This window comes from Enterococcus sp. DIV0294, assembly GCF_050558155.1.
Taxonomy (GTDB): Bacteria; Bacillota; Bacilli; order Lactobacillales; family Enterococcaceae; genus Enterococcus; species Enterococcus faecalis.
Window position 1 is genome coordinate 1,110,514 of record NZ_CP187889.1, and the last position, 57,671, is coordinate 1,168,184.

Annotated in this window: 53 protein-coding genes and 2 pseudogenes (2 of these 55 only partly in view); 40 read left to right on the forward strand and 15 right to left on the reverse strand. The window is 37.6% G+C overall.

What is annotated here, in order from left to right:
• The 9 genes in view from IGJ20_RS05555 to IGJ20_RS05595 are tightly spaced (at most 56 nt apart) and all read left to right on the forward strand, a layout consistent with a single transcriptional unit that may run on beyond the window.
• Positions 1-834 carry the 3' portion of an ABC transporter permease gene (locus IGJ20_RS05555; RefSeq protein ID WP_002382199.1) on the forward strand. Its footprint begins 78 nt before the window's first position, so 834 of the gene's 912 nt are visible here — the last part of the coding sequence; the start codon falls outside the window, past its left edge; the stop codon is at positions 832-834.
• A gap of 14 nt (positions 835-848) precedes the next feature.
• Positions 849-1,730: a carbohydrate ABC transporter permease gene (locus IGJ20_RS05560; protein WP_002357901.1), complete on the forward strand. Its 882-nt coding sequence runs from the start codon at positions 849-851 to the stop codon at positions 1,728-1,730.
• A 17-nt stretch (positions 1,731-1,747) separates the two neighbouring features.
• Complete coding sequence (locus tag IGJ20_RS05565; protein ID WP_002357899.1) at positions 1,748-3,346, forward strand: ABC transporter substrate-binding protein; 1,599 nt, start codon at positions 1,748-1,750, stop codon at positions 3,344-3,346.
• 56 nt (positions 3,347-3,402) lie between these two features.
• Positions 3,403-3,996 (forward strand): DUF624 domain-containing protein, encoded by a 594-nt coding sequence (locus IGJ20_RS05570; protein WP_202522474.1) that lies wholly within the window; start codon positions 3,403-3,405, stop codon positions 3,994-3,996.
• Positions 3,989-4,906: an acetylxylan esterase gene (locus IGJ20_RS05575; RefSeq protein ID WP_202522475.1), complete on the forward strand. Its 918-nt coding sequence runs from the start codon at positions 3,989-3,991 to the stop codon at positions 4,904-4,906. Before IGJ20_RS05570 ends, IGJ20_RS05575 begins: the two co-directional genes overlap by 8 nt.
• Positions 4,887-5,651, forward strand: a complete 765-nt coding sequence (locus tag IGJ20_RS05580) for an endonuclease/exonuclease/phosphatase family protein (RefSeq protein WP_002377753.1) — start codon at positions 4,887-4,889, stop codon at positions 5,649-5,651. The genes IGJ20_RS05575 and IGJ20_RS05580 overlap by 20 nt, the downstream gene beginning before the upstream one ends.
• Before the next feature lie 4 nt (positions 5,652-5,655).
• On the forward strand, positions 5,656-7,806 hold the full coding sequence (locus tag IGJ20_RS05585) for a glycoside hydrolase family 3 N-terminal domain-containing protein (RefSeq protein WP_202522476.1): 2,151 nt from the start codon (positions 5,656-5,658) through the stop codon (positions 7,804-7,806).
• A 17-nt stretch (positions 7,807-7,823) separates the two neighbouring features.
• A complete protein-coding gene (locus IGJ20_RS05590; RefSeq protein ID WP_202522477.1) occupies positions 7,824-11,099 on the forward strand; it encodes a GH36-type glycosyl hydrolase domain-containing protein in 3,276 nt (1,091 codons plus the stop codon).
• Positions 11,100-11,114: 15 nt separating this feature from the next.
• Positions 11,115-12,080 carry a LacI family DNA-binding transcriptional regulator gene (locus IGJ20_RS05595; RefSeq protein ID WP_002363772.1) on the forward strand — a complete coding sequence of 322 codons (966 nt, stop codon included), beginning with the start codon at positions 11,115-11,117 and terminating at the stop codon, positions 12,078-12,080.
• A gap of 32 nt (positions 12,081-12,112) precedes the next feature.
• Here IGJ20_RS05595 and IGJ20_RS05600 read toward each other — a convergent pair whose 3' ends face one another.
• Together IGJ20_RS05600 and IGJ20_RS05605 are read right to left on the reverse strand one after the other, a co-directional pair.
• Complete coding sequence (locus IGJ20_RS05600) at positions 12,113-12,643, reverse strand: DUF5067 domain-containing protein (protein WP_002384665.1); 531 nt, start codon at positions 12,641-12,643, stop codon at positions 12,113-12,115.
• A 270-nt stretch (positions 12,644-12,913) separates the two neighbouring features.
• A complete protein-coding gene (locus IGJ20_RS05605) occupies positions 12,914-13,627 on the reverse strand; it encodes a GntR family transcriptional regulator (protein WP_002366529.1) in 714 nt (237 codons plus the stop codon).
• Between the two features lie 242 nt (positions 13,628-13,869).
• Between IGJ20_RS05605 and IGJ20_RS05610 the strand changes: the two genes are divergently transcribed.
• The 3 genes from IGJ20_RS05610 to IGJ20_RS05620 all read left to right on the forward strand — a co-directional run bounded on the left by IGJ20_RS05610 (position 13,870) and on the right by IGJ20_RS05620 (position 17,309).
• Positions 13,870-15,303 carry a glycoside hydrolase family 1 protein gene (locus IGJ20_RS05610; protein ID WP_002375063.1) on the forward strand — a complete coding sequence of 478 codons (1,434 nt, stop codon included), beginning with the start codon at positions 13,870-13,872 and terminating at the stop codon, positions 15,301-15,303.
• A 24-nt stretch (positions 15,304-15,327) separates the two neighbouring features.
• Positions 15,328-16,377: an oxidoreductase gene (locus tag IGJ20_RS05615; protein WP_202522478.1), complete on the forward strand. Its 1,050-nt coding sequence runs from the start codon at positions 15,328-15,330 to the stop codon at positions 16,375-16,377.
• A gap of 473 nt (positions 16,378-16,850) precedes the next feature.
• Positions 16,851-17,309: a DUF441 domain-containing protein gene (locus tag IGJ20_RS05620; protein ID WP_002357887.1), complete on the forward strand. Its 459-nt coding sequence runs from the start codon at positions 16,851-16,853 to the stop codon at positions 17,307-17,309.
• Positions 17,310-17,347: 38 nt separating this feature from the next.
• Here IGJ20_RS05620 and IGJ20_RS05625 read toward each other — a convergent pair whose 3' ends face one another.
• From IGJ20_RS05625 to efbA, 3 genes are all read right to left on the reverse strand, one after another.
• Entirely contained in the window at positions 17,348-17,689 is a 342-nt protein-coding gene (locus IGJ20_RS05625; protein WP_002391631.1) for an iron-sulfur cluster biosynthesis family protein, read from the reverse strand.
• A 73-nt stretch (positions 17,690-17,762) separates the two neighbouring features.
• Positions 17,763-18,026 carry a hypothetical protein gene (locus IGJ20_RS05630; protein WP_002381957.1) on the reverse strand — a complete coding sequence of 88 codons (264 nt, stop codon included), beginning with the start codon at positions 18,024-18,026 and terminating at the stop codon, positions 17,763-17,765.
• 155 nt (positions 18,027-18,181) lie between these two features.
• Positions 18,182-19,894 (reverse strand): fibronectin-binding protein EfbA, encoded by a 1,713-nt coding sequence (efbA, locus tag IGJ20_RS05635; protein WP_430605266.1) that lies wholly within the window; start codon positions 19,892-19,894, stop codon positions 18,182-18,184.
• A 219-nt stretch (positions 19,895-20,113) separates the two neighbouring features.
• Between efbA and IGJ20_RS05640 the strand changes: the two genes are divergently transcribed.
• The 4 genes from IGJ20_RS05640 to IGJ20_RS05655 all read left to right on the forward strand — a co-directional run bounded on the left by IGJ20_RS05640 (position 20,114) and on the right by IGJ20_RS05655 (position 24,657).
• Positions 20,114-20,773, forward strand: coding sequence for a hypothetical protein (locus tag IGJ20_RS05640; RefSeq protein ID WP_002386659.1), 660 nt, complete (start codon positions 20,114-20,116; stop codon positions 20,771-20,773).
• A 1,218-nt stretch (positions 20,774-21,991) separates the two neighbouring features.
• Complete coding sequence (gene trpX, locus IGJ20_RS05645; protein WP_002391629.1) at positions 21,992-22,981, forward strand: tryptophan ABC transporter substrate-binding protein; 990 nt, start codon at positions 21,992-21,994, stop codon at positions 22,979-22,981.
• Positions 22,982-23,005: 24 nt separating this feature from the next.
• On the forward strand, positions 23,006-23,893 hold the full coding sequence (locus IGJ20_RS05650) for an ABC transporter permease (protein WP_002361674.1): 888 nt from the start codon (positions 23,006-23,008) through the stop codon (positions 23,891-23,893).
• The gene (locus tag IGJ20_RS05655) at positions 23,890-24,657 is read left to right on the forward strand and encodes an ABC transporter ATP-binding protein (RefSeq protein WP_010819343.1); all 768 of its coding nucleotides are present in this window, start codon (positions 23,890-23,892) and stop codon (positions 24,655-24,657) included. Before IGJ20_RS05650 ends, IGJ20_RS05655 begins: the two co-directional genes overlap by 4 nt.
• A gap of 71 nt (positions 24,658-24,728) precedes the next feature.
• Here IGJ20_RS05655 and IGJ20_RS05660 read toward each other — a convergent pair.
• The 3 genes and pseudogenes from IGJ20_RS05660 to IGJ20_RS05670 all read right to left on the reverse strand — a co-directional run bounded on the left by IGJ20_RS05660 (position 24,729) and on the right by IGJ20_RS05670 (position 27,454).
• A pseudogene (locus tag IGJ20_RS05660) lies at positions 24,729-26,131 on the reverse strand (IS3 family transposase).
• A gap of 73 nt (positions 26,132-26,204) precedes the next feature.
• Complete coding sequence (locus IGJ20_RS05665) at positions 26,205-26,666, reverse strand: threonine/serine exporter family protein (protein WP_002357877.1); 462 nt, start codon at positions 26,664-26,666, stop codon at positions 26,205-26,207.
• Positions 26,667-26,677: 11 nt separating this feature from the next.
• A complete protein-coding gene (locus IGJ20_RS05670; protein WP_002395070.1) occupies positions 26,678-27,454 on the reverse strand; it encodes a threonine/serine exporter family protein in 777 nt (258 codons plus the stop codon).
• 231 nt (positions 27,455-27,685) lie between these two features.
• Here IGJ20_RS05670 and IGJ20_RS05675 point away from each other — a divergent pair, with 231 nt between their 5' ends.
• Positions 27,686-27,892 carry a hypothetical protein gene (locus IGJ20_RS05675; protein ID WP_113793875.1) on the forward strand — a complete coding sequence of 69 codons (207 nt, stop codon included), beginning with the start codon at positions 27,686-27,688 and terminating at the stop codon, positions 27,890-27,892.
• Positions 27,893-27,909: 17 nt separating this feature from the next.
• On the opposite strand, the gene IGJ20_RS05680 is transcribed toward IGJ20_RS05675, so the two are convergent.
• Positions 27,910-28,686, reverse strand: coding sequence for a Cof-type HAD-IIB family hydrolase (locus IGJ20_RS05680; RefSeq protein WP_202522481.1), 777 nt, complete (start codon positions 28,684-28,686; stop codon positions 27,910-27,912).
• A gap of 214 nt (positions 28,687-28,900) precedes the next feature.
• Here IGJ20_RS05680 and IGJ20_RS05685 point away from each other — a divergent pair, with 214 nt between their 5' ends.
• Positions 28,901-29,620, forward strand: coding sequence for a response regulator transcription factor (locus IGJ20_RS05685; RefSeq protein WP_002381953.1), 720 nt, complete (start codon positions 28,901-28,903; stop codon positions 29,618-29,620).
• Positions 29,620-31,089 (forward strand): sensor histidine kinase, encoded by a 1,470-nt coding sequence (locus tag IGJ20_RS05690; protein ID WP_002357872.1) that lies wholly within the window; start codon positions 29,620-29,622, stop codon positions 31,087-31,089. Before IGJ20_RS05685 ends, IGJ20_RS05690 begins: the two co-directional genes overlap by 1 nt.
• A gap of 37 nt (positions 31,090-31,126) precedes the next feature.
• Here the strand turns inward: IGJ20_RS05690 and IGJ20_RS05695 are convergent, their stop codons facing one another.
• From IGJ20_RS05695 to IGJ20_RS05705, 3 genes are all read right to left on the reverse strand, one after another.
• Positions 31,127-31,678 (reverse strand): hypothetical protein, encoded by a 552-nt coding sequence (locus tag IGJ20_RS05695; RefSeq protein ID WP_202522482.1) that lies wholly within the window; start codon positions 31,676-31,678, stop codon positions 31,127-31,129.
• Between the two features lie 14 nt (positions 31,679-31,692).
• Entirely contained in the window at positions 31,693-32,394 is a 702-nt protein-coding gene (locus tag IGJ20_RS05700) for a hypothetical protein (protein ID WP_002375053.1), read from the reverse strand.
• A 105-nt stretch (positions 32,395-32,499) separates the two neighbouring features.
• Positions 32,500-34,608, reverse strand: a complete 2,109-nt coding sequence (locus IGJ20_RS05705; protein ID WP_002357869.1) for an LTA synthase family protein — start codon at positions 34,606-34,608, stop codon at positions 32,500-32,502.
• A 257-nt stretch (positions 34,609-34,865) separates the two neighbouring features.
• Between IGJ20_RS05705 and IGJ20_RS05710 the strand changes: the two genes are divergently transcribed.
• Complete coding sequence (locus IGJ20_RS05710; RefSeq protein WP_002410029.1) at positions 34,866-36,038, forward strand: class I SAM-dependent rRNA methyltransferase; 1,173 nt, start codon at positions 34,866-34,868, stop codon at positions 36,036-36,038.
• Positions 36,039-36,104: 66 nt separating this feature from the next.
• On the opposite strand, the gene rnhC is transcribed toward IGJ20_RS05710, so the two are convergent.
• A complete protein-coding gene (rnhC, locus tag IGJ20_RS05715) occupies positions 36,105-37,022 on the reverse strand; it encodes a ribonuclease HIII (protein WP_010816463.1) in 918 nt (305 codons plus the stop codon).
• Between the two features lie 218 nt (positions 37,023-37,240).
• Here rnhC and IGJ20_RS05720 point away from each other — a divergent pair, with 218 nt between their 5' ends.
• The 8 genes and pseudogenes from IGJ20_RS05720 to rbfA all read left to right on the forward strand — a co-directional run bounded on the left by IGJ20_RS05720 (position 37,241) and on the right by rbfA (position 47,070).
• Positions 37,241-39,661, forward strand: coding sequence for a cation-translocating P-type ATPase (locus IGJ20_RS05720; RefSeq protein ID WP_202522483.1), 2,421 nt, complete (start codon positions 37,241-37,243; stop codon positions 39,659-39,661).
• Positions 39,662-39,802: 141 nt separating this feature from the next.
• A pseudogene (locus IGJ20_RS05725) lies at positions 39,803-41,649 on the forward strand (Ig-like domain-containing protein).
• A 205-nt stretch (positions 41,650-41,854) separates the two neighbouring features.
• Positions 41,855-42,328, forward strand: a complete 474-nt coding sequence (gene rimP / locus IGJ20_RS05730; protein ID WP_002357863.1) for a ribosome maturation factor RimP — start codon at positions 41,855-41,857, stop codon at positions 42,326-42,328.
• 143 nt (positions 42,329-42,471) lie between these two features.
• Entirely contained in the window at positions 42,472-43,671 is a 1,200-nt protein-coding gene (nusA, locus tag IGJ20_RS05735; RefSeq protein WP_002357862.1) for a transcription termination factor NusA, read from the forward strand.
• A 20-nt stretch (positions 43,672-43,691) separates the two neighbouring features.
• Positions 43,692-43,991, forward strand: coding sequence for an RNase P modulator RnpM (gene rnpM, locus IGJ20_RS05740; protein ID WP_002363794.1), 300 nt, complete (start codon positions 43,692-43,694; stop codon positions 43,989-43,991).
• Positions 43,981-44,286, forward strand: coding sequence for a YlxQ-related RNA-binding protein (locus tag IGJ20_RS05745; RefSeq protein ID WP_202522484.1), 306 nt, complete (start codon positions 43,981-43,983; stop codon positions 44,284-44,286). Before rnpM ends, IGJ20_RS05745 begins: the two co-directional genes overlap by 11 nt.
• A 12-nt stretch (positions 44,287-44,298) precedes the next feature.
• Positions 44,299-46,695: a translation initiation factor IF-2 gene (gene infB / locus IGJ20_RS05750; protein WP_002375041.1), complete on the forward strand. Its 2,397-nt coding sequence runs from the start codon at positions 44,299-44,301 to the stop codon at positions 46,693-46,695.
• Positions 46,696-46,719: 24 nt separating this feature from the next.
• Positions 46,720-47,070, forward strand: coding sequence for a 30S ribosome-binding factor RbfA (gene rbfA / locus IGJ20_RS05755; protein ID WP_002360497.1), 351 nt, complete (start codon positions 46,720-46,722; stop codon positions 47,068-47,070).
• 372 nt (positions 47,071-47,442) lie between these two features.
• Here the strand turns inward: rbfA and IGJ20_RS05760 are convergent, their stop codons facing one another.
• Complete coding sequence (locus tag IGJ20_RS05760; RefSeq protein WP_002382232.1) at positions 47,443-47,928, reverse strand: toxin; 486 nt, start codon at positions 47,926-47,928, stop codon at positions 47,443-47,445.
• Between the two features lie 34 nt (positions 47,929-47,962).
• Positions 47,963-48,445 (reverse strand): helix-turn-helix domain-containing protein, encoded by a 483-nt coding sequence (locus tag IGJ20_RS05765; RefSeq protein WP_002360496.1) that lies wholly within the window; start codon positions 48,443-48,445, stop codon positions 47,963-47,965.
• Positions 48,446-48,614: 169 nt separating this feature from the next.
• On the opposite strand from IGJ20_RS05765, the gene IGJ20_RS05770 reads away from it, so the two are divergent.
• The 12 genes from IGJ20_RS05770 to IGJ20_RS05825 form a co-directional block, all read left to right on the forward strand.
• Complete coding sequence (locus tag IGJ20_RS05770) at positions 48,615-48,797, forward strand: hypothetical protein (protein ID WP_073459191.1); 183 nt, start codon at positions 48,615-48,617, stop codon at positions 48,795-48,797.
• A 45-nt stretch (positions 48,798-48,842) separates the two neighbouring features.
• The gene (locus IGJ20_RS05775; protein ID WP_033599275.1) at positions 48,843-49,598 is read left to right on the forward strand and encodes a DnaD domain protein; all 756 of its coding nucleotides are present in this window, start codon (positions 48,843-48,845) and stop codon (positions 49,596-49,598) included.
• Positions 49,599-49,616: 18 nt separating this feature from the next.
• Entirely contained in the window at positions 49,617-50,459 is an 843-nt protein-coding gene (locus tag IGJ20_RS05780) for an ATP-binding protein (RefSeq protein ID WP_033599272.1), read from the forward strand.
• 66 nt (positions 50,460-50,525) lie between these two features.
• Positions 50,526-50,918 (forward strand): hypothetical protein, encoded by a 393-nt coding sequence (locus tag IGJ20_RS05785; RefSeq protein WP_002360492.1) that lies wholly within the window; start codon positions 50,526-50,528, stop codon positions 50,916-50,918.
• 19 nt (positions 50,919-50,937) lie between these two features.
• Positions 50,938-51,345, forward strand: a complete 408-nt coding sequence (locus IGJ20_RS05790) for a RinA family phage transcriptional activator (RefSeq protein WP_002379371.1) — start codon at positions 50,938-50,940, stop codon at positions 51,343-51,345.
• Between the two features lie 221 nt (positions 51,346-51,566).
• Complete coding sequence (locus tag IGJ20_RS05795; RefSeq protein ID WP_002382237.1) at positions 51,567-51,983, forward strand: hypothetical protein; 417 nt, start codon at positions 51,567-51,569, stop codon at positions 51,981-51,983.
• 12 nt (positions 51,984-51,995) lie between these two features.
• Positions 51,996-52,508 carry a phage major tail protein, TP901-1 family gene (locus IGJ20_RS05800; protein WP_002365550.1) on the forward strand — a complete coding sequence of 171 codons (513 nt, stop codon included), beginning with the start codon at positions 51,996-51,998 and terminating at the stop codon, positions 52,506-52,508.
• Positions 52,509-52,540: 32 nt separating this feature from the next.
• Positions 52,541-52,900, forward strand: a complete 360-nt coding sequence (locus IGJ20_RS05805; protein ID WP_202522485.1) for a tail assembly chaperone — start codon at positions 52,541-52,543, stop codon at positions 52,898-52,900.
• A gap of 17 nt (positions 52,901-52,917) precedes the next feature.
• On the forward strand, positions 52,918-53,286 hold the full coding sequence (locus tag IGJ20_RS05810; RefSeq protein WP_002361692.1) for a hypothetical protein: 369 nt from the start codon (positions 52,918-52,920) through the stop codon (positions 53,284-53,286).
• Positions 53,276-56,209 (forward strand): phage tail protein, encoded by a 2,934-nt coding sequence (locus IGJ20_RS05815; protein ID WP_202522486.1) that lies wholly within the window; start codon positions 53,276-53,278, stop codon positions 56,207-56,209. The genes IGJ20_RS05810 and IGJ20_RS05815 overlap by 11 nt, the downstream gene beginning before the upstream one ends.
• Position 56,210: 1 nt before the next feature.
• On the forward strand, positions 56,211-57,137 hold the full coding sequence (locus IGJ20_RS05820; protein WP_202522487.1) for a distal tail protein Dit: 927 nt from the start codon (positions 56,211-56,213) through the stop codon (positions 57,135-57,137).
• A gap of 12 nt (positions 57,138-57,149) precedes the next feature.
• Positions 57,150-57,671: the start of a phage tail protein gene (locus IGJ20_RS05825; RefSeq protein ID WP_010820782.1), read on the forward strand. The gene runs 936 nt beyond the window's last position; only the first 522 of its 1,458 coding nucleotides appear in the window; it begins with the start codon at positions 57,150-57,152; its stop codon lies off the right edge, out of view.

Sequence of the window (57,671 nt, forward strand, 5' to 3'; positions counted from 1 at the left end):
TTTAACTACATTCCAATTTATGGAATTATCATTGCTTTTAAAAATTATACGATTGTTGATACGGTTTCTTCTGCACCATGGGTTGGACTTGAAAATTTTCGAATCATTATGGAAGATAGTTTTTTTTGGGAAGCAGTTCGTAATACCTTAGCGATTAGTTTAATGAAACTTTTTTTAGGATTCGCTATTCCGATTATCTTAGCGGTAATGATTTTTGAAATGAGAGATGGCCATTTAAAAAAAGTGATTCAGACAATTTCTTATATTCCGCACTTTTTTTCTTGGATCGTTTTAGGCGGGATGTTGATTTCGTGGCTTTCAACAAATGGCTTTATCAACCAAGTCATGATGTCGTTAGGCTTAATGAATCAGGGCGTCAATCATTTGTTAGATCCTGATAAGTATTGGTGGATTGCTGTTCTTTCTGATTTGTGGAAAGAAGTAGGTTGGGGCACGATTCTCTATCTTGCTGGCATGTCTCGTATTGATCCAACGTTTTATGAAGCGGCGAGAATTGATGGTGCTTCAAAATTAACACAAATCCGAACGATTACTTTGCCCTTATTAGCGCCGATTATTTCGTTGAACTTAATTCTAAATGTTAGCGGTTTATTGGGATCGAACTTAGATCAAACGTTGGTTTTAATGAATGCTCAAAACCAAAACAAATCAGAAGTAATTAATTCATTTGTTTATCGTATGGGGCTAACGCAAGGGGACTTTTCTTATGCGACGGCAGTTGGTTTAGGGATTTCTGTTATTTCAATTGTTTTATTAGTCATTACAGATCGCATTACTAGAAAAATGAACAATGGTCGGTCGGTTATTTTATAAAGGAGGCAACAGCTGTGATTAAAAGAAAATCAAAAGAAAACAAATGGTTTTACTTTTTCAATACGTTAATTCTTGTGTTGTTTTCTTTATTAATTATCGTGCCAATTTGGAATATTTTAGTTTCCTCAGTTTCGTCAAGTTCGGGTTTAGCCGGTAAAGGCTTGGTTTTATGGCCGAAAGGATTTACGCTAGAAAATTATCGGAAAGTTTTTTCGGATAGTAGCATTCCGCGAGCGTTTTTGATTTCTGTTTTAAAAACAGTCATCGGTGCGTCGACGCATACGCTGTTCTGTGCAATTGTTGCTTATGGACTTAGTAAATCTAGACTAGTCGGGCGTAATATTTATACAACGATGGGTGTCATTACAATGTACTTTGGTGGGGGCATGATTCCCACGTATCTTTTGATTAAGTCATTAGGACTCTTAGATACCTTCTGGGTATATATCATTCCAGCTTTATTTAGCTATTATGATGTAGTTATCTTAATGAACTTTTTCCGAGAAATTCCACCATCTTTAGAAGAATCCGCCAAAATAGACGGCGCCAGTGAATTTCAAATTTTTTATAAAATCTTTTTACCTTTAACAAAACCGGCATTAGCCACCATTATTTTATTTAACGGGGTAGGTCAATGGAATGACTTTATGACCACGAAATTATATATTACCAAAGAATATCTGTATCCATTGCAGATGAAAATTTATGAAATTATTGTTCAATCAAACTTGAGTACCATGACAGAGAGCGGCAGTACAGATATGGTGGTACAGGCAACGACACGTGGCGTTCAACTGGCAACAATTGTCATTACAACGATACCAATTTTAATCATTTATCCATTACTACAAAAACACTTTATCGGCGGTATGATGGCCGGTGCAGTAAAAGAATAAAGAAAGTAGGGAACAATATGAAAAAAGTTTTAGGCGGTTTATTGGTGGCAACGGCGGTCGTTAGTTTAGCGGCCTGTAGCGGAGGGGAAAAGAAAGCTAGCTCAGATGTCTCAATTAAGGATCGATATGAATTAGATGAAAAGACGCCTGCTTGGAAGTTAGATAAGAAGAAAGAACCGACCAAGATTAAATGGTATATTAACTCAGATTGGACGGCGCTGCCTTTTGGAAAAGACGTGACCACTGCGCAGATTAAAAAAGATTTAAATGTGGATATTGAATTTATTTCCGGCGATGATTCAAAATTAAATGCCATGATTTCAAGTGGAGATATGCCTGATATCGTGACATTAACTGAAAAAACTGGACAAGCAGCATTGAAAGCAGATTCTTGGGCCTATTCTTTAAACGATTTAGCTAAAAAATATGACCCCTATTTAATGAAAGTTGTTAACCAAGATACGTTTAAATGGTATGCCTTAGAGGATGGAAAAACATATGGTTACCCTAATTACTCTAATACAAAAGCGGATTATGAAAGTGGAAATATCCCAGTAAATGATAATTTTGTTATTCGTGAAGATGTCTATAATGCATTAGGCAAGCCAGACGTTTCAACACCAGAAAATTTTGAAAAAGTCATGCAACAGATTAAAGAAAAATATCCTGAGATGACCCCAATGGGCTTCACCACAGTGGGCGATGGTGCAGGACCATTTTTAGACAAATTACAAGACTTCTTAGGTGTTCCTTTAGAGGATAAAAATGGTAAATACTATGATCGAAATTTAGATAAAGAATACTTAGAATGGTTAAAAACATTTAATGATGTTTACCGAGCAGGCAATATTAGTGATGATAGCTTCACAGATGATGGGGCAACGTTTGATGAAAAAGTGAAACAAGGAAATTATGCAACCATGCTCGTTGCTGGAACCAGCGGTCAAGGTGGGAACTTTACAGAATTTATGAAAAAATCTGGCACACGTTATATAGCCATTGATGGACCAAGTAGCACTTCTGGCCGAAAACCAACATTAAATCAAACCGGCATTTCAGGTTGGTTAAGTAATTACATTACGAAAGATGCGAAAGATCCAGCGAAAGTCACTCAACTATTCACATATTTAATTGATGAACCAGGACAAATTTTAACAAAATATGGCGTTGAAGGAGTTACTTATGCGTACAATGATCAAGGAAAAATTGATTATTTACCAGAAGTGAAAAAATTAGAACAAACAGACAATGATGCCTACAACAAAAAATATGGCATTAGTCGTTTCCTATACTTTAACAATGACCGTGTTAATAAACTAAAAGTGCCAATGGAAAGTGCTTTAACGCAAATGCAAGAATGGGGCAAAGGAAAATTAGTCCCACATTTCGTAATTGAAAATATTAATCCAGATGCGGGAACGCCGGAAGCTCGGGCGAATGAAGCGATTGAAACCAAACTAAATACAACCGTTATTTCAATGATTCGTGCGAAAGATGATAAAGCCTTTGACAAATCTTTAGAAGACTACAAAGCATTCTTAAAATCAAATAAATGGGATGCAATTGAAAAAATAAAATCTGAGAAAATGGCAGAAAACAGAGACAAACTTAAGTAAGAGAGGAGGAGAGAAAAGCGGATAAAGCAACGAGAAATCCGCTTTTCTCTTTTAATATGAATAAGCTATTTGCATATGAAAGTTGGTATTATCGGATTTTTTCTTTTATTGCCAACTTGATCATTATTAATTTTCTCTTTTTAATTACCTGTATAACAGGCATCTTTAGCGGTGTCGGCTTAATTGCGTTGTATCGAACGATCTATCGTTTGTATCGTGAAAAAGATATTCCTGTTTTGCGAACGTTTTGGACAGCGTTAAAAAATAATATCATGCGAGGTTTTATTTTAACAGGTGTCTTGTTCGTTGCTTTTTTACTGGGCGGTATTGTCGTAACAAGTTTATTTAAAATAGCCACTAGTTTAGGTTTCTTAGCTATTTTTCTATTAAGTTTTGTTGCATTATTTTTGACGAGTTTTCTTTTTCTCTTTTCCGTTTTTAATTGGTCCGTTAAAAAGACACTAGGTGAGACGGTTTATGTGGTCTTAAGTAATAGTGCAAATGCGATTATTTTGTTTATTTTACCTCTTTTAACGTTTGTTTTTTTCTATAAGCTTAATTTGTTTTTATATATTGCGTTAGGATTCGGGACAACGGCTTTTCTTCAAGTTGCGTTTTTTCAGAAAGTGTTAGGTGTGGAACATGAATGAGTATTTTGAGTTTTGGCAAAAGACCAAGGAAGAACTTCAAAAAATACCGCTAGATATCCATCGGCGGGTCATTGACTATCCATTGGAAAATGTTCAAGTGGAACAGGTCGACTTTTTAAGTTTCCTAGGTGAGCGCATCTTTGGCTATTTGTTACTTCCTAAAATGGCGGGGAAACAGCCAATAGTGATTGATTGTTTAGGCTATATGAATCATATTCAAGAACCTTGGCAATTTGCTCATTGGACACAAATTGGTTGTGCTTGTTTTGTCATTGATAATCGAGGTCAAGGGGGATTAACCAAAGATCGTGTGCCATATCAAACAATTTGGCATGAAGCACCAATGGGACGAGGATTTCTAGACAAAGAAGATTGGTACCAACGCCGCTTGTTTGCCGACCATTTACGTAGCGTAGAAGTGGCGCGGACCTTTACTGAAATTAATCAGGACCAAATCATTCTTCGTGGTGGTTCCCAAGGGGGTGGCGTAGTGTTAATGGTGAACAGTTTAGTTGACTTCCCGATTTTAGCTACTTTTGCAGATGTTCCAAGTCATTCTTGTTTAGAAAATCGAGTAGCAGAAGGAACGGGTTCGTATCAAATTATTCATCAGTACTTACAAGAGCATCCTCAAGCGCATGAAAAAATTGCCGCGGTTCTTCCTTATTTTGATAGTCGTCACTTTGTTTCGCAAATTAAAAATCCAGTCTTTGCTTCTGTTGGGAGTAACGATCCGATATGTCCAATGAAAGATTTTTTCCCTTCTTATCATCAGATAAAGGCAAGAAAAGCAGTCAGAGTGTATTGGAAAAAAGGCCATGGTGGCGGTGAAACAACCCAGATCCGTCGTGAAATGCGTCAAATTCAACAACTATTGCAGGAGGTTAAAAATGAAAATAGCTACGTATAATGTCCGGGTAGATACAGAGTATGACCAAGATTGGCAATGGTCTTTTCGTAAAGAGGCTGTTTGTCAGTTAATCAATTTTCATGATTGGAGCCTTTGTTGTATTCAAGAAGTACGACCGAATCAAGTCAGGGATTTAAAGGCGTATACAACATTCACCTGTCTTTCTGCGGAAAGAGAAGGGGATGGTCAAGGAGAAGGACTAGCGATTCTCTATAACGAACAAAAAGTTCAGGCTATTGATACAGGGTATTTTTGGTTATCTGAAACACCTCAGCAGCCAAGTATCCATCCTGAAGCTGGCTGTCCAAGAATTGCTTTGTGGGGACTATTTAAGGAAACGACTCAAAATACGCCTTTTTTAGTCATCAATGTTCATTTGGATCATATTTCAGCTCATGCTCGTTTAGCAGGAATGACCGTTATCTTAGAGGAGTTACATGACAAAATTGCACAGTATCCAACTTTATTAATGGGCGATTTTAATGCAGAATCGGGGGAAGCGGTTCATCAACTTGTTCAAAAAAAATTTCAAGATAGCAAAAATTTAGCTACTCATTATGGCCCAAGAGGAACATTTCAAAATTTTACTTACACAAAACCTTGGGCGGAATTAGAAGAAATTGATTATATTTATGTAAAAGGTTGGCAAGTACAGCAAACCGCAAGTTTAACAGATAGTATCGATGGACGTTTTCCCTCCGACCATTTTCCTTTAGAAGCAGAAGTATGTATTGAAGAAAGGTGAGAGTATGAAAGAAAATCAACTGATTCAATTAGTCGAAGAAATGACAATTGATGAGAAAATTAATCAATTATTACAATTAGCAGCAGCGTTTTATTCAGATAAAGCAGAAGAAAAGACCGGCCCTATGTCAGAGCTAGGACTAAGTCAAGAAACGATTGATACGGCGGGGACAACATTGGGTGTTTCTGGTGCAAATGAAGCAAAACGTGTTCAAAAAGAATATATGCAAAATCATCGATTAAATATTCCAACACTTTTAATGGCGGATATTATTCATGGTTTCAGAACCATCTTTCCGATTCCTTTGGCTTTAGGAAGCACTTGGGATGAAGCAGCGGTTGAAAAAATGGCGGAGATTTCAGCAAAAGAAGCTGCTGTTTCAGGATTACATGTAACCTTTTCACCAATGGTTGATTTAGTGCGCGATCCACGTTGGGGACGTGTCATGGAGTCAACAGGTGAAGATCCATTACTCAACAGTCGCTTAGCTGCTGCAATGGTTAGAGGTTACCAAGGAGAAAATTTAAAAGAGGACAATTGGCGAGTAGCCGCGTGCGTGAAGCACTTTGCGGCATATGGTGGTGCCTTAGCTGGTCGGGATTATAATACGGTAGATATGTCTGAACGGCAGCTAAGAGAAATGTATTTACCTGGCTATAAAGCTGGATTAGATGCGGGTGCAAAACTTGTCATGACGTCCTTCAATACAGTGGATGGGATTCCTGCTACAGGCAACCAATGGCTGTTTAGAGACGTATTACGAAATGAATTTGGCTTTGAAGGAGTTGTGATTTCAGACTGGGGAGCGATTAAAGAATTAATTCCTCATGGTGTTGCCAAAGATGAAAAACAGGCAGCAGAATTGGCTATCAAAGCTGGTGTAGATATTGAAATGATGACCACGTGTTATCCAGATTATTTAAAAGAATTACTTGAAGAAGGCCGGATTGCTGAAACACTTATTGATGAAGCAGTTATGCGAATTTTAAAACTAAAAAATGAGCTAGGCTTATTTGAAAATCCCTATCGTGGTGCGGATGAACAAGCGGAAGCAGAAGTGATTTTAAGCAAAGAACATCGAGAAATAGCTAAAAAGATTGCTCAAAAATCAATGGTTCTTTTAAAAAATGAAAATATTTTGCCTTTTACACCGCAAGAAAAAATCGCGCTTGTCGGTCCAGGGGCCCAATCACAAGATATTTTAGGGGCTTGGTCATGGCAAGGAAAGAAAGAAGAAGCCATTTCCCTCGTGGCTGGGGCCCAAAAATTAACCACAAATCTTCTAGTTGCCCAAGAACCCTTTGATTACTTTGAACCGACCGTGGCGGCCATTGAAGAGGCTTTAACGTTAGCTAGTCAAGCAGATAAAGTAGTAGTGGCACTAGGCGAAACAGATTGGATGAGTGGGGAAGCTGCCAGTCGCAGTGATATTCGTCTACCCGAAAAACAATTAGCAGTAGTGGCACAAATTATTGAGAAAAATCCCAATGTTGTTGTCACGGTCTACAGTGGTCGGCCCTTAGATTTACAAGGGATAGATGTTGCAAAAGGAATTGTGCAAGCTTGGCAACCTGGAACAGAAGGGGGCAATGCGCTAGCAGAAATTTTGTGGGGACAGTACAATCCAAGTGGTCGCTTAAGTATGTCGTTTCCAGAAACGGTTGGTCAAGTGCCAATTTTTTACAATGTCGACAATACTGGGCGTCCTTATGAGTCAGCACCAGAAGAAAAATATGTTTCTAAATATTTAGATATCTCTAATTACGCTAAATATCCCTTTGGATTTGGCTTAAGTTATAGTCATTTCTCTTATCAACCAATACAACTAAGTGCATTAACATTTACCAAAGAAGAACCAGTCACTGTCTCTGTTTTAGTAAAAAATGACAGTCCAATCGCTGGAGAGGAAACCGTGCAATTTTATGTACGTGATTTGGTGGGACAAGTGGTTCGCCCAATTAAAGAGTTAAAAGATTTCCAAAAAGTTTGGCTGGAACCAAAGGAAGAAAAAGAAGTTCAGTTTCTTCTTTCAGAGGATATGGTGCGCTATGTTCATTCAGACAATCAGGTAACCAGTGATGCAGGTGAATTTATCGTAATGATTGGTGGAAATAGTCGCGATGTACAAACCGCAACAGTCACGTTAAATGAATAAGATGGGAAGGATAAGTTATGCAGATAAAGAAGCTTAAGCAAGCAGACACAGTTGCTACATTTCTAGAGACAGGTGATTTAAAAGAATTGAATAGCTGTGGCATGATGATTAATCAATTAGAAGGTAATCCTTTAGACGGCAGTATGAACCAACTCTATTTGCGGATAATTACAGGGGACACAATTAATTATCGACCAATGATTGGTTCCAACAGTCAAAGTGATTTTTATCTTTCAGATAATCAATTGACATGGCGGGGTGAATTTGAAGCGGTTCGTTACCAAGTTGACTTTCGTTTGGGGCCAAGCAATCAATGGTTCTGGCGGGTTAATGTCACTGGAACTGGCTTAGTAGATATTGTTTATGGTCAAGATATTGGCTTAGCGACAAAAGGAGCCGTTCAGTCAAATGAAGCGTATGTGTCGCAGTATCTTGATCATCACATTTGGCAAGAGGGCGAAGAGCTTGTTGTTTTATCAAGACAAAATCAACCGCAAAATGAGAAGTTTCCAGCTCTTATTCAAGGGAGTTTTCAAAAATTAGCAGGCTACTCAACGGACGGCTATCAATTTTTTGGACGTTCATTTAAACAAACGAACACACCAGAAGCATTGGGAAAAAGATATTTAGCAAATGAAGTCTATCAATATGAATTTGCTTACACCGCTTTACAAACGGAAGCCGTCCAATTAACGAATGAAAGTAAGGAATTTGTTTTTTATGGTGCGGTAACAGAAACACATCCGCAAGCATTAGCTGAACCTTTTTTATCGAAAGAAGACTTACAAGCTATTTATGAAACTGTGACATTCGATTCATTAAAAGAAACACAGGACTTTCCTCCAAAACTTTTAGGAGAACCTATCACAGGAAATCCATTAACAGAAGAAGAGTTGGCCGCACTTTATCCCCTTCAGACACAAATTGAAAAAGTAGCAGGTCAGACGTATTCCTTTTTCACGGAAAATTACCATCATGTTGTTCTTCAAGAAAAAGAAATTGCCATGGAAAGAGCGCATGGCCACATTTTATTAAGTGGTAAAGACTTAACGGTTGACGAACCTTTGCTTAGTACGACAGCGTATATGTATGGCATTTTCAATTCACAAGTGGTTTTAGGAAATACAACCATGAACAAATTAATGAGTAATAGCCGAAACGCTTTAAACGTTATGAAACGCTCTGGTCAACGAATCTACATTTTAGAGAATGGCTTATGGCGCTTACTAACAATGCCTTCTGCTTTTGAAATGGGGTTGAACTCTGCTACGTGGTATTATAAGTTGTCAAAGGATACAATTCGGGTACGCACCTTCACTTCGCCTGATTCAAGAGTGATTCAATTGGAAGTGACCAGTCAAAAGGATGCGTATATGTGGGCTGTTTCTAACCATTTGTTATTAGGACCTGAAGAAGTCCCAACCTATCAATTAGAACAAACTGGCAAAACGCTTCGAGTGACGGGAAATCATTCTGCTACAGAAAATTATTACCCAGAACTAACCTATGCATTGACAGTTGATAAATCATTTCAAGTAACCGATAGCACATTATTTGGTGGAGCTGAAGCGGACTTATTAGTCTTGGCAATCGAAAAGACCCCAAAATTTTCACTACTTATTACGGGCAGCACAGAGGACCAAGCATTAGTCAATACACCATTAGATTTTGAAAAAGCAGAAAGTCAATATTTAGCATTCATTAATGGCTTGTTACATCATTTTGAGTTAACACACACAGACTCAAGTGTGCAGCAAATGAATCAATTAACTCGTTGGTATACTCATAATATGCTCGTTCATTATTTGTCGCCACATGGCTTAGAACAGTATGGTGGAGCAGCTTGGGGCACACGAGATGTGTCGCAAGGACCGACAGAATTTTTCTTTGCGACGCAACAGCCTAAGATCGTGGCCTCCATTATTCAGCATCTATTTGAAAATCAATTTGAGGACGATGGCAACTGGCCGCAATGGTTTATGTTTGACCGATACGAAGAACAAAAAGCCAGTGAAAGCCATGGCGATATTATCGTCTGGCCATTGAAAGTAGTGACTGATTATTTGGAACAAACCGCAGATTATTCAATCTTAGCTACGGAAATCCCTTATACAAGTCGCAAAGATAATCACAAAACAAAAGAAACAGCATCTTTATTTGAACATTTGAAAAAAGAAATAAATTATATTGAACAACATTTTTTACCAGAAACTTTTCTATCCTGTTACGGTGACGGCGATTGGGATGACACGTTACAACCTTATGATAATCGTCTTAAAGAGCAAATGGCTAGTAGTTGGACCGTTGCCTTAACGTATCAAGTATTGAAAAAATTTGCGGCTTTAATTACGGAAATCGATGCTACTTATAGTCAGCACTTAGCAATTTTAGTCGCAGGAATAAAGAACGATTTTCAAAAATATATGTTGGCGGATGAAACGATTCCAGGGTTTATTTATATGGAAACGCCAGAAACTTTTGAACAAATGATTCACCCAAATGACCAAAAAACAGGGATTCAATATCGATTATTGCCAATGACTCGTAGTATGTTAGCTGAATTATTAACACCGGAACAAGTAAGTCATAATTTAGAAATTATTGAAAAAGAATTAACGTTTCCTGATGGCGTGCGCTTAATGAACAAACCAGCGAACTATCGAGGCGGTGTGAGCACTAATTTTAAACGAGCAGAACAGGCGGCTAATTTTGGTCGCGAAATTGGTTTACAGTATGTTCATGCGCACATTCGCTATACAGAAGCGATGGCGAAAATTGGTCAGCGAGACAAAACCTGGCAAGCATTAATGCAAATCAATCCAGTTCAATTAAAAGAAGTGGTTCACAATGCAGAGTTACGCCAAGCCAATGCCTATTTTAGTAGTTCCGATGGCGATTTTAAAACAAGGTATGAATCACAAGAAAATTTTGGTAAACTAAAAGACGGAAGTATTGGGGTAAAAGGTGGTTGGCGAATTTATTCAAGCGGGCCGGGAATTTATTTAAATCAATTAATTACAGCTGTTTTAGGGATTCGGCAAAAGGCCCAAAGTGTGGTTTTCGACCCCATGTTACCAGAAAAATTGTCTGGTTTAACACTAACTTACCAATTGTTTGATAAACCTGTCACATATAAATTTTATCCAAATCAGTCAGCGAAAATAGTTATCGATGGTCAAGAAGTTCCGTTTAAGTTTGAAGAAAACCCTTATCGAGAAGGGGGAATGGAAGTTCAAAAAGACGAGGTACTTTCATTATTAAATGAAGCAAGTGTTATTGAAATTTACCATTAGAAAGGAGAGTAGTCCATGGTAGGAATTAAAGATATTGCAAAAAAAGCAGGCGTATCAATCTCGACCGTTTCTTACGCATTGAATGGTAGTTCAAAGGTAACTGAAGAAACACGAACGCGCATCCAAGCAATTGCTGAAGAGCTAAACTATGTTCCTAACATGGCCGCTCGCACATTAAAACGTCGTCAAACCAATATTATTGGTGTCTATTTGGCCGATTATGGCGGTAGTTTTTATGGTGAATTGTTGGAGGGGATTAAGAAAGGCTTAGCACTGTTTGATTATGAGATGATTGTCTGCAGCGGTAAAAAGTCACATCTTTTCATTCCTGAAAAAATGGTGGATGGGGCAATTATTTTAGATTGGACATTTCCAACAAAAGAAATTGAAAAGTTTGCTGAACGTGGTCATTCGATCGTTGTCCTTGATCGAACCACTGAGCATAGGAATATCCGGCAAGTTCTCTTGGATAATCGTGGCGGTGCCACGCAGGCAATTGAGCAATTTGTCAATGTGGGTTCAAAAAAGGTTCTTCTGCTTTCTGGACCAGAAAAAGGTTATGATAGCCAAGAACGATTGGCTGTTAGTACACGAGAATTAACTCGTTTTGGGATACCTTATGAAATTATCCAAGGCGATTTTACCGAACCTTCTGGCTATGCGGCTGCTAAAAAAATTTTGAGTCAACCACAGACAGAACCAGTCGATGTTTTTGCTTTTAATGATGAAATGGCGATCGGTGTCTATAAATATGTTGCAGAAACAAATTACCAAATGGGGAAAGACATTCGGATTATTGGTTTTGATAATTCTGAACTAGGTGCGTTTGTGCAACCGCGATTAGCAACAATTGCCTATTCTAAACATCGATGGGGCATGGTGGCTGCAGAGAAAATTATTCATTTAATGCGGGGAGAAGCTGCTGAGAGCGAACACATTTACACACGTTTTATAGAAGGAGAATCTTTTCCGTCTGAATAATAAATAAAAAGTTTGGTCCAATGCTAGCTAAGCTAGCGGACCAAACTTTTTTCTGTAATGGTAATTTCTTCTGATGCAATGGGTTCATCCAGACTGAGAAGGCGATCTCTAAATTTAAAATGGACCGGCTTATTCTCATTAATAAATTCATACGGGTAAGCACCTTGGATTGTTTCACCAGGATTGATTTCATCTGCTAAACGATCTAATTTGTCTTGGAAAGGTGAATCTGTTAAGACTGCATATTGTAAATTTTGGGCTTTTCCGTGGACAGTTTGACTAACTTCCATAAAACTTTGAATCATTAGCTGAATATTTTGTGTTTTTTCGGTTGTATTGGTTAATTCAAACAGGACATAAAACATTGGTTTGCCTTGATAATCTTTTCCTTTATGCAAGGCAGTTAAGGCTAAACGACCATCTGGAACCAACAGTGTTCGATTTTCATACGTCCCAATACTTGTCGCCAACACTTCATCAGGTGCGGGCGCACTTTGACTTGCTGGGCTGCCACTTACAGTTGAACAAGCACTTAATAAGGTACTTAGAACGAGTAAGCTCATTAAAATGTAGGGTTTCCTCATATAAAGTCCTCACTTTGGTTGATTGACTATGTAAAAAACAAATTGCTTGTATCTATATAAAAAAGAGTGCTACAAGCAATATTTTAATCGTAGTTCTAGTAAATAGCAATACTTTTATCAAAATTCATGTTTGGAAATATAATATGAAAAATATTTTTAACTAACAGAAAAACATTTCTAACAAAAAGTATTAGCTCAAAGTAAAGAGATCATTTTGTTAGAAATGAGAAATGGCAACATAAAAGTTTTCTATTTTTCTGCAATTAAAACAGTTTCGAAGGTGAATTCACTAGGAATATGATTCGCAATTGAGTATTCAAAAATATGCCCATTGCCTAGGTAAGCAATTTGTTCTGCACGCATCAGAAAATCATTATCGGTTAAGTTTAAATATTTTTTTTCCAAAGCAGAAGGACGGATCCCAGAAATGCTGACCCGCGCACTTTGAATTTTTTGATGCAATTGTTCCGAAATATATTGATAAATGGAGACTTTCAATTCTTTCATTGTCAAGTTCGGAATTAAAGCAACGGGCATCCAAGTGTATTCAATAATTGAGGGCACATCTTCGATAATCCGTAAACGAATAATTTTGTAGACTAACTCTTCTTCTGTAATACTTAATTTTTCAGTCACCCAAGGCTCAGGTACTTCTGTTGCAAAGCCTAAAACCACGGATTCAACTTTTCCATCGTAGGTTGAGTAAGTGCCGGTTAACGGAGAAAATTTAGTAATGGTTCGATTTTGAAAGTCTTGAACAAAGCTGCCCGAGCCACGTCGTCTGACAACATAACCTTCTTGCACAAGCAAATGTAAGGCTTTTGTAATGGTTAGTTCGCTGACCTGATATTTTTCTGCAAGAAGACGACCTTGGGGTAACTTTTGATTAATTGGATAAACACCTGCTTCAATATCCTGTTTTATAGCTGCATAAATTTCTTTATAACGTGTATTTGTCCGCATCAGAGTCCTCCTTTATCACCAGTATTTCTCTCATTATACCATGAATTTAACGTGTTAAAACTATATATTTATTTTTAACGTAACCATTTAATAATCAAGTACTTAAATAAAAGTAGTTGACTTATCCTTTTTAAAACTATATAGTTTTAAAAGTAAACAGAAGAACTTATTGATCTGATTGGTACTTTTTGTGAAAACCTTTTACAATAAAAGGGCAGCACAGAAAAGAGGGAGGAATGACAATGGAACATCACCAACTAAAAGCATTTCCGCAAGATTTTTTATGGGGCTCTGCTTCGGCAGCTTATCAAGTAGAAGGTGCTTGGAATGAAGACGGCAAAGGCGCATCTGTTTGGGATGAATTTGTTCGGCTACCAGGAAAAACGTTCAAAGAGACAACTGGTGATTTAGCCGTCGATCATTATCATCGTTTCAAAGAAGATGTGGCTTTAATGAAACAACAAGGTTTAAAAGCATATCGTTTCTCGATTGCATGGACACGAATTTTACCTGAAGGGCGTGGTCAAGTAAATCAAGCGGGACTGAAATTTTATTCAGATTTAATTGATGAGTTATTAGCGGCAGGAATTGAACCAATGGTAACTTTATATCATTGGGATTTGCCAGCTGTTTTGCAAAAAGAATATGGTGGCTGGGAATCAAGAAAAATTATTGCTGATTTTGTGGCCTATGCGAAAATTTTATTTGACGCTTTCCGTGGCAAAGTTCGCTATTGGATTAGTTTAAATGAACAAAATGTGTTTACTTCGTTAGGTTATCAATTAGCCGTGCATCCTCCCGGCGTAACAGACAATAAACGGATGTATGAGGCCAATCATATTGCTAATTTAGCCAATGCAGCAGTGATTAATGCGTTTCATGAATTAGAAATGCCTGGCAAAATTGGCCCTAGCTTTGCTTATACGCCTGTTTATGCCGTTGATGCGCATCCTGCCAATGTTTTAGCGGCAGAAAATGCAGAAGATTTGTTGTCGCATTTTTGGTTAGATGTCTATCTTTGGGGAGAATACCCAATTGCCGCATTAAATTACTTACAGGAGCAAGGTGTGGCCCCAACGATAAAAGAGGGCGATTTAGCGTTACTACGTTCAGCCAAACCTGATTTTCTAGGTATTAATTATTATCGGACGGATACGGTTGCTGCTAATCCATTAGATGGCGTCGGAATAGGGAAGATGAATACAACGGGTGAAAAGGGTTCTGAAACGGAATCTGGGGTACCGGGTTTATTTAAAAAAGTAAATAATCCATATGTTGAACGGACGAACTGGGATTGGGCCATTGACCCGCAAGGTTTGAGAATTGCCTTACGACGATTAGCTAGTCGCTATCAAGTGCCTATTTTAATTACTGAAAATGGGTTAGGCGAATATGATACCTTAACAGAAGATAAACAAATTCATGATACGTATCGCATTGATTATTTGCGAAGCCATATCCAAGCGATTCAAGAGGCAATTACGGATGGCGTTTCAGTTATTGGTTATTGTACATGGAGTTACACCGATTTACTGTCGTGGCTTAACGGCTATCAAAAGCGTTATGGTTTTGTCTATGTGGATCAAGATGAAACACAAAAAGGTTCCTTAGAAAGAATCCCGAAAGACAGTTATTATTGGTATCAAAAAGTCATTGAAACAAATGGACTAATCTAATTATAAGAAAAGAGTGTGGAAAATATGACAGTAAAAATGGGGTTTATTGGATTTGGTAAAAGTGCCAATCGTTACCATTTACCTTACGTAATGATTCGAAAAACACTAGAAGTGAAAACAATTTTCGATTTACATGTTAATGAAAAAGCAGCAGCGCCCTTTAAAGAAAAAGGCGTAAATTTTACCACTGACCTTAATGAATTATTGACGGATCCAGAAATTGAATTGATCACAATCTGTACGCCTGCGCATACACATTATGATTTAGCCAAACAAGCCATTTTAGCTGGTAAATCAGTGATTGTGGAAAAACCATTTTGTGATACGTTAGAACATGCAGAGGAATTATTTGCTTTAGGGCAAGAAAAAGGGGTAGTAGTGATGCCTTATCAAAATCGACGTTTCGACGGCGATTACCTAGCGATGAAGCAAGTAGTAGAGCAAGGCTTTTTAGGAGAAATCAATGAAGTGGAAACGCATATTGATTATTATCGACTAGGAAGTATCACGGAACAAGGACCTAAAGAAAATGGTTCGTTTTACGGACTAGGCATTCATTTAATGGATCGCATGATTGCTCTTTTCGGGCGTCCAGATCAAGTCACTTATGATATTCGTAATAATGAAGTGAGCGAGGCAGTCGATAATTATTTTGACGTTGATTTACATTATGGTTCAAAATTAAAAGTAAAAGTTAAAACGAATCATTCTGTCGCTAGTCCGTATCCACGTTTTATTGTTCATGGCAGCAATGGCTCGTTCATCAAATATGGCGAAGATCAACAAGAAAATGATTTAAAAGCCGGAATCATGCCGGATGCACCAGGCTTTGGAGAAGATTCACCAATGTATTATGGAGAAGTGACCTACCGTAATGGCAATGGCGACTGGATTAAAAAACAAATTAAAACGCCTGTAGGTGATTACGGTCGTTATTATGATGCCGTTTATGAAACGTTGAAAAATGGTGCACCGCAACTAGTAACTGAAGAGCAAGCATTAACTAACATCGAAATTTTAGAAGCAGGTTTTCTTAACCCAAGTCCAAGTGTTTATCATTTGAAAGAAAACTAAAGCGTATTTAAATGACTTGAAAAGCGCCTGCCCTACAGTCCAGACAACTGTGAGGCAGGCGCTTTTATTTATAAAGAGTTGTGAATTTTAATATAAGAAACGTATATTGTTAGTAAAAATAAAAAAAGGAAAGACATCTTAGTAGCACTACTTCCCCAAGAATTGCTACTAAAATGTCTTTTGTGATGCTCGCTCAATTGAAGAGCCTTAAATAGGATATCGAATATCCAGTATAAATGCAAGTAAACTACTTTATAGTTAATATTAGTATACTTCATAAAATAATTTTTCAAAGAGAAAAAGGCTTGTTATGAGAAAAAATTAATTTTTAACTCGTTTTTTCTAAGCAAGATTCAGGTGAAAAAGACAATAATTACTGAAGCTGAATGGTAATTAAAGAGGTTCTTTGCTAAAATAGGAAAGACAAGAAAGTTTGGTTAACGAAAGAACCAAATCAGAAAGGAGGACAACCAGTGGAAAGTTGGCTTTTTTTACTACTGATTGCCTTGATTGCGTTTGTTGCAAAAAATCAAAGTTTATTAATTGCGTCAGTTGTTGTGCTTGCTTTAAAAGCTTTACCAAATAGTGCGAAAATCATGTCGTGGTTGTCAGATAAAGGCATTAATTTAGGCGTCACAATTATTTCAATTACCATTTTAGTCCCGATTGCTACAGGACAAATTGGTTTAAAGGATTTAATCCAATCATTCAAAACACCGATGGGATGGCTGGGGATACTTTGTGGAATTCTGGTGGCTGTTTTATCCTCAAAAGGAGTAGGTTTAATTAATCAATCGCCTGAGATTACGGTGGCCTTAGTTTTTGGAACGATTCTTGGCGTCGTTTTTTTAAAAGGAATTGCAGCTGGTCCGATTATTGCATCGGGCATGATGTATGTAATCATTACTACCTTTCAAGCCTTTCAACACTAAAAAAGCAAACAAAACGCGTAAACGTTTTGTTTGCTTTTTTAGTGTTGATAAATGTCCACATTACTATCTAATATGCCACTTTCATTTTTTAAAGTAATGGTTCCCGCATTCGGATGAATCACTAGCTGTAAATGCCCTGTTAAAAACATTTGGTCATACGTCGAAGTATAGACATGAAAAGAATCATTAGCAATTGTTTCGGTATAAGGCGCTTCTGCTTGATCAACAGGAACGATAATGAAACGATCGCCAATCATACAACAACCTTCTGCGGAAGAATAAGGATTAGAGCCGTCATTTGCTACCAATAAGAAGGTGTTCGTTTCAGTTAAGAAAGGGGCTAAACGTTGTTTTACTTCTTCAGAAATAGTCAGAGACATTTGCCTCACTCCTTTAAATAGTATGTAAAAGGAAGAGGGTAGCTTGTCGCTATGCCGCTCTTCAAAGGTTTTGTTATTTGCTTGTTTCTTTACTGCTTTTTTTGAAAAGAGCAATAGAAAAGGCGACAACTAAGACAACTGTTGCAGCTAAAACAAATGGATTTTTTGTTGCTGATGTGAACCCTAGGACTGTTGAACCAATCGCACCTACGTAAGATAAAATAATCGCTGCTTTCTTTGGTGTTGAAAGTTCTGTAAAGCTATCGCGGAAGGCGACACCTAAACCTAAAGCGCCAATAAAGGCAAACATCCCAAAAATAATGTGTAAAAAGACCATGAATTTCACCTCCAACAGTCAGTATAGAGAGAAATAGCTAGTTTGTAAACTAATTGAGCTTACTTGTGTTATTTATCACTTGATAAATGTCTTTGCCAATGCAAAAAAACAACGTACAATCAATCGGCAGTACGTTGTTTTTTAGTTTAATATAATTAGGAAGCAGAAGCCTTATTTTGCTGGATTTTTTTGATCGATTCTTCTGTTGGCGTCACATATAACGTTCGTTGGTTTTCATAAATCACATAACCTGGTTTTGCTCCATTGGGTTTATGCACATGTTTTACTTGGACATAGTCAACAGGCACTTGTGAAGAAAGTCGATATTTTGAAAAATAAGCTGCTAGAAGTGCGGCTTCAGTAAGGGTTTCTTCGCTAGGATGTGCGTCACGAATAATTACATGAGATCCAGGAATATCTTTGGCATGGAGCCAATAATCAGTTTTTTTAGCGGTTCGTAAAGTCAATTGATCATTTTGCAAATTGTTTTTTCCAACGAGAATAGGTGTGCTATCTGTGGCATAAAAAAGATCGGGTTGGCTTTTTTTCGGCTGTTTTTGTTTTTTATTTTTTTTACGTTTTAAATAGCCTTGCTCAATCAGTTCTTCACGAATCACTTCAATGTCCATTGGTGTCGCAATTTCAAGTTGTGCCACAACTGACTCTAAATAAGAAATTTCTTGTTGCGTTTGCTGAATTTGTGTCTTAACAACTCGGACAGCATTTTTCAATTTTTGATATTTTTGAAAATATTTTTGTGCATTTTGATTAGGTGAAAGTGCAGGATTTAGCGAGATACGCAACGGTGCATTTTCTTCATAATAATTTGGTAATTCCACCTCGGTGGCTCCTTTTGGGACTTGTGCCATGAAGGTTGTTAATAGTTCTCCGTCGCGACGGTAATTTTCAGCGTTTTCTGTATCGGCTAAGGTTTGTTGTAATTTTTTAAGTTTCTTTTGATTTCTTTTTAGTTCATTTTCAATTTTGCGAATTAGTTCGCCGCCTTGTTGTTTGACACGGTCTTTCTCTGCTTTACCAGAATAAAAGGCATCTAGTAATTCACTGAGTGTCGCATACGTTGTTTGTTCACCAACTAATGATTGATAAGGAATGGGCGTAAAATATTCCTTTTTTTCAGTGATAGTTAATGTCGGTACAACAGCTTCAGTGACTGAGGACCAAAATTCCGTCCAGATGGCCATTTTTTCATTTGGTTGTGCAAGTAAACGGGCACTTAATTCGTCTGCTGTATCTTTGCCTAGACCTTGGAAATGTTGTTGTAAATAGCGTCCGTTTAATTCAGGAGCTGTAGAAAGAAGCGCAAAGACTTCTTCTTTTGTGGCCGTGAGCGGATTAAGTCCCATTGGTTTTGGCGTTTCAATATAAGTTGCTCCAGGAAGCAACGAACGATAACTATTTTGGCTCATTCCAATGTGTTTTATCGCATCTAAGATTTTTCCAGAAGATTGGTTAACTAAAACGATTGTACTGTGACGTCCCATTAATTCAACAATCAAAACAATATTTTGTAAGTCACCTAGTTCATCTCTTTTTGAAAAGGTGAAGTGAATCACGCGATCATTTTCTATTTGTTGAATCGTTTCTAAAATGGCACCGTCCAGAAATTTTCGTAACATCATCACAAAATTAGGAGGTGTTTCCGGATTGCTATAGGTAATTGTAGATAGTTGTATGCGCGCATAACTAGGATGTGCTGATAATAATAATTTATGGTTTTTACCTTTCGCACGAATGACTAAAACGACTTCGTTTTCATAAGGCTGATGGATTTTTGAAATCCGGCCACTTACGAGTGTTTCTGTCAACTCATGAACCATGCTATGAGTAAATACGCCATCAAATGACATAATAAATCCCTCGTTTCTTTCCGACTAATAGCTTTATTATAGCGGAGTTTTTGAATTTAAGAAAGAAGCTTGTTAAAAAGGAGTTGGGTTTTCCTTAGAAAGCTGGGGAAGTTTGCTGGTTTTTTTAGTAATTAAAGCGCAAGGGTAGGCAAGAAAGAAAATGATTAGTATAATAGATAAGAACTAAAAGCGAGGAGCGATTAGAAGTTGAATAATTTTATGGAAGAACTAAAAGAGGCACTTTATGAATTAAGACAAAGAAAACTGTTAATGATTACCGCTATTGTAGCATTAGTATTAATAATTGGCTCAATCATTTTTATTCCAACGATGCAAAAAAATATTCGAGCTGCTCAAGTTGAATCGTTAGTCGCAGGACCCATCAAATCAGAGAAAGTCAGTGTCTTAGATTACAAAACAGCAGACAAGAAAATCCAAGAAACAGGAGCCATGTCAGTCATGTTTGCTAAACCATCTGGCAAGCAATACGATCAAATGGTGAAGCTGTTTAATTCAGATAAAATGAATGAATTTCATCGTTCGCTGTATATCTATCCGTTAATTTATAATGCTGGCAAAGCACAAGAGCAATACAATGTTAGCGGCGATGAGATCACGCTTGTTTTCTTTGAAAACGGCAAAGAAAAGACACGGACGGTTGTCGAAAAATCTATGGATTTAAAAACACAATTAATACCAGAATTAAATCGATTACCGATGGCTGGCGTTTTGAAAGACCAACAAAAGGCAGCCCAAGAAGCTGAAAAAGAAGCAGCAAAGACCGCTGAAACACAGACGACGACCAGCACGACTGGCGTTGCTCAATCTACTGAAACGACGACAGAAAGCACTGATACAGTACCTGAAACTGGTGAATAATAGCTAGCTATGTTAAACTTAGATTGTAGAAAGTTTTAAGGAATTAGAAAGAGGGGATTTTCGATGGCATTAGTAATTTCAATGACGATTTTAGTAAGTTTATGGCTGATTCAATCGCAAAAACAAGCAGTTAAAGTTCCCGTGAAAATTGAAAGAAACCGAAACAATTAAGTGGTAAATATGCTGAAATAAAGAAAAACGAGCCTCTCATAAGAGTGGCTCGTTTTTTAGAAGTAAAAGAAATGCAAGAAAATAAAAACTTTTTCTTGACGAACAAAATCAATATAGTGTAGACTACCTTTAACAACATAACTAGGAGGGAAAATACATGACACAATTATCTAACGTAAAAGAAATGCACCAATCATGGCAAAACTGGCGTAGATAGTTGTATGTATGATTCTTTCATAGATACAACTTTAGAAGACTTATTCTAAAAAGTGTATCTATGCTGGTTATATTCAAGAAGAAAAACGACCACATAGAGGACCCATCTATGTGGTTTTTGTTTTGCATAAAAACAACGACCACTCCTAAACACTTAGGATAAGTCGTTGTTTTTTTGCTACGAATCACTACGATTGGCACGAAGTGACAGAGTAGATGATGAGTAGTACAAGGTGAGCGAAGAGAACGTTGTCCCATTCGTAGAAAAGTGCTCCTGCGATTCTCACCAAAGTTGCGATCCTCGTCGCAGTTAAATCCTGACAAGCACTACGATTGGCACGAAGTGACAGAGTAGATGCAGGCTACGTATACTCGCCGAAGTTTGGCCTTTAAGAGTGATGAGTAGTACAAGGTGAGCGAAGAGAACGTTGTCCCAATCGTAGAAAAAGTGCTCCTGCGATTCTCACCAAAGTTGCGATTCTCGTCGCAGTTAAATCCTGACAATCACTACGATTGGCACGAAGTGACAGAGTAGATGCAGGCTGCGCATCCTCGCCGCAGTTTGCCCTTCAAGAGTGATGAGTAGTACAAGGTGAACGAAGAGAACGTTGTCCCATTCGTAAAAAAAGTGCTCCTGCGATTCTCACCAAAGTTGCAATCCTCGTCGCAGTTAAATCCTGACATTTGTAAAAAAGTGTTCCTTGGATTTTGACTAAGCAGAGGATTACGAATCTCAGTTTCACTTTCAACGGAAGAAATGCCCTATAGATAATGGTTTTATTATTAAAAAGAAAAAGTTGCCAAACAAAAGGGCAGTTAGGAGAATGCAAAATGAAAAATAAACGTTTAACGTTTGTCGTGTCTTTATTAGCTATTTATTTAATTGGTGCTTTTTTTGTGAATCAAAAAGTGACGAATTCAAAGAAAGAAACAGTTACTGTAGGGGTTTTGCAGTTTGTCAGTCACCCCGCATTGGACGAAATTTATAAAGGTGTCGAAGAAGGGTTAAAGGAAAATGGCTATGACAAAGGCAAAAACTTAGAAATTATTTTTCAAAATGGTCAAGCCGACCAGAGTAAGTTAGCAATCATGAGTCAACAATTAGTACAAAAAAAGGCAGACGTTTTAATTGGTATCGCCACGCCAGCTGCGCAAGCGTTAGCCAACACTACCCAAGAAATCCCAATCATTTTAGGCGCCATTACGGACCCTGTTAGTGCTGGATTGGTGAAAGACAATCAAAAGCCAGGCGGTAACATCACGGGTGTTAGTGATCAATCACCTTTGTCAGCCCAGATGGATTTACTAAAAGAATTGATACCAGCTGCCAAAAAAATAGGTATTCTCTATGCTTCCTCAGAAGAAAACTCTCGATACCAAGTAGCTGAAGCGCAGAAAGCAGCTGAAGCCAAAGGGTTGACAGTGAAAACATATGCTGTGCCATCAAGTAATGAAATAGCACAAACGGTTCAAGTGATGACTAAGGAAACAGATGTGATTTATATACCAACTGATAATACGATTGCTAATGCTATGCAAACGGTAGTCGGAGAAGCAAATCGAACCAAGACGCCGATTATTCCTTCGGTGGATACAATGGTAGAACAAGGCGGTTTAGCAACTGTTGGGATTAATCAACATGCGTTGGGGGTACAAGCCGGCAAAATGGCAGCAGAGGTTCTGTCTGGGAAAAGTCAACCAGCAACTACACCCATTTATACCTTTAATACAGGCGACACAATTATCAATGAAAAACAAGCTCAAAAGTTAGGAATTACGATTCCCGCAGAGTTAGCAAAAAAATCGAAATTGATTAACTAATTATCAAAGAAAGTAGGAGAAGCGATGATTGTTTCAGCAATTGGACAAGGAATGTTATGGGCCTTGTTAGGACTAGGTATTTTTATGACTTATCGTATTTTAAATTTTCCAGATATGACCACAGAAGGTTCATTTCCGTTAGGAGGGGCGGTTTGTGTAACTGCCATTACAACAGGGGTTTCACCATTTGTAGCGACTCTTTTAGGGGTTGGAGCAGGAATGCTTGCCGGTTTAGTGACTGGTTTACTATTTACAAAAGGAAAAATTCCGATTATTTTAGCAGGAATTTTAGTGATGTCTGGTTTAAATTCCGTGATTTTATTTGTGATGAAATCGCCAAATAAGTCTTTATTAAACCAACCGAAGATTCAAGATGTTTTTCAAAAAATGGCCTTACCAGATTATTATGATACTATTTTTTTAGGGATTAGTGTTTTGGCTGTGGTAATGATTTTACTGTTATTTTTCTTTAATACTAGTTTAGGACAAGCCTATATTGCGACAGGTGACAATGAAGAAATGGCTCGCTCGATTGGCATTCAAACGGATCGCATGAAAATTTTAGGATTGGTTTTATCAAATGGCTTGATTGGCTTATCTGGCGCTTTGATTGCCCAAAATGATGGATATGCGGATGTAAGTAAAGGAACAGGTGTCATTGTGATTGGCTTGGCTTCACTTATTATTGGTGAAGTACTGTTTGGAGAATTAACATTTGGTGAACGGCTGATGGCGATTGTTGTAGGGAGTATTATTTATCAACTATTGATTTTATTAGTGATTAAATTAGGCTTTGATACGACGTATTTGAAAATCTTCTCAGCAGTGATTTTAGCAATCTGTTTAATGATCCCACAATTGAAAAAAGCATTACACCTACACGGCTTTTCTGATAAGGGGGAAACGAAATGAAACCAGTTGTTGAATTAAAAAATGCGACAAAAATCATTGATAATGGGATGAACGAAAAAAAAGTGATTTTGGATCATGTGAACTTAGCCATTTATCCCGGGGACTTCATTACTGTTTTAGGTGGAAATGGCGCAGGCAAGAGTACGCTATTCAATAGTTTAGCAGGAACTTTGACACTAACAGAAGGACAATTTTTAATTGAAGGAGTCAATCGCACCAATCTTTCTGAAGTCAAACGGGCCAAATCTCTAGCGCGTGTTTTTCAAGATCCTAAAATGGGGACAGCACCAAGAATGACTGTGGCAGAAAATTTATTGCTTGCCATGAAACGCGGACAAAAACGTCCCTTAAAATTACGGAAGATAAATGAGCAACGCGCCTTGTTTACAAAAATCTGTCAAGAAGTTGGCAATGGCTTGGAAAATCATCTGGATACACCGACAGGTAACCTTTCTGGCGGTCAACGCCAAGCCTTAAGTTTATTAATGGCCACTATCACAAAACCAGAATTATTACTTTTAGATGAGCATACTGCTGCCTTAGATCCCAAAACATCCAAGCAGTTGATGCACTTAACGGAACAACGGATTGAAGAAGGGAACTTAACTTGTTTAATGATTACCCATCGAATGGAAGATGCTTTACGATATGGTAATCGTTTAATTGTTTTACAAAAAGGTAAAATTGTTCAAGATTTAAACGCTGCTGAAAAAGCACAATTAACGCTACAAGATTTGTTGCTGTTCTTTGAAGAAGTAGAGTAAAAAAACAAGCTCGTTTTGTAGTGACCCCAAAAAGTTAGACTTTTTATAGAGTGGATTTTTCCACTCTATTTTTATGCAGTTTTTTGATTGAATTGTCGAAATTCTACTGGGCTTTTCCAGTTAAGTTTTTCTTTGATTCGGTGATGATTGTAATAATAAATGTAGTTCTCAATTGCTTCTCTCAATTCATTTTGACTTTGATAGATTTTTCCATAGTACACTTCTTGTTTTAGGATACTGAAGAAATTCTCCATAGGAGAATTATCTAAACAGGTTCCTTTTCGAGACATACTTTGAAAGATATTATTGTCCTTTAATGTTTGTATATAGACATTCATTTGATAAGCCCAGCCTTGATCAGAGTGAAAGGTGCGCCGATAGGGACAATCATTTGTTTGAGAAATTGCTTCCTTCAGACCTTCCATAACTGTTTTACCATTTGGTTGAGTAGAAAGGCTATAGCTTAGAATTTCACTATTATACATATCCATAAATGGATCTAAGTATAGTTTTTTCTGACGAAAGATGCCTGCGTTATCTGCTTCAAAGTACTTAAATTCAGTTGTATCAGTTGTAATTTTTTGATGAGGAACAGAGGTTTTAAATCGGCGACGAATCAAATTTTTAGCGATTTTACCAACGGTTCCTTTATAGGAATTATATTTTCTGGATTTCTTAGTAAAAGCTTTGACTTGTAACTTTAACTTTTGTATTAATCGCTGGACTTTCTTTTTATTCACTTGAAATCCACGTCGTTTCAATTCTTGGGTCATCCTTCTATAGCCATAATGTTGATGTTTTTTACGAATCGCTTGAATTTCTTCTTCGATGATTTGTGTTGAAGCTGTTCTGTCGAGGCGTTTTTGCCAGTACATGTAAGTAGATTTTGGAAACCTTAGGGTTTCCAAAATATCTTTTAATCGAAAGTGTCTTCGGAGACTGTGAATGATTCGTGCGATTCGTTCATTTTTTGTTCGTCCTCTAAACGCAGTCTCCTCAATTCTTTTAAATAGGCATTCTCAATTTTTAACATTCTATTTTCTTTTTCTAGTTTCTCTACTTGAGATCGTTCACTTGGTAGTGGTTGGGGTTCATTTCGTTTCTTTTTAGACATGGTAGGTGGACGTCCTTTCTGTTTAGAGAGTCCCTCTATACCAAACTTCTGATACGTTCTAAGCCAATTCGCAATCAATGATTGATTGTTCATTTTTAGAAGATTAGCTACTTCTTGATAGGACAACTCTGTTGTTAAATATAACTCTATCGCATCTAGCTTAAATTGAACAGAGTAATTCTTATTTTTTCGACTGCGAAGTAGGCCTTCTTCACCAAGTTCTTTATAGGCATTTATCCATTTGCTTATTTGAGAACTATCTTTAAACCCATACTTCTTTGCGAGAAACCTTAGACCTCCTTGACCAGATAAGTAGCCATGAACAAGTTTAAGTTTAAATTCAAAACTGTATTTTGCCATACAAAAAAACCTCCAAAAGTTAGATTTCTAGGTCTAACTTTTGGGGGTCGGCTCATTTTCTGAGCTTGTTTTTTTATTTTTTGACCAATCGGAAGAGTCGCTTGGGGAAAAAACGTTTGACAATTCGTTCCAGTAGCGATGTCACCATAAAGCCCGCTGCGATAGCTGCAGCAGTAAAGACAACTTTTAAAATCAACTGCAAACCGTCATCAATATTTCCTAACAAAATGCTCCGAACCGCTTGATAGGCAGGGCCTCCTGGCACTAAAGGAACCAAACTCGGAATGTAAAAAATAATCATCGGCATTTTTTTGTAACGGGAAAAAAAGATACTAGCGATTCCTAACCCGACCGTTCCTAAAAAGTTTGCAAAGGTTTGACTAGCATCAAAAGTTTGCGTTAAGACATAATAAATCATCCAACCTGTCATGCCAGTAATGCCACAAGCCACCAGTGCTTTACGAGGAATGTTCGTAATAATACCAAACGTCACAGTCGCTAAAAAACTAAAGAGAAGATGAAAAATTAGTTCCATTTGAACACTCCTTACATAAATAATTTAAAAATCAAGGCAATTCCCAGGCCAACAGACCCAGCAATAAAAATAGCTTCTGTCCCTCGCGCCGTCCCACTGATGAGGTGGCCAGCTAAAATATCGCGAAAAGAGTTCGTAATCGCCACACCTGGAACTAACGGCATTACCGCACCAATAATAATATTATCGATGTTGACCGCTAAGTGAAAATGCACAGCCAAATAGGCCAACAAACCAATGACAAAAGCGGCTGCGAATGAATCGAGGTAAGGAACTTGGAATAACTTTTGGGTAAAAAGATAACTAGCATACCCAATCACGCCAACAAAAAAAGTTGCAATAAAATCTTGCCATGTGCCACCAAAAATGTACATTAACGTACAACTAACAATCCCGGCTGCTAACAAGCGTAACGAAATTGAAAAAGTGGGGGTATCCGTTTCTAATAGAGTTAAACGCTGATAAAGCTCTGGTAAAGTAATATCTTTTTGCGCAAATTCTCTTGATAATTGATTGACAAGGCTAACTTTTTCCAAATTAATCGAGCGCTGGGGGATGTTTTCTAATTGCGTATAATTACTGGAACGAAAACCCACGAAAATCCCTGTAGCCGTCGTGTAACAAACGCTCTCTGGCTCGCCAGCATTTGTAGCAATCCGAGTAATTGTATCTTCGGTTCTATATACTTCAGATCCGCTTTCCAGCATAATTTTTCCAGCTAAAATGCAAGTATCAATAATTAATTGTTTTCTTTTTTCGCTATTAACCAAAGGAATGGCTCCTTTCATTTCGAGTTCACTTTTAGTGTATCATTTTTTTTAAGAACTGTACGCAATTTAAAACAGAGATAGAAAAAAAGTGTGATTTTTTACAAAAATGAAACGAATCTTAAGAATAAATGAAAACAAATAAGGAATTAGTAAAAATTATGGGTTAGTTGTAAGAATCTAGGATCTTTCCTTGCATTTTAGTAGGAAACATCCTATCCTAAACATAGAAAAACAAAGGGGTCAATAAAAATGGACAACCAATGGTTACTCTACGGAATTAGCAGTGTCGTATTAATTATTTTAATCAGAAGAACAATCCTATCAGGAAACATCGCATTAAGTTGTTTGTTGGGAGCGATTTTGCTGATTCAAGTAGTGGGAGTAGCTCTCTGTGCACAGCAGAAAAAGAAAAATGAACATACAAAAGAACTACCTTCTTCTAAAGTACATCAATAGAAGAAGGTAGTTTTCTCTTATAGTAAATCAAATTTTTTCAAGCCATTAACAATGCCATTCTCAGTATTTTTAGTTGAAATAAAGGTGGCTTTTTCTTTTAGTTCTTCTCGCGCATTACCCATGGCAATTCCATAATCACAGGCCTCAAACAGCGCCAAATCATTGATGCCATCACCAAAGGCATAAGTGGGAATGCCATTTAATCCCAAGGTGTTAAAAAGATTTTTGACACCAGAGCCTTTAGAGACCCCTTTACGAACAATATCAATTGAAAAAGGACCATTGCGATAAAAGGTCAATTCAGGAAACCGCTCATAGTAATATTCATCATCGCCATGTTGACTTAAGACCAACATCATGTTGACGGCATCATTCTCATAACCTGTGGGATCAATTTCTGGAACAGCTGAATGAATATAATCATAGGCTTGTTTCACTGTGCCAGTATGCCCTGTACAAAAAATACGGCGCTCATTGTAAAAAGCCAATTCATGACCACGCTGTTTGACATGTTCATGCAGTGAAACACATTCCTCTGTTGTAAATTCATCTGAATAAATCGTTTTTCCTTCATAATGAATAAATTGCCCGTTCATTACAATCGCAGAATCAATGCCACTGGCTTTCATGATTGGCTGAATCTCACACAAGGTCCGACCTGTCGCAATTAAAGGTAAAATTTGATTGTCTTTCAAGGCCGCCACTGCTGCGGTAATCTCAGGAGTTATTTGCGATGTTCCATCTAACAAAGTTCCATCTAAATCAAAAAAAGTAATAGCTTTCATTTTATCCATACCCTAACATCCTCTCTACGCTTGTTATTTTAACAAACTTTTCTGAAAAGACAATGGATTCCTTTCGTTTTCTTTAAAAGAGCAGGAAAAAAAGTGATTTTTGATGGTTCTGTAAAGGATTTTTGAAGAAATATAGAATCGGTTGGTACAAATTCAATTTTAGAGTATACTACAATAGAGCAGTTTTATGAAAAGTGAATAAGGAGTGAATGAAATGAATATATTAATGATTGAAGACAATGAATCCGTCTCAGAAATGATGCAAATGTTTTTCTTAAATGAAGGGTGGGAAGCTACCTTTAAAGATGATGGCAAAGAAGGATTGGCAACTTTTCTTGCTTCGCCAGAAAAATGGGACATGATTACGTTAGATTTAAACTTACCTAGTATGGATGGAATGGCTGTTTGTCGTGAAATTCGCAAAGTTTCAGCCAATGTTCCCATTATTATGTTGACCGCTCGTGATTCTGAAAGTGACCAAGTAATTGGCCTTGAAATGGGTGCGGATGATTATGTGACAAAACCATTTAGTCCATTAACTTTGATTGCACGGATGAAAGCTCTACATCGTCGTGCCGAGGTGGCAGAGGCTGCGCATGATACGTCTGAGAATACAGATGAAACGTTTGATGTGATTACGGATCATTTTAAAATGAATACGAAAACACGAGAAACATATTTAGATAATCAATTAATTGAAGGCTTAACACCTAAAGAATTTGATTTGCTATACACTTTAGCAAAAAAACCACGCCAAGTCTTTTCACGCGAACAACTACTAGAATTGGTTTGGGACTATCAATACTTTGGCGATGAACGGACAGTTGATGCCCATATCAAAAAATTACGACAAAAAATTGAAAAAGTGGGTCCTCAAGTCATCCAAACGGTTTGGGGCGTAGGGTATAAATTCGACGATTCAGGTGTTGCTTAATGAAGTATTTGTATCAACAATTACTTGCTTTTATAGGTGTGATTGCTCTGATTATTCTCATTGTCGGAACGTCTTTCACACAATTGACCAAGCGCACAATGCAAGAAAATAACTATGAACAGCTGTATGGTTATGCAGAATCGGCTTTAGAAACACGTGACTTTTTTATTAATGTCGCAGGCGTTTCAGATCGAGATGTTTTATCCTATTCATTTCAGTTGACTGAGCGCGTACTCCAGAAGCAAGATGTGCAATTTGTGTTTATTAACAAGGACCGCGAAGTGCAGTACCCACCAGTTGATAGCACGAAAAAATTAGACTTTTCCTTAATCGATAAAAATTGGGATCAAATCATGAAAGGCAATCGTGTTTATGCAACAGAAAACATTGATATTTACGGGGCCCGAAATACTTCGTCCTATGTAATGTTACCGGTGTATGCATCAAATCAGTCTTCTGATAAAAAAGTGATTATTGGTTCACTCGTTATTACACAACCTGCCAAAAACGTTGACCGAAGTGTTCAGTCCGTGACACAAAACTTGATTAAAGGCTTTATTTTTTCTGGTGTGATTGCCTTGTTACTAAGTTATCTATTTGCGACTTTCCAAGTGAAACGAATTAATCGGATGCGTAAAGCCACCAAAGAAATCACTAGTGGAAATTTTGATATTCAATTACCAGTCCATGACAAAGATGAATTTGATGACCTAGCAGAAGATTTTAATAAAATGGCTGCGTCTTTAAAAGAATCACAAGAAGAAATCAATCGGCAAGAAGAGCGCCGTCGTCAATTTATGGCGGATGCTTCTCATGAAATGCGGACGCCTTTAACAACTATTAATGGCTTGTTAGAGGGATTGCAGTATAATGCTATTCCTGAAAATCAAAAAGAGAATGCGATTAAACTGATGCAAAATGAGACCGCTCGCTTGATTCGCTTAGTCAATGAAAATCTTGATTATGAAAAAATTCGGACCAACCAGATTCAAATTGTCGTGAAGAAGTTCAACGGAACAGAAGCTTTAGAAAATATTGTGACTCAACTAACGGCCAAAGCTGAAGCCGCTGGTAATCAATTGTATTTAGACACCACCGAACCAATTGATGTGTATGCCGATTATGATCGTTTCGTGCAAGTTGTTGTCAATATTGTTCAAAATGCTATCCAATTTACTGAAAATGGCGAAATTCATATTGCTTTAGAAAAAGGCTATTTAGAAACCATTGTCCGTATTTCTGATACAGGAATTGGCATGACGGAAGAGCAAATTCTGAATATCTGGGATCGTTATTACAAAGTAGATCCATCCCGTAAAAATACGAAATATGGAGAATCAGGATTAGGCTTACCAATCGTTCAACAATTGGTCCGCTTGCATAAAGGAAAAATCAATGTTGAGAGTGAACTTGGTAAAGGCACCACATTTATTATTTCATTTCCTGATGTTGAAATCACTGAAAACTAAAGAAAACGTCTGGTCACAATCAGTGCCAGACGTTTTTTTAGTTTAATAACGCATGTAGAGACAGGGGGTGCACATAGGGACTATCAATAATTTGTGGATCCTTTGTCAGAAATAGCAAGCGCTTGTTTCTTTTTTGAACTGCTATTTTTAATTGAGGTAAAATTTCTTGACGTTGTCCAATCGTTAATGAAGAAAAGATGTCATCAATCACTAACGTACTTGTTTTTGAAAGCAAAAGTTGTATTATGCGCATTTTAATTTTTTCAAAAGTCGTAAAAGAAGTAAAGGAACGACCAAGTAAGGCAGGTTCTAATTGGAACACCTGGAAAGCTTCGGCTAGAATTACTTTTCGATCCCGTTCTTTGATCGTACTAGCGATAAATAAATTTTCTTCTAATGGCAAGTAGGGCAGAAAGGTTTCACTAGAAGAAAGCCTAGTAATGGTTAGTTGGTTTGTTTGGAAAAAATCGGCCAATGCGAGTTCTTGTTCTGGAGCAGAATAAATGATTCCATAAACTTCTCGCAAAGCTAACGCGTCGAATGAGGATTTTTTTTCGGTTGTTTTTTTGAATGATGGTGTGACATTCATAGAAAATCCCTCCCTTATTTCTTATGTGTACGTAAATAAATCAACGTGAAAGGAGTCCCGCAAACAAGAGGAATACCAAGCAAGATTAAGCAGTTAACAAAGCAGTTACGGATTGTATAAAGTGACTGCATACTTTTAAAATCAAAAGAAAACGCTTGGATCGTTTGAATCCCTAAATGCTGGATATTTGTAATCGTGACATCCTGGTCGGTACTTTTAGCTAAAAATGCTGGAGGTTCCAAATGAGACCACTGTAAAATAGCATCACGAGCAGCCCAAAGAACAGTATTATACGTTTCTTGAAACATTAAAGTGAAAAGTAAAAAACTGAAAATTCCTAATAGAGCCGGTAAACATAACTCTAGTAAGAGCTGTTTGGTGACATACATATTTGAAAAGTGCATGTGATACCATGTATGTATTTCTTCCTTTTTTATGCGTAATGTCACATACATCAACAGAAGAAAAGTAACACCAAAGAAAATGACACTACCTAGATAGAGGTGCCAATAGTATTGGATCAGTTGGTAATGGTAACTAGTTTGTTTTTCAATATCGACAAAGTCTGGCATCGTTCGTAAAAACTCTTTTTCAAAATCAATTAAGTTAAACAGCCCAGTCAATAAGAAAGAGAACAGGAAGAAGAAGAGTGCGGTGATTAACGTGATTTTTTTATGATAAAAACTACTAGCTGTAGCGTAACGGACACTTCTCATCAACTTTCACCTCTCTAAACTATCTTTAGTATAGTGAAATAATATGAATTAATTATGAAAAAGTAGCAAAAAAGCTTGAGCAAATTGCTCAAGCTTTTTGAAGATTTATTTACCAGTTTTTTGATAGCCTTGATAACTGTCAGTGTGATATTCATCAACGGTTGATTTATTATTGTTTTTACTGTAAACACTCGTTGATTTTTCACCTTTTTCTTTTTCAATTGCTTCCAGTTGTTGCAATTGGTTCTTGTAATCATAGTCTTCTGGGTTAACTGGTTTTAAGCCGCTATTGGTATAGAAACGAAGCAAGTCACCGTTAGTAATTTGGTCAGACGTTTCTAATTGTTTCGTCGCTTTGGCTTTTAAATCAGCGACTTCTTTCTTAACTTCTTCGGTTGGCTCTGTAATTAAAGTGCCTGTTTTAGTATCGTAAATGCTAGAACCTAAAATAGTATATTTAGGTGTTACAACATTGCCGTTGCGGAAAGCAACGATTTGATTGTGTTGTTTAGAGAATAAATCTTGGCCTAACTGAATGTAGTTTTTCGTATCGACACCAAGCAAGTGTAGAAGGGTTGGTAAGGCATCAACTTGGCCGCCATACGTATGGTTCACACCGCCATTTTCTTGACCAGGAACGTGAATCATATAAGGAACACGTTGCATATTGGCGTTGTCAAAATCGTTCCAATCTGCTTTGGTTTTACCTACTAATTCTGCTAAGTTTTGGTTTCTTGAATTAGAAACCCCATAGTGATCGCCATAAAGAACAATGACTGAGTTTTCATAGAGACCTGAAGATTTCAAGTAGTTAAAGAATTCTTCGACCGCTTTATCTAAATAATTCGCTGTTGCAAAGTAACCATTAATTGTTTCGTCAGAGGTTTTTGCAATTGGGAATCCTGCTTCATCGTTTGTAAATTGAGAATAAGGATAATGATTGGACACAGCAATAAATTTAGAATAGAACGGTTGTTGTAAATGTTCTAAATATTGAACGGATTGATTAAAGAATGGTTTATCGTGTAACCCATATTGGAATGAGTTATCTGAATTAACATCATAATAACTAGCATCAAAGAAATAGTCATAGCCTAAACGTTTATAGGTTTCATTCCGATTCCAGAAGTTACCGGCATTTCCGTGGAAAGCAGCGCTAGTGTATCCTTGCGTTTGTTTTAAAATATCGGGTGCTGCTTCAAACGTATTTTTCCCACCAACTTGTGTAAAGAGTGAACCTTGGTCTAAACCAAATAGTGAATTTTCAAGTAACGTTTCGGCATCACTTGTTTTTCCTTGACCAACTTGGTGGAAGAAGTTATCAAAGCTAAAGGTACTTTTACTATTGTAAAGACTATTGATAAATGGTGTGACTTCGTGTTCTACGCCATTTTCATCTTTTAATTTGTAATTAACTAAAAATTGTTGGAAACTTTCTAAATGGATATAAATTACATTTTTGCCTTTTGCAATACCAAACTTACTATCATCGGGTGCCGCATATTGTTGTTTCACGTAATCTTCAACTTGTTTCATATCGTTAGCACTGGCTTCGGCACGGACTTGGTTTGTTTGGTAAGTTGTAATGCCATCGTACACGGTAAAGGCATTTAAGCCTAAGAATTTCACGATATAGTCACGAGAGAATTGACGTCCTAATAATTGGGGACGTTCTGTTTCAGCCATAAATAGATTGAATAAGAAAAAGACAACAGAAAGGAGTGTGACAGAGACTGCTACACGTGCGCGGACTGGACGCGCATCTGTTTTAATTTTTTTCGTTAATAATAATACGCCAATAATAATGAAGTCTAAGAAATAAATGACGTCATAAGGTCTAAAGAGACGTAAGGCACTTTCGCCAAGACCGCTAGCTACTTTGCCAGCACCAAGCATCGTATTAACTGTGATGAAGTCAGTAAATTCTCGATAATACACGACATTTGAGAAGAGCAGTAAACTCATCAAGAAGTAAATAATCATCATTGTAATATAAGAAGCTTTTTTACGGCGAACATACAAAGCGATGGCTAATAAAAAGACCGTTGTGGCAATTGGATTAATTAAGAGTATGAAATACTCGTTAATATTTTCCAAACGTAAATGGAAATCAACGGCGTACGCAAAGAGGTTTTTTAGCCACAGTAAGATGGCGATTAGCGAGAATAACCCCAGTCGCGTGTTCAAAATATTTGTTTTAAATAATTTTTTCAAAATAAACGTCCTTTCTAAACGATGATTCTATAAAAGTAAAATTAGGTAAATTTCGTATTTTACAATATCGCTTTAATTTTACTCTTTCACAAATTTTATGTCAATTCTTACCGAAGTGAGGAATGGTGATGTTAAAGAAAACTTACTATTTCCTTAAACTTTTTAGTTCGTTAAATGACGTGAAGCTTGAATCCTTTAAAGACAGATGGGCCTTTTTTTGCTATACTAGATAGGACTTTGAAAAGTAGGTGTACAGAATGAAACTTCAAGTAACTAAAAAAGCAGAACATAAATTTAAAAAAGGATATCCTTTAATTCAGAAAGAAGATTTGCAACAAGTGCCGGCGCCGTTACCAACAGATTGGCTTACTTTGATTGATAGTAAAGGCCAGCGCTTAGCTGAAGGATATTTAGGCGAACAAAATAAAGGAATTGGTTGGTTGCTGTCATGGCATGGACCAATTAATCAATCTTTTTTTCAACAACTCTTTGAAATAAGTCGTAAGAAGCGGACGTCTTTTGAAAAGGATTCGCTAACAACCGCTTATCGATTATTTAATGGAGAAGGGGATGGCATTGGGGGTCTAATTATCGATCGCTATGCAGATTACGCCGTTTTTTCATGGTATAATGAAACCCTTTATCAGAAAAAAGCCGAACTTTTGACGGCGTTTCGCACAGTTTACCCTGACATTATTGGTGCCTACGAAAAGATTCGCTTTTCCACAAAAAATTTACCCGAATCACAGTTTTTGTATGGCGAACAAGCACCCGAGCCATTACTTGTCACTGAAAATGGCGTTCAATTTGCTACCTATTTAAACGAAGGATTAATGACAGGCATCTTTTTAGATCAAAAAGAAGTTCGTGGTCGATTAGTAGATGGTTTTGCAGTAGGGAAAACAGTCTTAAATATGTTTAGTTATACAGGTGCTTTTTCAGTAGCTGCCGCTATGGGGGGTGCCGTGGCCACCACTAGTGTGGATTTAGCTAAACGAAGCTTACCGAAAACGACTGAGCAATTTGAAGTCAATCATTTAAATCTTGCCCCGCAAAAGATTATTGTCATGGATGTTTTTGACTATTTTAAATATGCTTCACGTAAAGGCTTGAGTTATGACATGATCATTTTGGATCCGCCGAGTTTTGCTCGCAACAAAAAGAAAGTTTTTTCTGTTGCTAAAAATTATGGGGAGCTAGTGAAAGATTCTATTGATATTTTAACGGATAAGGGAACGCTTATTGCCTCAACCAATGCGGCAAATTTATCCTTAGCCAAATATAAAAAAATGGTGATTACTGCCTTGCAAGAGAAAAATGTTCGTTACAAGATTACGGACACGTATCAATTACCGGCAGACTTTCAAGTGAATCCTAATTTTCCAGAAGGTAATTACTTAAAAGTCCTGTTTATCGAAATTGAAAAATAATTTTTTACACCAAGCAAAAGTCCCAGCGCCGCTAATCGGCATTGGGACTTTTGCTTGGTGTTTATTTTATAGTAACTTTTGGGCTTTTTGGGTATTTGCAAAATGCAGCTTCGCGTAGTTCGCTAATAAGTCTAGGCCGCCTTTTTTCAAAATACGGGCGGCTACTTGGTCTGATTTGCTGCCAGCACCAGAGGGCACAGAGAAACCCAATTCTGCAGATTCTTTGTCTAACTCTTCTAAAAAAGCAGCGCGGCTAATAATAGAGGCGGCAGCAACGGCAACATGATACTGCTCTCCTTTAGTGACGAAGAACAATTTTTCAGTGACTTGATTTTTTTCATTACGAACATATTTCCGATAATTATTTTCAGGGGTGAACTGGTCAATCAAAATCCCTTCTGGCTTTGTGGGAGCCAATTCTTGTAGCAACAGATAAATCGCTTGGTTATGCAAAGCGACTTTCATGTGTACAGCATTGTAGTTTGGTTGGATCTCATTGTATTTTTTGGGTTCAACGATTAATAACTTGTAAGGAATCAGTTCTTTAATGACATGTGACAATTGAATAATTTGTGGGTCGGTTAATTCTTTGGAATCACGAACACCTAATGCTTTTAGTTTGCTAATCATGCTTTTGTCAACATAGGCAGCACAGACAGTTACTGGACCAAAATAGCTGCCATTACCGACTTCATCGGAACCTATCACAGACCAGTTGCCAAAATCAGCAGGCAGTGTAGTAGTCTGGGGAGAAACTTTTTTCTTTGGTGTGGTACTCGTTCCTTCCCAACGAGCGGCCTCTTTTTCAGCTTGAGGTCCCTGAAACATGACTTTACCTGATTGATAAGCAGTGATGGTAGTGGTACCAACCTTGGCCACAAAGACAGTATAAGGGACCGTTTTATTTAAACGATTGGGTTGATAAACAGTGGTCATCTCTGCTAATGTTTTTTTACTAACTTTAATTACGTGATTCTGTGCCATCAATTGTTCCTCATTTCTTGATATTTCTTCTTTACTATAGTAAAGGAAAAACAAGTAAATGAAAAGGTTTTGCGTTAGCTTGTTCCTGAAAATGACAATGTTTAGGAAATGTATAATTTTTTTCTATAGTTGGGCGCTAGTTGTTATCTAAATTTTTATTCAGTGCTATACTGTGGGAGAGAAGGAGACGATGAAAGAGTCGACTAGAACAAGGGGTGATGTGTTTGAGAAGAAAAAAAGAAATGCAAGAAAATGAACCAATAGCAGTGACTGCTAACGCGGAACGCTATTATCCAGAAGATAAACAAGGCTTGACGGCCGCACAAGTTGAAGAAAGACAGCGAAAAGGCTTAGTCAATGCTGCCGTCGATACAGAGTTTATCACAACGAAACAGATTGTTATTAATAACGTATTTACGTATTTCAACTTAATTTTTGTGATACTAGGTGTGTTATTAATGCTGGTACAATCTTATAAAAATATGACCTTTTTGCCAGTAGTAATCATTAATACGGTCATTGGAATTTACCAAGAAATTAAGTCGAAGAAAGTATTAGATAGCTTAAATATTCTAAATGCTACAAAAGTAACCGTTGTGAGGGATGGCCAAGAACAAGAAATTTCGCCAGATGAACTGGTTTTGGACGATGTGGTGCTCTTTAAATCGGGTGAACAGATTTCTGGGGATGCAATTGTCTTATCTGGTGAAGTCCGTGTGAATGAATCCTTGTTAACTGGGGAATCTGATGAGATTACCAAAGTAGCAGATAGCCAACTTTTGTCAGGTAGCTTTATTGTGTCAGGTTCTTGTTATGCAAGAATTGATAAAATTGGCGCTGAGGCCTATGTTCATCAATTAACGCTTGAAGCGAAATCAATTAAAAAAGGGGAACAATCAGAGATGGTCGGTTCCATTAACCGTTTGGTGAAATGGGTAGGGATTATTATTATTCCAATCGGCTGTGTTCTATTTTTCCAAAGTTATTTCATCAACCATCAAGGGCTTCATGACAGCATTGTCTCCATGGAAGCTGCCTTGATTGGGATGATTCCGGAAGGGTTGTACCTTTTAACAACCGTTGCATTAGCTGCCAGCACAATGCGCTTAGCGAAGCGCGGCGTTTTATTGCACAACATGAAAAGTATCGAATCCTTAGCACGTGTCGATGTGTTATGTGTAGATAAAACAGGAACAATTACTGAAAACACGATGGAAGTCCAAGAGTTGGTTCCTGTGGTGAGTATCGAAAATGATGGTACAGACTTAACCAATGTCGAAAAATTAATTGGCGATTTTTGCCGAACAATGTCAGCTGACAACGATACGATGAAAGCGATGAAAGAATTTTTTGTTACTAATAATCAGAGGGAAGCCGTTAGCTATACCTCGTTTTCGTCTGTCGAAAAATTTAGTAGCGTGACTTTCCCAGAAGCGACGTATATTCTTGGAGCGCCAGAGATGATTTTGAGAGACAATTATGAAATGTATCAATCTGAAGTGGAACATTATACAAGTCAAGGCTATCGCTTATTGGTGTTCGGAAAGTATTTAGGAGAATTTCAGGAAACGTTGACAGCAGAGGTACAACCTCTAGGCTACATTCTTCTTTGGAATCCGATTCGTAAAGAAGCCAAAGCAACTTTTGAATATTTCGCTGAACAAAATGTGGCTATTAAGGTCATTTCTGGCGATAATCCTTTAACAGTATCCAATGTAGCACAAGCGGCAGGCATTATTGGTGCTGAAAATTATGTGGACGCGCGAACATTAACTACAATGGAAGCCCAGACAGAAGCGTTAGAAAAATACACCGTTTTTGGTCGTGTCACGCCAGAACAAAAGAAACAATTTGTACTATTGTTGAAAAAATTAGATCATACAGTGGCGATGACAGGGGATGGAGTCAATGATATTTTAGCCATGAAAGAAGCAGATTGTAGTATTGCCATGGCTTCAGGAAATCAAGCTACAGCACAAGCCTCGCAAGTTGTGTTGTTGGATTCTGATTTTTCAACGATGCCGGAGGTTGTCTTTGAAGGCCGCCAAGTAGTTAATAACATTGAACGCTCTTCAAGTTTATTCCTTGTAAAAAATATTTTCTCCTTGCTGATGTCTGTCTTTGCTATGATTTTTGCCGTGACATATCCTTTACAACCGACACAAGTCACATTGATTAGTTTATTTACAATTGGGATTCCTTCGACATTTCTAGCTTTGGAACCAAATCATCGTCGCATTGAAGGGAAATTTCTTTTCAATGTGTTATCAAAAGCAATTCCTGGTGGGTTAACGGATATGTTAGTAGTCGGTGCCTTACTAATTTGTGGTGATATTCTTGCACTTCAAAAAACGGACATTTCAACGACTGCAACATTGTTGCTAGTTTCAGTCGGCTTTATGGTTCTTTATAAAATTAGTTCACCAATGAATCGTTACCGCAAGCGCGTAATGATTGGCTGTTTAATCGGAATGGTTATTACAAGTATTTCCATGAAAAACTTGTTCTCGTTAACTTCGGTATCGCCAACAGCCTTGTTACTTTTAGCCATTCTTTTCTTTGCAGCAGACTCAACTTTCCAACATTTATCAACCATTTCTGAAAAAGTTCAATTATGGTTTTATAAGAAAAGACATTAGGAGCAAAACACCGAGCCAAAATTATTTTGGTTCGGTGTTTTTTGTTTTTTATTGTTGGGAAAAATAAAAACACTTGCACCTAGTTAATCCTTGATAGTATAAACCTAACCAATTATTTTAGATAGGAAGGATTGAATAAAAATGAAAAAAAGAAGTTTTGTCTATTGGGGAATGTTTTTCATTCTTTTGTCGACGCTGATAACGCCTTTTCTGAAACTTGAAACAGGATATGCGCAAACGGAACCAACTAGTACCAGTGAAACCAATCAAATTTCTGCTACGCCAAACGTAGTGCCGCGTAAGCAAGTAGGCAACATTGTGACAGCGATTCATCTAACGGACAAAGAGGGAAACCCACTTGGGACCATTAATCAATATACAGACATCTACCTCCGAATTGAGTTCAACTTACCGGATAATACCGTTAATAGTGGGGATACGAGTGTGATTACTTTGCCCGAAGAGCTACGTCTCGAGAAAAATATGACCTTTAATGTAGTAGATGATACAGGTGCTGTGGTTGCAATTGCACAGACCGATGTAGCAAATAAAACGGTCACGTTAACGTATACAGATTACGTAGAAAACCATGCTAGTATTAGTGGGTCTTTATATTTTACAAGTTTGATTGATTTCGAAAATGTGGAAAATGAATCCAAGATTCCTATTTACGTCACGGTTGAAGGGGAAAAAATATTTGCTGGCGATCTTGATTACCAAGGTGAAGGCGATGATGTTAACGAAAAATTTAGCAAGTATTCGTGGTTTATCGAAGACGATCCAACCGAAATTTACAATGTACTACGGATTAATCCAACAGGGCAAACGTATACTGATTTAGAAGTGGAAGATGTGCTAAAAACAGAAAGTTTAAGTTATATGAAAGACACTATGAAAATTGAACGAGGACAATGGACACTGGATGGAAATGCTATTTGGCAGTTCACGCCAGAGGAAGATATAACTGATCAGTTGGCTGTCCAGTATGGTCCTGGTGACCGCAATTTTTCGGTGCATTTTGGCAATATTGGGACTAACGAATATCGTATCACCTATAAAACCAAAATCGATCATCTTCCCGAAAAAGGTGAAACCTTCACAAATTATGCAAAATTAACAGAAAATCAAACGGTGGTGGAGAAGCTAATGGTGAACAATATGTTGTTGAAATTCATAAAGAAGATGAAGCAGGCCAGCGTTTAGCAGGTGCAGAGTTTAAACTCATTCGTAACTCAACCAATCAAACAGTGGCCAAAATCACAACAGATCAAAACGGAACAGCGATTGTTAAAGGCTTGTTAAAAGATAACTATACTTTAGAAGAAACCAAAGCACCTACCGGTTACCAGCTTTCGCAAAACAAGATTTCAATAACACCTGAAGACTTTGGTAAAAACTTAGTTGCACTGAAAACTGTTGTGAATCATAAGATTTCATATCAACCAGTCGCTGCTTCATTTTTAGCTGAAAAAGTTCTTTTAGGAAAACCACTGAAGGATGCTGAATTTCAATTTGAATTGTTAGATGAGAAAGGCACAGCACTAGAAACGGTTAGTAACGATACTTTAGGGAAAATTCAATTTTCACCATTAACCTTTGAAACTCCTGGAAACTATCAATACACCATTCGGGAAGTAAACACGCAACAGGCAGGTGTTTCCTACGATACGCACAACCTTCAAGTTCAAGTAACCGTCGAGGCGCTTTTAGGAAATCTTGTGGCGACTACTCAGTATGATGGAGGTCAAGTATTTACTAATCACTATACGCCAGAAAAACCTATAGAAATTACCACATCACCAACGAGTGGGACAACAGATACTACCACGAATTCAACCACAGAAACTACTTCAATAACCATTGAAAAACAGGCGATTCGTAATAAGGAATTGCCAAAAACAGGAGAAATAAAAGAAAACGCGTTTCTTTTCTTAGGTAGCCTTCTTTTGATTCAAGGATTATTTATCTATTTTAAAACGAAAAAATAATCGCTTAGATAGTTTCAGTAATCGAGACAAAATGTGCAAATTTCGAGAGATTTAGCTTGTTCATTTGAGTTTGGAGTGGTTCTGTGCTATACTATCTTTAGCGTAATGATACTAGTTGGGAGTGAGCGGATTTCTGCTCACTCTTTTTGATGGAAAAGTCATCAGGACACGGTTCGTTACATCAATCTCGAAGGAGGCGAAAATTTTGAGTAGTGCTGTGGAAACTGTAACAAAGTTAGTCACACCAATCTTAGAAGAACAAAATTTTGAACTTGTGGAAGTAGAGTTTGTTAAGGAAGGAAAAAATTGGTTTTTACGAGTATTTATCGATAAAGAAGGTGGCATTGATATTGAGGAATGTGCCTTTGTCAGCGAAAAATTAAGTGAAAAACTAGATGCAATGGATCCAGATCCAATTCCGCAAGCGTACTTTCTGGAAGTTTCTTCTCCGGGAGCAGAACGTCCGTTAAAGAAAGAAAGCGATTATGAACAAGCGGTAGGCAAGTACATTCATATTTCTCTTTATCAAGCAGTTGATGGAGAAAAACAGATTGAGGGTACCTTAGTCCATCTTGATTCAGAACAATTAACATTAAGTGTAAAAATTAAAACCAGAGTGAAGGAAATGACTTTTGAACGTAAAAATATCGCAAAAGCTCGTTTAGCCATTCAATTTTAATCAACAGACTCGAATGTAAAAAAGGGTCCACTAAAAGTTTTACTTTTAGCCAGGCCTGTGACAAGTTTTAACGAGAAGTTTTTCCCTTGGAAGAAGAACCACTCGTTCAGCTTTAACGAATCCATAGGAGGAAAAGAAAAACAATGAGCAAAGAAATGTTAAATGCATTAGACGTATTAGAAGCTGAAAAAGGGATTCCTAAAGATACGGTGATTGAAGCGTTACAAGCAGCTTTAGTTTCTGCATATAAAAGACATTATGGACAAGCAAGCAACGTCGAAGTTGAATTTGAACCAAAAAAAGGCAATATTCACGTGTATGCTGTCAAAGAAGTAACAGAAGAAGTATTTGATTCACAATTGGAAGTTTCATTAAAAGATGCCGTTGCATTAAATGGGGCATATGAAATCGGCGACAAAATTCGTTTTGAAGTTACACCAAAAGACTTTGGCCGCATTGCTGCCCAAACAGCAAAGCAAGTAATTTTACAACGTGTCCGTGAAGCAGAAAGAACAATTATTTATAATGAATTTAGCGAATACGAAAATGACATCATGCAAGGAATTGTTGAACGTCAAGATCGTCGTTATATCTATGTAAACTTAGGTAAAATCGAAGCAGTCTTATCAAAACAAGATCAAATGCCAAATGAATTTTACCAACCGCATGATCGGATTAAAGTTTACGTATCACGTGTTGAAAACACATCAAAAGGCCCACAAGTTTTTGTAAGCCGTAGTCATCCAGATTTACTAAAACGTCTTTTTGAACAAGAAATTCCAGAAGTTTATGATGGAATTGTTGAAATCGTAAGCGTCGCTCGTGAAGCTGGCGATCGTTCAAAAGTAGCCGTTCGTTCAACAGATCCTAATATTGATCCAGTGGGTACCTGTGTTGGTCCAAAAGGCCAACGTGTCCAAGCGATTGTGAATGAATTAAAAGGCGAAAATATGGATATTGTGGAATGGAACGAAGATCCAGCTATTTATATTAGTAATGCCTTGAATCCAGCTCAAGTATTAGATGTTATTTTTGATCCAGAAAATAGCAAAGCATGTACAGTTGTTGTACCTGATTATCAATTGTCATTAGCAATTGGTAAACGTGGTCAAAATGCGCGCTTAGCTGCTAAATTAACGGGCCATAAAATTGATATCAAATCAGAATCTGATATGGCTGAATTTTATGAACAACAAGCCAATCAAGAAGTTGCCGAAGTGGCAGAAGAAATGGATGAAGCAATTATCCATTCAGATATGACGGCAGATGATTACGAAAACTTGGCTGCTGAAGAAGCAGTTGTTGAAGCAGAAATTACAGAAGAATTACCTGAACAAGAATAACGTTTTTGGAGGGTGAAAAAATGAAAAAGAGAAAAATTCCAATGCGTAAATCGGTTGTTTCAGGCGAAATGAAACCGAAAAAAGAATTAGTCAGAATTACTCGCTCCAAAGAAGGCGAAGTGGCCTTAGATCCAACTGGTAAATTACCTGGACGTGGCGCTTACGTTGATTTGGATCCTGCGGAAGTCCAAAAAGCTTGGGATAAAAAAATTCTTGATCGTGTCTTAGAAACAAAATTAAGTGATGAATTTTATCAAGAACTATTGGATTATGTAACACATCAAAAAGCCCGCAAAGAGTTGTTTGGCGATGGAAAATAAAACCAAAATGTTGAACCTTTTAGGTTTAGCAATGCGCGCCGGTAAATTAGTCACAGGCGAGGAATTAACCCTTAAAGATATTCGTGCAAACAAAGCGAAATTTGTGTTTGTTGCGCAAGATGCCAGTGAGAATACTAGAAAGAAAATCAAGGACAAAAGTTCTTATTATAATGTTCCTGTTAGCGAACTGTTCAGTCAATTCGAGCTCAGCCAAGCGATTGGGCGACCACGAATGGTTATCGGAGTAACTGATGCAGGATTTGCCACCAAAATCAAGGAATTACTAAAAGGTTAGGAAGGTGATTGCATGGGAAAAAAAAGAATTTATGAACTAGCAAAAGAAATGAATAAAGCAAGCAAAGACGTTGTCGATAAAGCGCATCAATTAGGTATGGATGTTAAAAACCATATGGGCGCAATTAGTTCCGAGCAAGAAACAAAGCTTCGTCAAGCATTCGGAGGAGGAAGTACCGTAAATACTCAATCAAAAGCAACAAACAACCAAAAGCAACAAACAACACAAAATAAACCAGCCAATAAGAAACCAATGAACAATAAACCTGGTGAACAAAGAAATAACCAAAATCGTCCAAACAATCAATCAACGAATGGACAACAAAGAAACAACAACAACCAAAATCGTCACGGCCAAAGCAACACACAAAACCGTAGCAATCAAACAAATACAAACAATCAAAACCGCAATACCCAAAACAATAACGGTTCTACAACGAATCAAAATCGGACCAACCAAAATAACAATGGCGGGAACAACCAAAACCGTGGCGGCCAAAACCGTAACAACAATTTTGGTGGCGGTCAAAATCGTAATAACCGGAATAACTTTAATAACCAAAACCGCAATCGTTTCAACAAAAAAGGGAAAAAAGGCAAACATCAACAAGAATCAGCGAAGCCAGCAGTTCCAGCACGTAAATTCCGTGAATTACCAGATGTTTTAGAATATACAGAAGGTATGAACGTGGCGGATATTGCGAAAAAAATCCACCGCGAACCAGCGGAAATCATCAAAAAATTATTTATGATGGGTGTCATGGTTAACCAAAACCAAGCCCTAGATAAAGATACAATTGAATTATTAGCTGTGGACTATGGCATGGAACCGCAAGAAAAAGTTCAAGTTGATATTGCGGACATTGATAAATTCTTCGAACCAGAAGCAGTTGTTGAAGAAAACTTAACTACACGTCCCCCTGTTGTCACAATCATGGGACACGTAGACCACGGGAAAACAACATTATTAGATACATTGCGCCATTCTCGTGTGACTTCAGGTGAAGCAGGCGGTATCACGCAGCATATTGGTGCCTATCAGTTAGATATTGATGGCAAACCAATTACGTTCTTAGATACACCAGGACATGCGGCCTTTACAAGTATGCGCGCGCGTGGTGCTAGCATCACTGATATTACCATCTTAGTTGTTGCAGCGGACGATGGAGTAATGCCACAAACAATCGAGGCGATTAACCATGCGAAAGCGGCAAAAGTGCCAATTATTGTAGCAGTTAACAAAATTGATAAGCCTGGTGCAAATCCTGATCATGTGAAACAAGAATTAAGTGAACATGAATTAATTCCTGAAGAATGGGGCGGAGATACGATTTTCGTCAATATTTCAGCGAAATTCAATCAAAACATTGATGAGTTGTTGGAAAATATTTTATTGATTGCTGAAGTAGAAGACTTAAAAGCTGATCCAACGCAAAAAGCAATTGGAACAGTGATTGAAGCGCGCTTAGATAAAGGTAAAGGTCCGGTTGCGACATTACTCGTTCAACAAGGAACTTTACATGTTGGTGATCCAATCGTTGTTGGTAATACTTACGGACGTGTTCGTGTGATGACCAATGACATGGGCCGCCGTGATAAAGAAGCAGGACCCGCAACTCCTGTAGAAATTACCGGATTAAATGATGTTCCTCAAGCGGGTGATCGTTTTGTGGTCTTTGAAGATGAAAAAACGGCACGTCAAGCAGGGGAAGAACGGGCTAAACGTGCGTTGCTTGAACAACGTTCAGCAAGTAGCCGTGTGACATTGGATAACTTATTTGAAAGCCTAAAAGAAGGCGAATTAAAAGAAGTTAATATCATTGTCAAAGCAGACGTACAAGGATCTGCCGAAGCCGTTTCAGCAAGTTTACAAAAAATTGATGTAGAAGGCGTTCGTGTGAAAATTGTTCACGCGGCAGTTGGGGCCATCAATGAAAGCGACGTAACTTTAGCTGCAGCAAGTAATGCGATTATTATCGGCTTTAACGTTCGCCCAACACCACAAGCAAAACAACAAGCAGAACAAGAAGAAGTTGATATTCGTTTACACCGTATTATCTATAAAGCCCTAGAAGAAATCGAAACAGCGATGAAAGGGTTATTAGATCCAGAATTTGAAGAAAAAATTACGGGTCAAATGACGGTTCGTGAATTGTACAAAGTATCTAAAGTTGGCACAATCGCTGGCTGTTATGTTACAGAAGGCTTTATTCGCCGCGATAGTGGCGTGCGTGTCATTCGTGATGGTATTGTTATTTATGAAGGTAAATTAGCAAGCTTGAAACGCTTTAAAGATGACGTGAAAGAAGTCAAACTTGGTTTTGAATGTGGCGCTATGATTGAAAACTTCAATGATTTACGTGTAGATGATGCGATTGAAGGCTTCATTATGGAAGAAATCAAACAATAATTTTAGTAATTGGAGGAAGACACTATGGCAAATTATCGTGACCGTCGTGTAGGTCAAGAAATCATGCGTGAAGTGAATGATATCTTGAACAAACGCATCAGAGATCCACGCGTCCAAGGCATCACTATTACAGATGTTCGTGTGACCGGTGATTTACAACAAGCAACGATTTATTACAGCTTGTTATCTGATTTAGCTTCCGAACAACAAAAAGCTCAACAAGGCTTAGACAAAGCCAAAGGACTGATTCGTAAAGAATTAGGACAACGGTTAACCTTGTATAAAACACCAGAGTTGATTTTTGAAAGAGACGAATCTGTCCAATACGGAAATCACATTGATGAGTTGATTCGTAAGTTGAATCAAGGTGAATAATTAAAAAGAAAAAGCACACCAGACGAATGGTGTGCTTTTTCTTTTCATGATTTCTTGATAAAATAGTCATGGAGGTGCAAAGATGAAAAGAATTGTTGTTTTCTATAAAAATGGAGATCGTTATTTAAAAGAAATGGGTTCAGGCAAGAGTTCCCTGTACTTTTTTCTTTTCTTCTTTGTACTACATAGTATGCGGGAACATATTATTCAGTTCATCGGATTTTGGCCGTCATTTATATTCGTCCTCATACTTGTCCCAAATCTTATGCTTGGCGTCGGACATATTAACCATTGGTACCAAAACCGCTCTTGAATTTTCCAGAATACTTTTAAGCATGGAACAAAATCCTTATTGATTTTGTTCCATGCTTTTTAAGTTAACCCAGTATTTAATACCATCACAGAATAATCCCTAAATTCAAAAATCCGTCCTTTATAAAGATAAGTGGCGCCATACTTTTGTCGATAGTACGTAATCACATTTTTTAATGTTTCAACATCGATTTCCAAAAATTCAGCACAAGAATAATGGTTACTTAAGCCAGCTTCAGAGCAACGAATTAAATCGTCTAATGTAACTAATTGCTCTAAGGCCACATTGCGAGCTTTCAACTCTTGCTTCCGATTTTCTGTACAATTTTGATTTAAAATAGTGCCAACGGATGTTTGATAATGCCCGTATTCCTCGGCTAAAATGTTCTTCTTTTGACGGGTACTCAATGTTTTTTCAATATAAATTTTGCCATTTCGATACAACCCATAACAACCTGTTTGATTGTATAAATCAATTTCTAAAACCGTCACATCCTTTTGAATGGAACTGACGAGTTTTTCATAATCATTCACTTTACCATTCACCTGCCATTACTTAATAAAAAGAGTAGATGGGAAGTTAATCCTCTTTTTTGTCAGAAGAAATCGATTGTTGATATTTGGCATCAATTTCATCCAAGTAATCGTGAATTTTCTCGATTTCTTCTTTTGAAAATATCTTTTCTGGATCCCCAGCGTGGGCAGCCAGTGTCATTTCGTCACGGCGAGGGAATGAGAGAATTTCTGCTTGCGTTTGTTGTTCGTGTAATTGTTGTTCGGCAAATTGATAAACGATGGCTTGTCGTTGGGGCTCTAATTTTTTATAAATGCGGTCGATAGTTGAGGCATTTTTTTCCATGGGAACCTCTTGTCCCATCAACCAGGCCTCATTAATGTCTAATGCATCTGCAATGCGATAAACTTTGTCTTGTTTTGCTTCGTAACGACCAGCTAGCCAATCGCTGATCGAAGATTTACCGATGCCAGTTTTTTTCGCTAAATCACTAGGTTTGATGTTCTTGGCTGTTAAAGCCTCTTTTAAACGGACAGCAAAAATGTTCATATTTCCGAACCTCCTATTGCCTCAAAGTATACTATACCTGTTTTGAGAAGGCAAGTAACAATCGCAATTAAATTTAGCAGTTCATAAAACCGAACTTATGAGTTGACAGTGAAAATATTTGATGCTAAGATAGAGCCATTCGAATATTCGGTTAACTGAACTATTTTTTTTGAACATTTTGTTCGGAAAACCGTATTTTTGTAGAAAGGGTGAAGAAATGAGTCGGAATTATAAAAAAACGTTGTCGGATATGTTACTTTTAGCAATTATTTTATTAATAAGCAGTGTCTCAATAAAAATTGGGGCCATCGTGATTGGTATGATTGGCCTCATGGAATTACTAACAGAGTAACAATAATTTAGTCAAAAGGAGAGAAGCGGATTGGCAGAACGACGCATGTTTGCAAAAACGATTATTGATAGTGATGCGTTTTTAGATATGCCCTTATCAAGTCAGGCCCTGTATTTTCATTTAGCGATGCGTGCCGATGATGATGGATTTATCAATAATCCCAAAAAATTGCAGCGAATGGTCGGTTGTGGGGAAGACGATCTAAAATTGTTGATGGTTAAAAAATTTATTCTAGTATTTGAAAGTGGTGTGATCGTTATCAAACATTGGAAAATTCATAATTATATTCGCAGTGATCGTTACAAACCAACCTTGTATCAAGAAGAGAAAAATCAGATTGTTGAAAAAAATAGCAAAGCTTATACGTTTAAAGTAGAATCGTCTGTCAGTGGTCAACCAGCTGACTACCAACGGTTACCACAGGAAAGCATAGTCCAGTCTAAGTTAGGTCAGAGTCAAGGTAGTAGTTCAGAAAACGATTGTTTAAAGATGATTTATCATTTTTATGAGGAAAACGGCTTTGGTACACTGGCCTCAAAAACAAGCCAAGATTTTAAGTATTGGTTGCAAGATTTTATACAAAAAGGGGCTAGCCAAGAGGAAGCATGCCAATTAATCTTGCATGCTTTAGGAATTGCCGTCGATCGAAATAAACGGAATTACGGCTATGTAAATGCTATTTTGAAAAGTTGGGAGCAACAAAATTATTTATCCGTACATGAAGTTCTGGTAAATGATAAAAAACAAGTGTTGGAGCATGCGCCGCAAATGACAGAAGAATATCAAGAGTTAGGTTTTTAAAGAAAGGAGGAAATCAGTATGCATGCGACAGATCAAACTTTTCAAATACTATTGAGTCAATTGTTAGAAAAAGTTGAAGACCGTTGTCCTGGATGTGGCAGTGAACAATATGTTTGGCAACAAAAAAATAAAGATGGCACAGAACGTTGTGCCCCAACTTGTTGGTCGTGTGGGTATAAAATGCTAAAAAAACATGAACAAGAAGCCACTCAACAACGTTCTCAAGAGAGTTTTATGGCACGTACACAAAAATTTTTTCATCAAGGGTCCTTAATTGCTGATGATGCGCTACGGCAATGTCGCTTAACCAATTACCAAACCACTGAATTAGAAACAAGACAAGCAAAAGAACGGGCCTTAGCAGCAGTTTCAGCGATTGTTGAAGGAAAGCCAATCCACGTTATTTTTTCAGGGAAACCTGGTGTTGGTAAAAGTCATTTGGCTATCAGTATTTTAGTTGAAGTCTTAGAACGCTCTGCATATCAAAAGTATTGTTTATTTGTCAGCTACTCTGAGTTATTAGAAAAACTAAAAATGTCCATGAATGAATCGGCCAAAAGCCAAGCAAAGGCTCAAGCGTATATTACTAGAATGAAAAAAGCAGACGTTTTGGTCTTAGATGATTTAGGTGCTGAATTAGGAATTAAAAATAAAGTTAGTACGGATTTTAACAATGACATCTTAAACCGAATTTTAGAAGCTAGACAGAATAAAGCAACTATTTTTACTACTAATTTTTCTGGAAAACAACTGGTGGAGGCCTATGGAACACGCATTATTTCTCGTCTAATGAAGCACGCCAGTGGCTATGTTTTCCAATATAAAGACACAACAGACAAACGAATGAGGAGTGTGAAATAAATATGTTAACAATTATTATTGGGTTTATCTTTTGGACAATGACACTGATGTTAGGTTATCTAATTGGTGAAAGAGAAGGCCGTAAACATGAGTAATTTAACAAAACGTAAAAAAGATTTATTTGAAATGAAAAGCGTTGTATTTAAAGATATTTCAAAGCAACAAAGCGAAAAAGCACAAAAAAGAAAACGACTCTTACAACTAATGAATCAATATCCCGATTGGGCAAGTCAAAAAAATAAACTTATTATGCAGGAAATTCAAGAATTAGGACAAGCAATCGGTAATTGGTCGATGGATCAATCAAGACCCATCCAATCCATCAAGGCCGCATCGTTTACAAAAAGCGAGTATCTCTATTTAATTTGGCTCGGTTATTCAGATGAAGCGATTCGTCACGGCTTAGACATGTCGAAAGAGTGTTATTTTATTTATCGATTAACACTTTTAAATGAATAAAAGTAAAGGAGATTAACCAATGCGTACGTCAACATTTAATTATATCAAAGATATTTTAGCAGACTTTTATAAAACAGAAGAGTATATCCGTCAACGGGAAGAAGAATTACGGCACCCTTATCAAGAAGCAGATTTAAATGCTGGTATTAGAGGACAAGGACTTCACTCTGTAGTGACCGAACGAATGGCGATTACGATAGCTATGGATCGTCGTCTGTGGAACTTAGAGAGAAATCGAGACATTATCAAAAATTGTTTAGCTGAAGCGGATGAACAAACGCGCGTGATTATTGAAGAACTATATATGAAAAAACGGCCCTCTTTAACATTAATTGGACTTGCCCAGCAATTATTTATTAGTAAAAGCCAAGCCTATAAATTAAGAAATCATTTCTTTGAAGCGGTGGCGGATGAACTAGGCATGTAAACATGGAAAAAGCGTGGAATTTTTTCAGGTGTCAACATGGTAAATTAATAGTGTCGAAAGAGATAGATAAACGTGAGGCAACTAAAAAAATGAAGACACGGAATTCTATGATTTTGACTGCTTTCTTGTGTCAGCTATGAAGGAGCAGAAAATGCCGGCTACTTTCAAGATCCTTCATTTTGACTAGAAGAGAGCCAATTTGTTAACCAATCCTGAATTTTTTGAATGGAAAGGTGGCGCTAAAAATGAATGAAGCGGAACAAGAATTATATGAAGCCCTTGTTGCAATCTGCCAGACGTCAGGATTTTTGTTGCTAGAGGAACTGCCGACAGATTTACCAGATCAGCCATTTGTTTACTTAGGTGATAGTAAAGAATTACCTAAGCCAACTAAATCAGCTATTTTGGGTGAAATTGAATTAATAATGCATGTTTATGGTGCGTTATCTGAACGACAACAAATTTCTACAATTAAAGGAACGATTTTACGGCAGGCAACCAGTAACTTAAAACGAACGGCTCATTTTAATTGGGGTATCAAACATCAAGAAGTCAAAGCACAAATGGTAAAAGATACCAAACAAATGAAAAAAACAATTTGGCATGCTGTACTACCATTACACATGCAATTTTACTAGGAGGAATTATCAATGGGAGAAGTTATGCAAGGAAAAGACCGTATTTTATTAGTTCGTCGCTTGGATGAAGCAGCGACAAAGAAAGCAATGAAACCCTTATTTCAAATTGAACATGAATGGGAATTCTCACGTGAATCGAGCGGTACGCAAACAAAAGATGGCGTTGCGAATGCTGTATCTGGTTTAGAAGTTACGTTATCGTTAAGCGGTTTAGCCTCTCGAGATGATGAAAATTTATACATGAAAGACGCAGTCGAAGATGGCATCTTAATGGAATTTTGGGATGTTGATTTAAAAGGTGAAAAAAATGCGGAAGGTAAATATCCAGCAATTTATGCCCAAGGTTATGTAAATTCATGGAGTTTACCAGCCAATGTAGAAGAATTAGTAGAAATTGAAACAGAAGCCTCTATTAATGGCAAACCACAAGATGGTTTTGCAACAGTAGAAGCAGATATTATTGCAGAAGCACAATATGCGTTCCAAGATACCGTTCCAGATAAAGCACCACAACCTGGCGAATAATCAAAAAGTGTTGAATTTTAGGAGGATAAAAAATGAATTTAGAGATTAACGGAAAAACAATTGAAGTGAAATTTACGATTGGCGCGATTCGCGAATTAGATAAACGTTACCAAATTGAAAATGGCGCTGCCAAATTCGGCATGGGCATCAGTTCAGCAATGATTTATTTACGCCAATACAATCCAGTAATCTTAGTTGACATCATGGAAGCTTTACAAAGTGGGCAATTAAAAATAGGTAAGTCGGAAATTGAAGCATGGTTAATGACCCAAGATGTCAAAAAACTTTCAGATGATTTGCTTAAAGAAATGGGAAAGCAAGCTCTTACAAAACCAATGATCGATCAGTTCAGCAAAGAAGCGAAGAAAGCAGAAGCGCAAGCGACCAACTAATTAAAACGAGCGATGACGTGTATCACGACATCGCTCTTTCTGCTTTTCGCTACTTAGGCTGTCGTTCATTTGAAGAAGTGGATCGGATGACCATGTCTGAATTTGAATTACGAATGATTGCTTTTAATTTAGCAGAAGTAGATGAAGAGCGGAAAAGGCACGAGCTTGCCTACTTAAATGTTAAAGCGCAAGCGACAAACAAAAAAGGAAAACCCGTTTTTGAAAGCTTTAAAAGTTTTTATGATTATGAAAAACGAGTTGCTGAAGTTCTGGCAGCTAACCAGCCACAACGAACGAAATTAAATGAGCGGAAAAAAACGCAACTTGCCACTGTGGCAGAGCGTCTACGCCGCTATCGAGAAGGGAGGAGAGTAGATGGAGAATGACAAAGAAAAAACGCCGTTATCGGAGGCAAAGAAAAGCCTTGCAGGCGTCCAACAAGCATTAAAAAGTATGAGCGGTGAGTATGCCTTATTAAGTGGATATTTAGGGAAAATTAGTGCGGGTGTCAATCAGTCAGCCACGGTCATGAACACATTTAAAACCGTCATGCAACAATCTGGAGAAACAGTGAAAAAAACAGGAGACGAAACAGCAAAGGCAGCAGATCAAATGAACACAGCGTTAACAGATTCTGCTGAACAAGCCGGTGAAGCAGCTAAAAAAGCGGGGAAAGAAACCTCTGATGGCTTTACTAATGCACAAAATAATATGCTGAGCTTTGGGACGGCCATGACTAGTGCCGTTTCCTTACCTATGCTGAACGTTTTAAAAACAGCTATGGGCGTCGGTGCTGGGGTCAGTGGCGAATTTCAAGGAATGCAAGGACTGATTATGGCCAGTGCAGGAGGGATTTCTGATTCATTGCAAGGCGAGTTGCAAGTGGCATTGACTCAGATGAATCAATCATTTGAAGCGGCGGCACAAGTGATTCAAAGCGTGATGGCTCCAGGAATGGAAATTTTGGTTCAAGTGGTTATTACAGTCGTCAAAGGCATTACAGCTTTGGTTAATTTATTTATCAAATTACCAAAACCCGTCCAAGTTTTTATTGTTGCCATTATGGGCATTTTAGCCGCCATTGGGCCCATGTTGATTATGGTAACGATGGCTCAGCAAAAATTTCAACAGTTTAGTGCTGGTTTGGCTCTTGTACAAGGAAACATTGGGAAGTTAGGTGGTGGCTTATCAAAACTAAGTGCTAGTTTTAGTGCCTTAGGTGGAGGACCATTAATTTTAATTGTAGCAGCCGTTTTAGCAGCGGTAGCAGCGTTTATTTATTTCTATAAAACCAATGAAACATTTAGAAATAGTATCAATAGCTTAGCTAGTGCCATTCAAGGAGCTGTTTCAGCGGCGTTTGGCAAATTGGTAGGATTGCTACAACAGATCCAGCCGGCCTTTCAGCAAGTAATGGCAGTTTTTAAACAATTTTTTGCAGTAGGCTTAGAGAAAATGGCGACTATTTTTTCAACAATTGGTCGTGTGCTAGCAGGCGTTTTTGCCAGCGGCTTGCAATTAGGTAGTAACTTATTAGGGCAATTTGGTGGCACCTTTGACAAAGCTGGTTTAGCGGTTGGTCTTTTGGTAAAAGTTCTGACAAAAGTTGCACTGGCTGCATTAGGAATTTCTGGGCCGTTTGGTCTAATTATTTCCTTGATTGTTTCATTCGTGACGGCCTGGATGAAAACCGGTGATTTGAGTGCGGGTGGTATTACCCAAGTCTTTGATAATTTAGGTAACACGATTACATCTGTTACAACAATGCTTGCGGCTAATCTACCGAAAGTTATACAACTTTTTACAACCGTCTTAACCAGTATTCTCGGGAAAATAACAGAAGCTATTCCAAGCATCGTAACCGCGTTATCTAGTTTAATTACGTTAATTGTTGGTGCGATTGTTGCCAATTTGCCAGTCTTAATTGAAGCGGCAACACAAATTATTACTACGTTGATTCAGGGGATTACAACAGTCTTACCAATGTTGATAGAAGTTGGTTTGAGCTTATTAATGACTTTAGTTAATGCGATTGTCACCGCCTTGCCAACAATTACAACTGCAGCGATTAATATCATCACTACATTAGTGACAGCTTTTGTCACAGCGTTACCAATGCTAGTTACAGCAGGTGTTTCAATTATCACGGCCTTAGTCAATGCATTTGTTACGATGTTACCGTTGATTTTGACTGCTGGTTTACAAATTTTGATGGCATTAATCACTGGGGTTATGACGATTTTACCTCAGTTAATTCAATCAGCGCTGACGATTATTCTAGCGTTAGTGACTGCGTTGGTAGGTGCCTTGCCACAGATTATCAGCGCAGGTGTCAAATTGTTAATGGCGTTAATTCAAGGGATTATTTCGATTTTACCAACCTTAGTTGCGGCAGCTATTACCTTAATTTTGACATTGGTAAATGCCTTAATTGGTGCCTTGCCACAAATCATCAGCGCAGGCGTCAAATTGCTAATGGCTTTGATCCAAGGGATTATTTCAATTTTACCGCAACTGGTTACTGCAGCAATTACGCTAATTACCGCTTTAATGGGTGCGTTAATCAATGCGTTGCCACAGTTGTTAAGTGCTGGGATTCAACTGATTCAAGCCTTAATTAATGGTGTACTCAGTCTATTGGGTACCTTGCTGTCCGCAGCAGGAACATTAATCTCACAAATGATCACGAAGATTGGTTCTTATTTTGGTCAACTGTTAGCTTCGGGCGGACAGTTAGTTGAAAATATCAAAAATGGGGTTACCAATGCAGCCGATCAGGTAAAAAATGCCATTGGTTCTGTAATTGAAGGTGCTTGGCAAGCAATCCAAGGTTGGTTTTCAAAATTCACCGATGCCGGTGCGAATATTGTCGGCATGATTGCTGATGGAATTACAGGCGCAATAGGAAAAGCCAAAGAAGCAATCGATGGGGTCGTCAGTAAAATTCGTAACTTTTTACCATTTTCACCAGCAAAAGAAGGTCCCTTATCTGATTTGCATAAATTGAATTTCGGCGGCACGATTGCCACGGGGATTTATGCAGGTGAAACAGCCGTTAGTAGAGCAATGGCTTCTATTTTAGACTTACCGCTGTTAAATGATTTTGCCTTGGACTTAGCTGGTCGAGGAAACTTCACAGCAACGATTGACCATCGTTTAGAAAATGATGCATACAATCGACCATTATTTGTGACAGTAGAGTCAACGTTAGATGGGAAAGTTGTCGCAGCAACTACGGCGCCTTATTTAGCAACAGAGTTACAACGACAACAAGTGAAACAAAATAACCGCTTAGGAAGGAGAGGATAACATGTATAAATTTGTTGATACCAATCAAGCAACTCATTCAACGACTCTTCCTTCAGAAGCGTTGAATTTTAACGGTCAATTTTTAGAAAAAGTCATCCCTGGCTATCAAACATTATCAGTTTCAGGACGAGAATTAGTTCCAAGCGAAATTGAAAGCTATCAATTAGGGATTCGTGATGGTAAACGTCACGTTTATGCGCGAATTCCAGAACGAGAATTAACAGTCAAATATCGCCTTTCAGCTGTGAATAATGAAGCGTTTCGAGATGCATTTAATCATTTAAACGTTGCTTTGTTTACGGAAAAAGACGTTTCTATTTGGTTTAACGATGAACCGGAAATGCTGTGGTTTGGCAGTAAGTCTTCAGTGAGTGATGTACCCGAAGGTGTTAACCAAGTAACAGGCACCTTTACTTTATTGCTTTCTGATCCGTATAAATACACACGGAGTGATGCGACTAGTGTGATGTGGGGTTCGCCAACCATTACATTTCAAGCGAATTACTTAATGGGGAATACAGGCTCAGGTGCAGTTGATTTTCCAATTTTAATTGAAGGCGGGGCTTATTGGGGATCAACCATGATTACCTTTCAAAATCGGGCTTACACGATGGGGGATTTAGGCAAAGAAGTTCGGCCAATTGAAATTTATCCTACGGTCGAAGGATTAAAAGTCAAACCGACCATTATTTTAACAGGAACCGGACGTGGTGTTTGGATTAAAACACGGAACGATACAATTAACTTAGGAGACTTTGATTGTTCGGAAATTATCATTGATACTGAAAATTTTTATCTGACAAAAAATGGTGCACCGATGATTCGACCAATGAACGATTTTCATCTATATCCCAATGAACCGCTGTATATTCAAGCCAAAGATAGCGACTTCCGCTTGACGATTCGCTATCCTAACCGATTTGTGTAGGAGGGTGATTAAATGTTAATGGCGCTGGATTTGAAAAGAACATATACGGCAATCTTGGATAATGCCTATCAAGTCAGTTATGAAAAAATAGAGAACAAAATTGGGAGTTTAGATTTTACCATGCCACTAGATGATCCTAAAAATGAATTTATTGAAGAAATGCAATGGGTGGAACTGACCGACAATGAGAATGAATATATTGGTTTATATCGCGTGATGCCAACCACAATTAAGAAAGATGCGAACAATAATCAAATTCACTACTCTGCCACAGAAGCATTATGTACCTTAGGCGATACTGTCCTATTTGGTTGTCACGAAATTAAAAACAAAACAACGAAAGAGGCCATTCAATTTCTGTTAAATAAACAAAAAACAAAGCATTGGGTCCTAAAAAAATGTGATTTTTCAAGGAAATTAACCTATAAATGGGAGAATGAAAATGGGCTAGTCGAGCCTTTATTTAGCATCCCAGCCGATTTCGAAGAGGAATATCTTTGGCAATGGAATACAGAGGTCTATCCTTTTGAACTT

Excerpts from the sequence above, each read along its gene's own strand:
- IGJ20_RS05565 (WP_002357899.1), top strand. The coding sequence starts at position 1,748 with ATGAAAAAAGTTTTAGGCGGTTTATTGGTGGCAACGGCGGTCGTTAGT.
- IGJ20_RS05570 (WP_202522474.1), top strand. The coding sequence starts at position 3,403 with ATGAATAAGCTATTTGCATATGAAAGTTGGTATTATCGGATTTTTTCT.
- IGJ20_RS05575 (WP_202522475.1), top strand. The coding sequence starts at position 3,989 with ATGAATGAGTATTTTGAGTTTTGGCAAAAGACCAAGGAAGAACTTCAA.
- IGJ20_RS05580 (WP_002377753.1), top strand. The coding sequence starts at position 4,887 with ATGAAAATAGCTACGTATAATGTCCGGGTAGATACAGAGTATGACCAA.
- IGJ20_RS05585 (WP_202522476.1), top strand. The coding sequence starts at position 5,656 with ATGAAAGAAAATCAACTGATTCAATTAGTCGAAGAAATGACAATTGAT.
- IGJ20_RS05590 (WP_202522477.1), top strand. The coding sequence starts at position 7,824 with ATGCAGATAAAGAAGCTTAAGCAAGCAGACACAGTTGCTACATTTCTA.
- IGJ20_RS05595 (WP_002363772.1), top strand. The coding sequence starts at position 11,115 with ATGGTAGGAATTAAAGATATTGCAAAAAAAGCAGGCGTATCAATCTCG.
- IGJ20_RS05600 (WP_002384665.1), bottom strand. The coding sequence starts at position 12,643 with ATGAGCTTACTCGTTCTAAGTACCTTATTAAGTGCTTGTTCAACTGTA.
- IGJ20_RS05605 (WP_002366529.1), bottom strand. The coding sequence starts at position 13,627 with ATGCGGACAAATACACGTTATAAAGAAATTTATGCAGCTATAAAACAG.
- IGJ20_RS05610 (WP_002375063.1), top strand. The coding sequence starts at position 13,870 with ATGGAACATCACCAACTAAAAGCATTTCCGCAAGATTTTTTATGGGGC.
- IGJ20_RS05615 (WP_202522478.1), top strand. The coding sequence starts at position 15,328 with ATGACAGTAAAAATGGGGTTTATTGGATTTGGTAAAAGTGCCAATCGT.
- IGJ20_RS05625 (WP_002391631.1), bottom strand. The coding sequence starts at position 17,689 with ATGTCTCTGACTATTTCTGAAGAAGTAAAACAACGTTTAGCCCCTTTC.
- IGJ20_RS05630 (WP_002381957.1), bottom strand. The coding sequence starts at position 18,026 with ATGGTCTTTTTACACATTATTTTTGGGATGTTTGCCTTTATTGGCGCT.
- efbA (WP_430605266.1), bottom strand. The coding sequence starts at position 19,894 with ATGTCATTTGATGGCGTATTTACTCATAGCATGGTTCATGAGTTGACA.
- IGJ20_RS05640 (WP_002386659.1), top strand. The coding sequence starts at position 20,114 with ATGGAAGAACTAAAAGAGGCACTTTATGAATTAAGACAAAGAAAACTG.
- trpX (WP_002391629.1), top strand. The coding sequence starts at position 21,992 with ATGAAAAATAAACGTTTAACGTTTGTCGTGTCTTTATTAGCTATTTAT.
- IGJ20_RS05650 (WP_002361674.1), top strand. The coding sequence starts at position 23,006 with ATGATTGTTTCAGCAATTGGACAAGGAATGTTATGGGCCTTGTTAGGA.
- IGJ20_RS05655 (WP_010819343.1), top strand. The coding sequence starts at position 23,890 with ATGAAACCAGTTGTTGAATTAAAAAATGCGACAAAAATCATTGATAAT.
- IGJ20_RS05665 (WP_002357877.1), bottom strand. The coding sequence starts at position 26,666 with ATGGAACTAATTTTTCATCTTCTCTTTAGTTTTTTAGCGACTGTGACG.
- IGJ20_RS05670 (WP_002395070.1), bottom strand. The coding sequence starts at position 27,454 with ATGAAAGGAGCCATTCCTTTGGTTAATAGCGAAAAAAGAAAACAATTA.
- IGJ20_RS05675 (WP_113793875.1), top strand. The coding sequence starts at position 27,686 with ATGGACAACCAATGGTTACTCTACGGAATTAGCAGTGTCGTATTAATT.
- IGJ20_RS05680 (WP_202522481.1), bottom strand. The coding sequence starts at position 28,686 with ATGGATAAAATGAAAGCTATTACTTTTTTTGATTTAGATGGAACTTTG.
- IGJ20_RS05685 (WP_002381953.1), top strand. The coding sequence starts at position 28,901 with ATGAATATATTAATGATTGAAGACAATGAATCCGTCTCAGAAATGATG.
- IGJ20_RS05690 (WP_002357872.1), top strand. The coding sequence starts at position 29,620 with ATGAAGTATTTGTATCAACAATTACTTGCTTTTATAGGTGTGATTGCT.
- IGJ20_RS05695 (WP_202522482.1), bottom strand. The coding sequence starts at position 31,678 with ATGAATGTCACACCATCATTCAAAAAAACAACCGAAAAAAAATCCTCA.
- IGJ20_RS05700 (WP_002375053.1), bottom strand. The coding sequence starts at position 32,394 with ATGAGAAGTGTCCGTTACGCTACAGCTAGTAGTTTTTATCATAAAAAA.
- IGJ20_RS05710 (WP_002410029.1), top strand. The coding sequence starts at position 34,866 with ATGAAACTTCAAGTAACTAAAAAAGCAGAACATAAATTTAAAAAAGGA.
- rnhC (WP_010816463.1), bottom strand. The coding sequence starts at position 37,022 with ATGGCACAGAATCACGTAATTAAAGTTAGTAAAAAAACATTAGCAGAG.
- IGJ20_RS05720 (WP_202522483.1), top strand. The coding sequence starts at position 37,241 with ATGTGTTTGAGAAGAAAAAAAGAAATGCAAGAAAATGAACCAATAGCA.
- nusA (WP_002357862.1), top strand. The coding sequence starts at position 42,472 with ATGAGCAAAGAAATGTTAAATGCATTAGACGTATTAGAAGCTGAAAAA.
- rnpM (WP_002363794.1), top strand. The coding sequence starts at position 43,692 with ATGAAAAAGAGAAAAATTCCAATGCGTAAATCGGTTGTTTCAGGCGAA.
- IGJ20_RS05745 (WP_202522484.1), top strand. The coding sequence starts at position 43,981 with ATGGAAAATAAAACCAAAATGTTGAACCTTTTAGGTTTAGCAATGCGC.
- infB (WP_002375041.1), top strand. The coding sequence starts at position 44,299 with ATGGGAAAAAAAAGAATTTATGAACTAGCAAAAGAAATGAATAAAGCA.
- rbfA (WP_002360497.1), top strand. The coding sequence starts at position 46,720 with ATGGCAAATTATCGTGACCGTCGTGTAGGTCAAGAAATCATGCGTGAA.
- IGJ20_RS05765 (WP_002360496.1), bottom strand. The coding sequence starts at position 48,445 with ATGAACATTTTTGCTGTCCGTTTAAAAGAGGCTTTAACAGCCAAGAAC.
- IGJ20_RS05775 (WP_033599275.1), top strand. The coding sequence starts at position 48,843 with ATGTTTGCAAAAACGATTATTGATAGTGATGCGTTTTTAGATATGCCC.
- IGJ20_RS05780 (WP_033599272.1), top strand. The coding sequence starts at position 49,617 with ATGCATGCGACAGATCAAACTTTTCAAATACTATTGAGTCAATTGTTA.
- IGJ20_RS05790 (WP_002379371.1), top strand. The coding sequence starts at position 50,938 with ATGCGTACGTCAACATTTAATTATATCAAAGATATTTTAGCAGACTTT.
- IGJ20_RS05800 (WP_002365550.1), top strand. The coding sequence starts at position 51,996 with ATGGGAGAAGTTATGCAAGGAAAAGACCGTATTTTATTAGTTCGTCGC.
- IGJ20_RS05805 (WP_202522485.1), top strand. The coding sequence starts at position 52,541 with ATGAATTTAGAGATTAACGGAAAAACAATTGAAGTGAAATTTACGATT.
- IGJ20_RS05815 (WP_202522486.1), top strand. The coding sequence starts at position 53,276 with ATGGAGAATGACAAAGAAAAAACGCCGTTATCGGAGGCAAAGAAAAGC.
- IGJ20_RS05820 (WP_202522487.1), top strand. The coding sequence starts at position 56,211 with ATGTATAAATTTGTTGATACCAATCAAGCAACTCATTCAACGACTCTT.